Below are 55778 nucleotides of genomic sequence, written 5' to 3'. Positions count from 1 at the left end.
CTCCGGCATCCTCTGCGACATCATCGACATCAAGCAGGACGGCACGGGTGTCCACTCGATCTTCGGCGGGGCGTTCACCGTCGACGCCACCGTGAGTGGCGACTGCCCCGTCTACGTCGTCCGCCCGGGCGCTGTCGAGGCCGAGCCCGCCGAGGGCGCCGGCGAGGTCGTCGCCGTCGAGGTCCCCGAGCCCGAGAACGCCGCCCGGATCACGGCCCGCAAGCCCGTCGTGGGCGGCGACCGCCCAGAGCTGTCCGAGGCGACCATCGTCGTCTCCGGCGGCCGCGGTGTCGGTTCGGCCGAGAACTTCGAGAAGGTCGTCGAGCCGCTCGCCGACTCGCTCAAGGCCGCCGTCGGTGCCTCGCGCGCCGCCGTCGACTCGGGCTACTACCCGGGTCAGTTCCAGGTCGGCCAGACCGGTAAGACGGTCTCGCCGCAGCTCTACATCGCCCTGGGTATCTCCGGCGCCATCCAGCACCGCGCCGGCATGCAGACGTCCAAGACGATCGTCGCCGTCAACAAGGACGAGGAGGCCCCGATCTTCGAGATCGCGGACTACGGCATCGTCGGCGACCTGTTCAACGTCGCTCCGCAGCTCACCGAGGCGGTCAACGCCCGCAAGTGAGCCGCGCGACCAGCGCTACCCGGACCCCGGCACCCGCGCGGTGCCGGGGTCCTGTGCGTCCGGGGCCCGACCGGCGGCACCTGCGATTCCGTGACGCGTGGGGCGTGGGCGTATCCTTGCCCACGTCATGCCCACGATGCGCACCGTGCACTACCTGGACCACGCCGCGACCACCCCGATGCGGCCGGCGGCGGTCGCCGCCTTCGCCGAGGCGGCCGCGCAGGTCGGCAACGCCTCCTCCCTCCACGGCGCCGGTCGACGGGCCCGCCGGCGGGTCGAGGAGGCGCGCGAGTCGATCGCCGGCCACCTCGGTTGTCGCCCGTCCGAGGTCGTCTTCACCTCCGGGGGGACCGAGGCGGACAACCTCGCCGTACTCGGCCAGGTGGCCGCGGCCGACCGCGACGTCGTCGCCGTGGGGCCGACCGAGCACCACTCCGTACTCGACGCCGCGGCGCACCTCGCGACCGAGCGGGGCGGGAGCCGCGACGTGCGGGTCCTGCCCGTGGACGACCGGGGCGCCGTCACCGCCGACGGGGTCCGCGAGCTCGCCGGGGAGGTGGGGGACCGGCTCGGGCTGGTCGCGGCGATGCTCGCGAACAACGAGCTCGGGACCCTCGCCGACGTGCCCGCCGTGGCGCACGCCGCCCGCGCCGTCGGCGCCGCCGTCCACACCGACGCCGTGCAGGCCGTGGGCCACGTTCCCGTGGATTTCGCGGCACTCGGCGTGACCTCGCTGAGTCTGTCGGCGCACAAGTTCGGCGGCCCCCACGGTGTGGGCGCGCTCCTGCTGGACCGGGGAGCGGACTGCCTGCCGACCGGCTTCGGCGGCGGTCAGGAGCGGGACGTACGGTCGGGGTCGGTCAACGTCCCCGGCGTGGTGGCCATGGCCGTCGCCCTCGACGAGGCGGTGCGCGACATGGACGCCGAGGCGCGTCGCCTGTCCGCGCTGCGCGACCGACTGGTCGCGGGGGTGCGCGCGGCCGTCCCGGATGCGGTGGCCAACGGGGGCGGCGAGCGCCTGCCCGGCATCGCCAACCTCACCTTCCCCGGCTGTTCCGGCGAATCTCTCATCCTCCTGCTCGACGCCGCCGGCGTGGAGTGCTCGACGGGTTCGGCCTGCACGGCCGGAGTCGCCGAGCCGAGCCACGTGCTGCTCGCGCTCGGGGCCGACGAGGCGGCCGCGCGGAGCAGCCTCCGCCTGAGCCTCGGCCACACCACCACTGAGGGGGACGTGGACGCCGCGATCGCCGCTCTGGGGCCCGCCGCCGAACGGGCCCGCACCGCGGGCCTGGGGATGGCGCGCTCGTGAGGGTGCTGGCCGCCATGAGCGGGGGCGTGGACTCGGCCGTCGCCGCCGCCCGCGCGGTGGCCGCTGGCCACGACGTCGTGGGCGTCCACCTGGCCCTGAGCGCCGACCCCGCCACGCTGCGTACCGGATCGCGTGGCTGCTGCTCCCGCGAGGACGCCGGGGACGCCCGCCGGGTCGCGGACCTGCTGGGGATCCCGTTCTACGTGTGGGACTTCGCCGAGCGCTTCCGCGCCGACGTCATCGACGACTTCGTGGACTCCTACGCCCGGGGCGAGACGCCCAACCCGTGCCTGCGCTGCAACGAACGCATCAAGTTCGAGGCCCTGCTCGAGCGAGGAATCGCGCTGGGCTTCGACGCCGTGGCCACCGGCCACTACGCCCGCCTGTCCACCGAGACCGGCCCGGACGGCGCCGCGCGGCCGGTCCTGCGGCGCGCCGTGGACGCCGACAAGGACCAGTCCTACGTGCTCGGTGTGCTCACCCCCGAGCAGCTCGCGCACTCGCTGTTCCCGCTCGGCGACTCGCCGAAGTCCCAGGTGCGCGCGGAGGCCGAGGCCGCCGGGCTGCCCGTGGCGTCCAAGCCGGACAGCCACGACATCTGCTTTATCCCCTCCGGCGACACCCGGGCATTCCTCGGCGCCCGGATCGGCGTGCGGCCCGGCGCCGTGGTTGATGCCGACACCGGCGACGAGCTCGCCCGCCACGAGGGCGTCCACGGCTTCACCATCGGCCAGCGCAAGGGGCTGGGCGTGGCCGGCCCGGCTCCCGACGGCCGGCCGCGGTACGTCACCGGCATCGACGCCGACAGCGGCACCGTCACCGTGGGCGGAGCCGACCACCTGCTCGTGACGTCCATGACGGCGTCCCGACCGTACTGGCTCGTCGACGACGATCTCCGCGAGACCGACTGCCATGTACAGATCCGGGCCCACGGCGAGGCCACCCCGGGCCGTGTGCGCCGGGTGGGGGACGGACCGGAGGAGCGACTCGAGATCCTCCTCGACCGCCCGGCCCGCGGCGTCGCGCCGGGACAGGCGGCGGTGCTCTACCGCCCGGAGCCCGGCGGCGACCGGGTCCTGGGCAGCGGCACCATCACCGCCACCCGCAGCCCGGCGGACCGGCCCGCCGCGAGGGGCCCGGCGTGACCCCGACCGTCGGCCACACCGGCCCCGGCCCGCTGTCCGGCACCGACGCCCGCGAGGCCGCCCGGATCGTGATGGGCGAGTGCCCCCGCCTGCCGTTCCTGCCCGAGCTGGCCGACCGCGGCATCGGCGCCGACGCGGTGGGACGGACCGGCGCGATGCTCGCCGACCTCCCGCTGGACGTCTCGACGCGCGGCTGGCGCCTGGCCGGGTCCGTGGGTCGTCCGGCTCGCCGCGCCGCGGACCTGCTCGACCGGGACGCCGACGCATTGGAGGAGGCCGACGAGATCGCCCGCGGTGTGACCGTGGACCGGGACCTGGCCCGCGAAGGGCGGGGACGGGCAGGACAGGAACCGGTGCGCCCTACCGAGCGGCGCCTGCAGGTGCGGGTCCTGGGCCCGTGGTCGCTGGCGGCGCGCCTCGAGCTGCCCGGCGGGATGCCCGTGCTCACCGATCGCGGGGCGCGCCGCGACCTCGCCGCCTCGCTCGCCGAGGGCGCGGCCGCGTACGCCGGCCGGCTGGGGGGCCGGCTCGGGGCGGGGGCGCGGATCCTGCTCGACGAGCCCCGGCTCTGGCACGTCGCCGCCGGGACCGTCGCGGGCCCGAGCCGCTTCGACCCCGTCCCGGCCGTCCCCGCCGAACAGCTCTCCCTCTCGCTCTGCCGGTTCGCCGACGCCCTGCGCACGGCGGGCGTCGCCGAAGTTCTCGTGCGCGCGCCCGGCGGGGCAGGGCCGGAGGCGCCCGCGAGGTGGGAGGTCGTCTCCGAGCCCCCGCGCGGGGAGACACCGCTCGACGGACTGTGCGTCCCGGCGGCGACCCTCCGAGCGCCCGGCTCCGGTGCGCCCGGCGTCGGCCAACGTGAGGTGGACCCCGCCACCCCCGACGCCGCGCGCGCCGCCGCCCACGCCGCACTCGACGCGGCCGGCACGGTCCTCGGGGACGGCCGGCTACTCCACCTCGAGGGGCTGCCCGGAGGGGGCCGGACGCCCCGCACGGGTTCGGAGGTCGAGCACGCCGCGGTCGGCGTACTCGACCTGCTCGACCGCCTGGCCGCGTCCCGCTGCGCGTCCCTGGACCGGCTGGTGCTCACCCCGACCGCCGGGGAAGTGACCACGGGTCGGGAGGACGCTGTTGCGGCCCTCGCGGCCGTGCGGCGGGTGGCGGAGGCGACCCCGCCGGCCGCCGAGTAGCCCCCGGGGTCCGGGACTCGGCCCGCCGGGTCAGAGCACGGCCATCGGCCACTCGGTGTTGACGCCGGAGGAGTCCTTTCCTGTGCGCTCGAGGTACGCCGCGAAGTCGCGCTGCCGATCGGCGTGCCACCGAGCCTGCCTTGCGTTGAGCTCGCGCCAGCCCGTTCCCCCGAGTTCCGGCACCTCGCCGAGGAACCTCCACGCCAGCCGGGCGGCCGCGATCGCGTCGGCCGCGGCCTCGTGGGCACCCTCAAGCCGTACTCCGTGGTGCGTACACAGGGCTTCGAGCGTGCGCTTGCCCTTGCGGTAGGGGTCGACGGCCCGGTCCACCACGAAGGGGTCCACGACGGGCCCGAGCACCTCGAAGGACGGGTCCCACCGGCGGAGGATCGTGAGGTCGAACGCCGCGTTGAACACCACCAGGATCCGCCCCTCCCGCCAGCCCGCCCGGATACCCTCGACCGTCTCCGCTACGACCTGCTCGTGGGGGCGGCCGTGCTCGCGCGCATGCGCGGTGGTGATGCCGTGGACCGCGGTGGCGCCCTCGGGGATCTCGACGCCCGGGTCCGCGAGCCAGTCGCGAGTCACCACGTGCGAGCCGTCGATCGCGATGAGCGCGGAGGTCACGACGTGCGCGGTCCGCGGGTCGGGGCCGGTGGTCTCCAAGTCGAACGCGAAGAGGCGGCCGCGATCGACACCGACGGCGCCCGACGGAGGACCGGGGGTGTGGCCTGGGGCGGGAGTCGGTGTGCTCAGGTTCATGCGCTCACCGTAGGGCAGCGGTCGGACACCGTGGTCCGGCCCGGCACTACGCTGGTGGCCGTGAGCGACGACATCGGCAGCGGCGACCCCCTCGGCACCGGCGACCTCCCGCCGGAGGTCCGCCTGGAGTGGACCGACCTCGCGGAGACCGTGCGGGACCACCAGTTCCGCTACTACGTCAAGGACGCCCCGATCGTCTCCGACGCCGAGTTCGACGCACTGCTCGCCGAGCTCACCGCGCTCGAGGAGCGGTACCCCGAGTTGCGGACCCCGGACTCGCCCACCCAGCTCGTCGGCGGGGGCTTCTCCACCGACTTCGCCGAGGTCACCCACCTCGAACGCATGCTCAGCCTGGACAACGTGTTCTCCGAGGAGGAGCTGCGGGACTGGGTGGCCTCGGCCGTCGAGCAGGCGCACGTCCCGGCCGACGAGCTGCCGTTCCTGTGTGAGGTCAAGATCGACGGTGTCGCCCTGGACCTGGTGTACCGCGACGGTCGACTGGTGAGCGCCGCCACCCGCGGCGACGGCCGGACCGGCGAGGACGTGACGCTCAACGCCCGCACCATCGACGACGTGCCGGTCACGCTCACTCCCTCCGAGGAGCGGCCGGTCCCCGCGCTGCTCGAGGTCCGGGGCGAGGTGTTCTTCCGGCTCGAGGACTTCGCCGACCTCAACGCGCGGCTGGTCGCCGAGGGCAAGCCGCCCTTCGCCAACCCGCGCAACAGCGCCGCCGGCTCGTTGCGGCAGAAGAACCCCGCGATCACCGCGCAGCGCCGCCTGGGGATGTACTGCCACGGCCTCGGCGCGGTCGAGGGCGCGACCTTCGACAGCCTCCACGACGTCTACCTCGCCCTGGCCGAGTGGGGCCTGCGCGTCTCGCCCCACACCGCGCCCGCTACGGGTGTCGAGCAGGTCGTGGAGCGGATGCGGTACTGGGGCGAGCACCGTCACGAACCCGAGCACGAGATCGACGGCCTCGTCGTCAAGATCGACGACCGCGCCGTGCAGCGGCGCCTCGGCTCCACCTCCCGCGCCCCGAGGTGGGCCATCGCCTACAAGTACCCGCCGGAGGAGGTCATGACGACGCTCCTGGACATCCGGGTGTCCGTGGGCAGGACCGGTCGCGTCACGCCGTACGCCCACATGGAGCCCGTCCTCGTGGCCGGGTCGACCGTCTCCATGGCGACGCTGCACAACCAGACCGAGGTCAAGCGCAAGGGCGTGCTCATCGGGGACACCGTGGTGATCCGTAAGGCCGGCGACGTGATCCCCGAGGTCCTCGGCCCGGTGGTGGAGCGGCGCGACGGCACCGAGCGCGAGTTCGTCTTCCCCGAACGCTGCCCCGAGTGCGACACGGTGCTCGCGCCGGCCAAGGAGGGGGACGCCGACTGGCGGTGCCCCAATCAGCGCTCCTGCCCCGCTCAGCTGCGTGAGCGGCTGTTCTACCTGGCGTCGCGCTCGGCGCTGGACATCGAGGCGCTCGGCTACGAGGGAGCCTCGGCGCTGCTTTCCAGCGGCGTGCTGGAGAACGAGGCCGGGCTGTTCGACCTGCGTGAGGACGACCTGCTCCGCGTGGACTTCTACACGCGTCTGAACAAGGCCACGCGCAAGCAGATCGGGGAGGGGGCCGAGCCGGAGCGCACCGTGCTCACCGAGAACGGGCGCAAGCTCCTAGCCAACCTCGCCACCGCCGCCGACCGTCCGCTGTGGCGCGTGCTCGTGGCACTGTCCATCCGCCACGTCGGCCCCACGGCGGCCCGCGCGCTGGCCACCCGCTTCGGCTCGATGGAGGCGATCCGCGCGGCGGGCGAGGAGGAGATCGCGGAGACCGACGGGGTGGGCGGCACCATCGCGGCGTCGGTCGTCGAGTGGTTCGGTGTGGACTGGCACCGCGAGATCGTGGACCGTTGGGCGGCCGCGGGCGTGACGATGGCCGACGAACGCGACGAGTCCACCCCGCGGACGCTCGAGGGCCTGACGATCGTCGCCACCGGGTCGCTCGAGGGGTTCACCCGCGACGGGATCAAGGAGGCGATCATCGCCCGCGGCGGCAAGGCCTCCGGCTCGGTGTCCAAGAAGACCGACTACGTCGTGGTGGGGGAGAACCCCGGCTCCAAGGCGGCCAAGGCCGAGGAGCTGGGGCTGACGATCCTCGACGAGGCCGGGTTCGTGGACCTGCTCGAGAACGGGCCGGCGGGGGACGACGACGGCGACGCCGCCACCTCCGGGTCCTGACGGCCGGAACGGCGCCGGCCCGCGGCGCGAACGGGTTCGGTCAGGCCGAGAGTGCCAGCGCGGACGCGCCCGCCAGCCACACGCCGCAGATCGGGGCGGCGACCCGCCGCTCGAAGCGCGTACCGAGGAGTTGGGGGACCAGGGTGAGAGCCGCGTGTGCGGACAGGAGGCCACCGACGACCCGGGCCCGCTCCGTCCGCCGGCCCGCCCACAGCGCGGCCCCAGCCTCCGCGACGAGGACCGGGACGCTCGCGGCCGAGACGAGTCGGCCCGTGCGTCCGTCCGCGATCCGACCGCCGGCGACCAGATCGTGGGGAAGCCGTCCGGAGAGGACGAGCAGATGGGGGACACAGCCGGCGAGGAGCGATCCCGCCGTCACGACCGCCGCGGGGTGCATGTCTCAGGCCGCGTGGAGGGTCCGCAGGATGCCCGTGAGGTAGCCCAGACGGGCGATCTCGGAGGGCCGGAACGACGGGCCGCCCGGGCGGCCCACCACGACGACGTGGCCGAAGGCCAGTGGTGCGGCGGCCAGCGCGGTGTCCATGGAGGTCCATTCCTCGGGGACGGTGGACTCGTCGAGCCCGGTCGCGTGCTCCAGGCCCTCGAGCGCCGGGACGTCGTCGCCCTCCCACAGCGGCGCCGACTCACCGCGCGCGACCAGGCGACATCCGTTGCCGGCGACCTCGACCACGATGGCCCACCCGACACGCAGGACGGCGGGGAGTTCGTCGGCGAGCATCTGTGGCGCGCCGGCCCCGGCGTCGGATACGGCGTCGATGAGCTCGAGCTCGCGATGAGCGTCGAGAACCCCGCCGAAGGGTCGGAGCGAGTCCACCGCCACGCCGTCGAGCCGCTCGGCCGCGGTGATGAGCGCGTCGGGCATGGTCGCGTGCGGGACGTTGACCACGATGTCGTCCACGGCGACGCCGTCGAAGCGATCCACGACGTCCAGGCTGACGATGTCCGCACCCACGCTGCCCAGGGCCACGGCCAGCGACCCGAGGCTGCCGGGCCGGTCGGGCAGGGACACGCGGAGCAGATAGGTCATGGAGCCATTGTGCCGCACCGAATCCGGCTGACTAGGCTGGGCCGGTACCGACCACGCCACGGAAAGGGCAGGACACGTGACCTCGATCTCACGCGAGGACGTCGCGCACCTGGCCAGGCTCTCGCGCCTGGACCTGAGCGACGCCGAGCTCGACGCCTTCGCCGGTCAGCTCGCCGACATCCTGGACCACGTGCAGGCCGTGTCCGAGGTGGCCGCGGACGACGTCCCGGCGATGAGCCACCCGACCGCGATCTCCAACGTGTACCGCGACGACGAGGTGCGCCCCGGCCTCACCCCGGAGCAGGCGCTCGACCAGGCCCCAGCCGCCGACGATCAGCGCTTCGAGGTCCCGCAGATCCTCGGGGAGGAGTGACGATGACCGGAACCACCGACCTGACCACCGCCACGGCGGCGGAGCTCGCCGCCCGGATCGCCGCCCGCGAGATCTCCTCGGAGGAGGTCACGCGCGCCCACCTCGACCGGATCGCCGAAGTCAACGACCAGATCAACGCCTTCCTCCACGTGGGCGCCGACGAGGCGCTCGACGCCGCCCGCGCCGTGGACGCCCGCATCGCCTCCGGTGAGCGGGTCGGCCCGCTGGCCGGCGTCCCGGTGGCGCTCAAGGATGTCTTCACCACCACCGACGCCCCCACGACGTGCGGCTCGAAGATGCTCGAGGGCTACCGGGCGCCGTACGACGCGACCGTGACGGCGAAGCTGCGTGAGGCGGGCCTACCGATCCTCGGCAAGACCAACATGGACGAGTTCGCGATGGGCTCCTCCACCGAGAACTCCGCGTACGGGCCCACACTCAACCCGTGGGACCACTCCCGGACACCGGGCGGCTCGGGCGGTGGCTCGGCCGCGGCGCTCGCCTCGTACCAGGCGCCCATCGCGATCGGCACCGACACGGGCGGCTCGATCCGCCAACCGGCCGCGCTCACCGCGACGGTCGGCGTCAAGCCCACCTACGGCACCGTGTCCCGGTACGGGCTCGTCGCCTGTGCGTCCTCACTCGACCAGGGTGGTCCGTGCGGTCGGACCGTCGAGGACACGGCGCTGCTGCACCAGGTGATCGCCGGGCACGACCCCCGCGACTCCACCAGCCTCGACGTGCCGATCGCCGACATGGTGGCTGCCGCCCGGGAGGGCGCGTCGGGCGACCTGTCGGGCGTCCGCGTCGGCGTGGTCAGGGAGTTCGCCGGGGAGGGATACCAGGACGGCGTCGAAGCGTCGTTCCGGGCCGCGGTGGAGACTCTGACGGGCCTCGGCGCCGACGTCGTGGAGGTCTCGTGCCCGAACTTCCGGTACGCGCTGCCCGCCTATTACCTCATCCTCCCGTCCGAGGTCTCCAGCAACCTCGCCCGCTTCGACGCCATGCGCTACGGCATGCGCCTGGACGAGGGTGGCATGTCCGCCGACCAGGTGATGTCCGCGAGCCGCGCGGCCGGGTTCGGCGACGAGGTCAAGCGTCGCATCATGCTGGGCACCTACGCGCTGTCGGCCGGCTACTACGACGCCTTCTACGGGCAGGCGCAGAAGGTCCGCACGCTCATCGCGCGCGACTTCGCGGCCGCGTACGAGGAGGCGGACGTCCTGGTCTCGCCCACGACGCCCACCACGGCGTTCCCGTTGGGGGAGAAGGTCGACGACCCGGTCGCCATGTACCTGTTCGACCTGTGCACCCTCCCGCTCAACCTCGCCGGGCACTGCGGGATGTCCGTGCCGTCGGGGCTGGCGGACGGGCTGCCCGTGGGCCTGCAGATCATGGCGCCCGCGCTGGCCGACGACCGCCTCTACCGCGTGGGCGCGGCCTACGAGGCGGCCCGGGGCGCGATCGCGTGACGGGGTCCGCGTGACGGTGATCCCCGAGCGGGACGCCTGGAAGGCGCTCGCCGCGTTGGTCATCGGGTTCTTCATGATCCTGGTGGACCAGACCATCGTCGCCGTCGCCACGGAGGCGTTCGTCACCCAGCTCGGGGCCTCGACGAACCAGGTCATCTGGGTCACCAGCGCCTACCTGCTCGCCTACGTCGTCCCGCTGCTGTTCACGGGGCGGCTCGGAGACCAGATCGGGCCCCGCACCGTCGCGATCGCCGGGCTCGTCGTGTTCACCGGCGCGTCGCTGTGGTGCGGGCTCGCCGGCAGCGTCGAGGAGCTCATCGTCGCCCGGGTCGTGCAGGGCCTGGGGGCGGCACTGCTCACGCCCCAGTCGCTGAGCGTCATCAACAAGATCTTCCGGCCGGACCGCCGGGGCGCGGCCATGGGCACGTGGGGGGCCGTGGCCGGGATCGCCTCAGTGGTCGGCCCCGTCGCGGGCGGCGTGCTGGTGGACTCCCTGGGCTGGCGGTGGATCTTCTTCGTCAACATCCCCTTCGGGGTCCTCGCGGTGACCCTGGTGTGGCTGTGGGTGCCACGGCTGCCCACGACGCGGCACCGCTACGACGGCGCGGGCATCATCCTGTCCGCCCTGGGCATGTTCCTGATGGTCTACGGGATCCAGCAGGGGGAGTCGCACGGGTGGGGCACGCCGACGCTCACCCTCATCGCCGCCGGTGTGGTCGTGCTCGTCGCCTTCGTGTGGTGGCAGTCGCGGGTCCGCACCGAGCCGCTGGTGCCGCTGCGGCTGTTCCGGGACCGGAACTTCTCGCTCGGAAACACCGCCGTCACCACGATCGGGTTCGTCACCGCCGGCACCATGGTGCCGTTCATGTTCTACCTCCAGACGGTGCGGGAGCAGACGCCCACCCAGGCCGGCCTCATGTTGCTGCCGATGGCGCTCGTCGCGGGTTTCCTCGCCCCTCTGGTCGGGCGCCTGGCGGACCGCTTCGACCCGCGGTTGTTCACCGCGGTCGGCTACGGCTCCTACGCGGTGGCCCTGGCGTGGCTCGCGCTCGTCCTGGGCTCCGACGTCCCGGTGTGGGTGCTGCTCATCACCATCGGGCTCATGGGTGTGGCCAACGGCTGCGTGTGGGCTCCCACCTCGTCCACGGCCATGCGGCGGCTCGACCCGGTGATCGCCGGCGCCGGCTCGGGCGTCTACAACACCACCCGCCAGGTCGGGGCCGTGCTGGGCTCGGCCGCGATCGGCGCGCTCATGCAGACGCGCATGGCGGCGACCGGGGACGCCGCGCAGGGGATCGCCGAGGCGATGTGGCTGCCCGCCGTCGTCGTTCTGGTGGGCGGCGTGGCCACCATGTTCTTCCGCACGACATCCGCACCTCCGCGCGGGAGCCGCGGGTGAACACTCGGTGACCTCCGGCAGGCGAGGTCGCCCCACCCCTAGACTGCGGGGGAACCGAGAGGAGCACGACGTGCGAGTAGGCGTACTCACCGCCGGCGGAGACTGTCCCGGCCTCAACGCGGTCATCCGCGCGCTGGTCCGGACCTGCAACGCGGAGTACGACACCCCGGTCCTGGGCTTCCAGGACGGGTGGTCGGGGCTGGTCTACGACAGGGCCATGCCGCTGTTCGACGACGAGTCGATCGACCGCATCCTGCTGCGCGGCGGCACGATCCTCGGCACGGGCCGTCTCAACCCGGACATCCTCACGGCCAGCCTCCCGGAGATCCGAAACACGCTCGAGCGCCACGCGCTCGACGCGCTGGTGGCGATCGGCGGCGAGGGCACGCTCAAGGCCGCCCGCTGGCTCACCGAGAACGGTATCCCCGTGGTGGGTGTGCCCAAGACGATCGACAACGACGTGGGGGGCACCGACTACACCTTCGGCTTCGACACCGCGGTCTCGATCGCCTCGGACGCCATCGACCGCCTGCACACCACCGCGGAGTCGCACGAGCGCGTCATGCTCGTCGAGGTGATGGGTCGGCACGCCGGCTGGATCGCGCTGCACGCGGGCCTGGCCTCGGGCGCGCACATGATCGTCATCCCCGAGGTGCCGTTCGACATCGACTTCGTGTGCAAGGTCATGAAGCGCCGGTTCCAGATGGGCGAGGCCTACGGCATCTGCGTGGTGGCCGAGGGCGCGACGCCCGCCGAGGGGACCGGCATGTCGCTCTCCGACGGTGGGGTGGACCAGTTCGGCCACCAGGTCTTCACCGGAGTCGCAGACCAGATGGCGACGGCCATCAAGGAGCGCATGCAGCGCGACGTCCGCACCACGGTGCTCGGCCACATCCAGCGCGGCGGCACCCCCACCGCGTATGACCGTGTCCTGGCCACCCGCTTCGGGATCCACGCCGCCCACGCTGTCCACCGCGGTGACTTCGGCCAGATCGTGGCCCTGCGGGGTGAACACATCGAGATGGTGTCGGTCGTGGACGCGGTCCGCGACCTCAAGGTGGTGCCCGAGGCGCGCTACCGGGAGGCCGCGAGCCTGTTCGGGTGAGTGAACCGGCCGCGGCGCCCCGACGTACGATGACGGACATGACTTCCGCGCCCGCCCTCGTGGACTACGCCGACGTGATCGCCGCCTACGACCCCGTGATGGGGATGGAGGTGCACGTCGAGCTCCACACCGCCACCAAGATGTTCTGCGGCTGCCCGACCGCCTTCGGCGCGGCGCCCAACACCCAGGTCTGCCCGGTGTGTATCGGGCTACCCGGAGCGCTGCCGGTGGCCAACGAGCAGGGCGTGGAGTGGGCCATCAAGATCGGTCTGGCCCTGAACTGCTCGATCGCGCCGTACAGCCGGTTCGCGCGGAAGAACTACTTCTACCCGGACCAGCCGAAGAACTACCAGATCTCGCAGTACGACGAGCCGATCGCCCACGACGGATACCTCGACGTCCAGCTCGAGGACGGCACCACGTGGCGGGTGGAGATCGAGCGCGCGCACATGGAGGAGGACACCGGCAAGTCCACCCACATCGGGTCGGCGACCGGCCGCATCCACGGCGCCACCCACTCGCTGCTCGACTTCAACCGGGCCGGCGTGCCGCTCATCGAGATCGTCTCCAAGCCGATCGTGGGTGCGGGGGAGCGGGCTCCCGAGATCGCGCGCGCCTACGTCACGGCCCTGCGCGATCTACTCAAGAGCCTCGACGTCTCCGATGTGCGGATGGACCAGGGTTCGATGCGCTGCGACGCCAACGTCTCGCTCATGCCCAAGGGCGCGACCGAATTCGGCACCCGCACCGAGACCAAGAACGTCAACTCGCTCCGCAGTGTGGAGACCGCCGTGCGGTTCGAGATGTGCCGCCAGGCCGGCGTGCTGCAGGCCGGCGGCGAGGTGATCCAGGAGACCCGGCACTTCCAGGAGGCCGACGGCACCACGACCGCCGGGCGCCGCAAGGAGACCGCGGAGGACTACCGGTATTTCCCCGACCCGGACCTCGCCCCGGTCGAGCCGTCCGCCGAACTCATCGAGCGGATCCGCGCCGAGCTGCCCGAGCTGCCGTGGGTGCGCCGCGCCCGCGTCCAGGCCGAGTGGGGGGTCTCGGACGAGGAGATGCGCGACCTCGTCAACGCCGGGGCGCTGGACCTCATCCTGGCGACGGTGGACGCCGGTGCCCCGCCGGCCGAGGCCCGCTCGTGGTGGGTCTCCTACCTCACACAGCAGGCCAACAAGCGCGAGACCGACCTCGCGGGCCTCGCGATCACGCCCGCGCAGCTCGCGCGCGTGATCGAGCTGGTGTCCACGGGCACGCTCACCAACAAGCTCGGCCGGCAGGTCGTCGACGCCGTCCTCGACGGCGAGGGCGAGCCGGACGCGATCGTGGCCGACCGCGGGCTCGAGGTGGTCCGCGACGACTCGGCCCTGCAGAAGGCTGTCGACGACGCCCTGGCCGCCCAGCCGGACGTCGCCGACAAGATCCGCTCCGGCAAGGTGCAGGCCGCCGGGGCGATCGTCGGTGCAGTGATGAAGGCGACCCGGGGCCAGGCCGATCCGGCCCGGGTCAAGGAACTCGTCATCGCGGCCTGCAGCTGACGGCGGCTCAGACCCGCGCCTCGCCCCCGCCTCCGGTGTCGGGGAGGATGACGGCCCGGTCGTCGGTCGCGACGGGCTCGCCGCCGTCCTTGTTGGTGGTGCCCGCCAGGAGCAGGCCCTCCGTCAGCGCGGTGAGACCGGTCAGGCGCCCGTAGCGCTCCTCTGCCCGGGATTCGGGCTGCCCCTGCGCGGCGCCGCCGGAGGTCGCGAGTGTGTCGACCCGCTCGGCGTCCGGCAGGGCCACGGACAGCGAGTCGGGCAGAGCCGCGCAGCCACCGACCGCGCGCTGCTCCGGCCAGGTCCACACGACCCGGTCGGGGGTCCGGGCCACAACGCCACGGCCGGTGGAGGCGGTGAGGAACACCTCGCCGTCGACCGTGCACAGCCCGCGGACCTCGCCGAGGTCGCGGGCCAGGATCTCGGGCCGCTCGGCGCGGCCCACACCGGTGAAGTCGGGGAAGCGCAGCAGCTCCCCGCCGACCGCCACGGTGAGGAGGTCGTCGACGAAGGCGAGCCCGCCGGAGGCCGCCGGGGCGAGCTCGGCGACGGTGCGGGGGGCGTCGCCGCGGGCGAGCCGCTCGATCCGGGTCGGCCCGTCGCCCACCACGAGGACGTAGACCAGACGGTCTTCGGCGAAGTCGGGGGAGGGGGCGACGGCCGCGACGCGTCCGCCCCGGGGATCGACGCGGCCGAAGTCCTCAGGGTCGGCGTCGACGGAGACGACCCGGATGCGGCCGCCCTCCTCGGCGAGGAGGGCCTTCTCCCCGATCCCAGCAACCGCGACCGCCGGCTCGAGGCAGGTGGCGATGACCGCGGGGTCGGGGTCGTCGCATGGGCCGGGCTCGGCCGGCTCCACCGCCGGCTCCGAGGTGGTCGGGGGCTGGTCAGGCTCGCGCTGGCCGGGTGGCGCGGAGGGCGGCGGCGCGCCCATGCCGGGGCCCTGGGCCGGGGTGAACGGCGAGTCGAGGCGGTCGTCGAACCGGGCGCAGCCGGAGACGGCCAGTGCCACCACCAGCCCGAGCGCGACGGATCTCATGCCGACCAGCGTACGGCGCGGCCGCCGTGTCGCCCGCGTGGCGTCCGGAATGCCGCCTATGGTCGGTACGTGACTTCCTCCACGCCCGGCGACGACTCCCGCACCGAGATCATCCACGACGTCGACTATCCGCTCGACGTCCCGACGACCTCTGGCTCCGACATCGGAAGCCGCGGTGCTGAGACGGCGGCCGCGTCCACCTCCTCGGGGGCGGCGACCAGCCGCATTCCCGCGGCGTCAGCCCGGGGCACTGGCGCCGACTCCGGGACCGACACGTCCACGCGCGCGTTCGCCACCGACGCTGGCGGGTACGACGCATCCGGTCCGCTGCCGTACGGTGACCAGCCCACGACGGTCGAACCGACCCGCCGGGCCGAGACCCCCGGGCGCGGTACCGCCGATCTCGGGCTGTTCCTGCTGCGGGTGACGGTGGGCGTGTTGCTGGCCCTGCGCGGGCTGCAGAAGCTCTTCGGGGTGTTCTCCGGCCCGGGCATCGACGGGTTCACGGCAATTCTCACCGACGCCGGGTTCGAGCACGCCCGGGTCCTCGCCGTGGCCGGCGGGGCGCTGGAGCTCATCGGCGGCGTCATGCTGGTCGTTGGTCTGGCGACCCCCGTGGCGGCCGCGGGGCTCCTCGGCCTGGTGGGGCTCGGTGCCGCGATCCGCCTCACCGGGCCCGAGACGGTGACCCTGCTCGGCGAGACGACCCGCGGGCTGGACACGTCGATCCTCTACGGCGTGGCGCTGCTCACCCTGCTGTTCGCCGGACCCGGCCGCTGGTCGGCCGACCGCCGGTGGGCCTGGTCGTACCGGCCGCGGTTCAGTGGCCTCGTCTGGCTCCTCGTGGCGCTCGCGGCGGCCGCGCTCGTCTGGTACTTCCTCAACGGCACCAACCCGCTGACGTCAGTGGTGGACAGCGCGCCGGTCACCGCCGGCGAATAGCCCGCCGGGCCCCTACTCGGGCAGGACCCGCACGGCCCCCTTGTCGGCCGACGAGGCCATCGAGGCGTACGCGCGCAGCGCGGTGGAGACCGTGCGTTCGCGGCTGGTCGGGCGCCACGGCAGCGGCCCCTTCTCCTCTCGGCGGCGGGCGAGCTCGTCGTCGTCAACCTCAACGCTGATGGAGCGGGTGGCCACGTCGATCGTCACCACGTCGCCGTCGCGGAGCAGGCCGATGGGGCCGCCGGCGGCGGCCTCCGGGGCGATGTGGCCGATGGACAGCCCCGAGGAGCCGCCGGAGAAGCGGCCGTCGGTGATGAGCGCGCACTTGGTGCCCAGCCCGGCGCCCTTGATGAACGCCGTGGGGTGCAGCATCTCCTGCATGCCCGGCCCGCCCGCGGGACCCTCGTAGAGCACCACGAGCACCTCGCCGGCCTGGAGGGTCTTGTCGAGGATCACCGAGACGGCCTGCTCCTGGGACTCCACGACCCGGGCGGGGCCGCTGAAGTGGAAGTGCTCCTCGGAGACGCCGGCCGTCTTGAAGATCGCGCCGTCGGGGGCGATGTTGCCGCGCAGGACCGCCAGACCGCCCTCGGCGGTGGCCGGGTGCGCGACGGAGTGGATGCAGCCGTTCTCGGCGTCGGTGTCGAGCGACTCCCAGCGGTTGTCGGTGGAGAACGGCTCGATGGTCCGGACACCGCCGGGAGCTGCGTGGAACAGCTCGATCGCCCGTTCGGTGGCCGTGCCGCCGCGGATGTCCCAGTCGGCGAGGTACTGCTCGAGCGAGGGGGAGTGCACCGAGTGGACGGACGCGTCGAGCAGGCCGCCGCGGTGCAGCTCGCCGAGGATCGCGGGGATGCCGCCGGCGCGGTGGACGTGCTCCATGTAGTAGTCGGAGTTCGGGGCGACCTTGGCCAGGCACGGGACCCGGCGCGAGATCTCCTCGATGTCGTGGAGGTCGAAGTCCACCTCGCCCTCCTGTGCGGCGGCGAGGATGTGCAGCACAGTGTTGGTGGAGCCACCCATGGCCACGTCGAGGGCCATGGCGTTGGAAAAGGCGGCTTTGGTGGCGACGGAGCGCGGCAGAACCGAGTCGTCGTCGTCCCGGTAGTAGCGGCGGCAGAGGTCGACGACGAGGCGGCCGGCCTCGGCGAAGAGTTCCCGCCGCGCGCTGTGCGTGGCGAGCGTGGAGCCGTTGCCGGGCAGGGACAGGCCCAGGGCCTCGGTGAGGCAGTTCATCGAGTTGGCGGTGAACATGCCCGAGCAGGAGCCGCAGGTGGGGCAGGCCGAACGCTCGATGGAGTCCAGGCCGGCGTCGTCGATCGCGGAGTTGGCGGAGGCGGAGATCGCCGTGATGAGGTCGGATCCGGCCTTGACGACGCCGTCCACGACCACGGAGAAGCCGGACTCCATCGGGCCGCCGGAGACGAACACGGTGGGGATGTTCAGGCGCATCGCCGCGTTGAGCATGCCCGGGGTGATCTTGTCGCAGTTGGAGATGCACACCAGCGCATCCGCGGTGTGCGCGTTGACCATGTACTCCACCGAGTCCGCGATGATCTCGCGGCTGGGTAGGGAGTAGAGCATGCCGGCGTGGCCCATCGCGATGCCGTCGTCCACCGCGATGGTGTGGAACTCGCGGGCGACGCCACCGGCCGCGGTGATCTGCTCGGCCACGATCTCGCCGACGTTCTTGAGGTGCACGTGGCCCGGGACGAACTGGGTGTACGAGTTGGCCACGGCGATGATCGGCTTGCCGAAGTCGGCGTCGGTCATCCCGGTCGCGCGCCAGAGGGCGCGGGCTCCCGCGGCATTGCGTCCGGCGGTGCTGGTGCGTGACCTCAGGGGCGGCATGGGACCTCGATCCTCGTCGGGGGTCCGCGCGGACGGCGATGACGCTGAGCAGGGCCGCAGGGCGCGGTGGACCTGACCAGCGTACGCCGGGACGCGGGAGTAGCCTTCTACCGGTCGGCCCGAGGCCGATCTCCGTCGGTCGTGAACGAAGGTGCAGATGTCCGTCGAGCAGAGTCCGCCCCGCCCGGGGTCCTGGGGCGACGAGTCCGGCCACAGAGGGGACCTGCGCGAGTTCCTCTCCCATGCCGTGGGCGCGGTCGTGGTGGTCTGCGGCCTGTTCTTCCTCCTGGGGTACATGTACCTGGACGGCACGGCAGACCCGCAGGCCAATGCGCGGTATCTGCCGGTGGCGGTGGTGAATCAAGACGAGGGGGCCACTCTCGACACGCCGATCGGCCCCCGGAGAATGGCGGTGGGTCAGCAGATCTCCGACGGGTTGCTGCACAACAACGACTGGCGGACCCTCCGACTCCATCCTGTGGATGCCCAGGCCGCCGAGGCCGGACTACGTGACGGCACCTACTACGGGGTGGTCCGCATGCCCGCGGACCTCAGTCGACAGGTCGCGGGCCGGATCGAGTCGGTGACGACCGAGTCCGGTCAGCGGGCGGACCCGCCGGAGCCGGCGCGCGTTGTGGTCGAGTACTCGCCGCGCATGTCGGTGGTGTCCGGGCAGGTCATGTACCGCCTCGCGGACGCGTTGCAGGACTCGCTGCGGGAGCGGATGGGTACGCAGATCCTCGATCAGGCGCGGCTGTTGGCCGAGGCCGAGCAGCACACGGTCGGTGCCGCCGGGGAACTCGTTCTGCGCGACCCGGTCCGGGTGGAGGTGACGCAGTGGAATCCGCTTCCGGAGGGCGTCTCCAACGCGTCGTTGCCGTTGTTCTACGCGCTGGTGGTCGTACTCGCGGGATTCACGGGCGCGATGGTCATCTCGAGCCTGCTCGACGCCCGCCTGGGCTTCATCCCGCTCGAGGTGGGGCCCTTCGCCTTCAACGTGCACGTGGCGCCGATCGGGCGGCTGCACACCCTGTTACGTAAGTGGGCGGTGACGATCGTGACCGCTCCGCTGGTCTCGGGCATCTATCTGGGGATCGCGCACGTGGTGGGGATCACGGGGTTCGACCCGTGGGCCATGTTCTGGTTCGCGGTCCTCGGGATCGCCGCGGTGGGGATCTGTGCGCATACGATCATCGCGGCGATCGGCAACGCGGGGTTGCTGGTCAACCTCGTGGTGTTTGTGGTGTTGGGGATCCCCACCTCGGGTGGGGCCACGCCCACGCATATGCTGCCGCCGTTGTTCAGGGCGATCGGCTCGGTCGAGCCCATGCACCAGGCGTTCCTCGGGCTCCGCGCGATCATGTTCTTCGACTCGGCATGGAGCGCCGGTCTGGGCCATGCCGTGTGGGTGCTCGGGGCGTGGGGCGTCGCCGGTGTGGTGGGCGGGGTGCTCGTGACGATCGCCTACGACCGGATGGGACTGGAACGGCAGGCGATCGCAGACCGTGTCCGGGCGAATCGGCGTGCGGCGGCAATGGTTGGCGAGCTCGGCTCAATCCGCCGCGTACGGATCGCGGATGCGGCCGCGGCTGGCGGCGGAGAGGCGGGGCAGATCGTGGAAGGAGACGCCACCCATCGGGAGTGAGGCCGTGGTGGTCGTGACGAGGCGGGCGAAGCCGGCCTTGGGGAACATCACTCCCTTGACCTGCGCCCATGGCACCGTCCGCCGGCGACGCCAGCTCGAGAGCTGGACCCCCTCGTCGTCGACCCGCGTCCAGGTCCGGGCCACCCACCACCCGAAGCCGAGGGGGACGAGCACCAGCCATCCGAGTGCCACGGGGTAGGCGGCGACCGGCCACAGGATCGCCAGGACGAGGATGCCCACGGCGAGGTACGACATGGGGTTGACGCGGAAGAGCGCGCGGTCCCGGGGGGTCGACTCCGGGACGGGGGGTCTGATCGAGGAGCTCATGATGTGCCCAGTCTCGCACGGCCCACGATGTGGGATCGCGGTTCCACGAGTTGACGCTGCCGCCGGCGTCCGCCTACGCTGGGGCGCGTGAACACCTGGAACGGTCTCGTACTCGGCCGGCGCGTCGGCGCCTGAGCCGTTACCTGGCTTCCCGTCGACGCGCACCCTCGCCGGCCCCCTCTGGCCGCCGGGGGTTTTTTGTTGCCGCCGACACAGGCCTCCACGACCAGCATGAAGGACACTTGAAGTGAGCGCACCAACGGCACATCCCGGACCGCGTCCGGGCGCAGAGCAGAAGGCCCGGTCCGCGGCCCCCGAGCGCATGACCGGGGCCCAGGCGGTCGTCCGGTCCCTCGAGGAGATCGGCACCGACGTCGTCTTCGGCATCCCCGGGGGGGCGATCCTTCCCGTCTACGACCCGCTGTACGACTCGGTCAAGGTCCGGCACGTGCTGGTCCGCCACGAGCAGGGGGCCGGGCACGCCGCCACGGGCTACGCCCAGGCGACCGGCCGGGTCGGCGTGTGCATGGCCACCTCCGGGCCCGGCGCCACGAACCTCGTCACCCCGCTGGCGGACGCCCAGATGGACTCCGTGCCCGTCGTGGCCATCACCGGCCAGGTCGGCACACCGCTCATCGGTACGGACGGCTTCCAGGAGGCCGACATCTCCGGCATCACGATGCCGATCACCAAGCACAACTTCCTCGTCTCGCACGGCGACGACATCCCGCGGGTCATGGCGGAGGCGTTCCACATCGCCCAGACCGGCCGCCCGGGCGCGGTCCTCGTGGACATCCCCAAGGACGTCCTCCAAGAGGAGATGACCTTCTCGTGGCCGCCGGAGATGAAGCTGCCCGGCTACCGTCCCGTGACCAAGCCCCACGGCAAGCAGATCCGTGAGGCGGCCCGGCTCATCGCCAAGGCCTCCCGCCCGGTGCTCTACGTGGGCGGCGGCGTGATCAAGGCCGACGCGGCGCCCGAGCTGCTCCAGCTCGCCGAGCTCACCGGCATCCCGCTGGTCACCACGCTCATGGCGCGCGGCGCGTTCCCGGACTCGCACCGGCTGCACTACGGGATGCCCGGCATGCACGGCAGCGTCGCCGCGGTGGCCGCGCTGCAGAAGTCGGACCTGCTCGTCACCCTCGGCGCCCGGTTCGACGACCGCGTGACCGGCCGGCTCGACACCTTCGCTCCCGAGGCCAAGGTGGTCCATGCCGACATCGACCCGGCGGAGATCGGCAAGAACCGCGCCGTGGATGTGCCGATCGTCGGCGACATCAAGGAGGTGCTCGTCGAACTCGTCGAGACGCTGCGCGGCGAGTGCGAGTCGGGTGCGCTGCGCGCGCCGGCGGACTGGGTCGCCCAGCTCGACGAGATCCGGGGCGAGTACCCGCTCGGCTACGGCCCCCAGTCGGACGGCTCGCTGAGCCCCGAGTACGTGATCGAGCGGCTCAGCGCCGCCGCCGGTCCGGACGCGATCTACTGCGCGGGTGTGGGCCAGCACCAGATGTGGGCCGCCCAGTTCGTGCAGTACGAGAAGCCGCGGACATGGCTCAATTCCGGTGGCCTGGGGACCATGGGCTACTCGGTGCCCGCGGCGATGGGCGCCAAGTTCGGCCGCCCCGACGCCGAGGTCTGGTCGATCGACGGCGACGGATGCTTCCAGATGACCAACCAGGAGCTGGCCACCTGCGCCATCGAGGGTGCGCCGATCAAGGTCGCGCTCATCAACAACGGCAACCTCGGCATGGTCCGTCAGTGGCAGACGCTCTTCTACGACGAGCGCTACTCGCAGACCGACCTGTCGACGCACTCGATGCACATCCCCGACTTCGTCAAGCTGGGCGAGGCTCTGGGGTGCGCGGCCCGGCGCGTGGAGCGGGCCGAGGACGTCGACGAGGCCATCGCCTGGGCGCGGGGGATCGACGACCGACCCGTGCTCCTCGACTTCATCGTCGGCGCGGACGCGCAGGTGTGGCCGATGGTCGCGGCCGGCACGTCCAACGACGAGATCATGGCGGCGCGGGACATCCGCCCGCTGTTCGACGACACGGACTCGGCGGCCGACGAGCCGGCCGAGATCCACGAGGCGACCGAGCGGGTCGACGCCGCCGTCATCGCCGCCCAGGAGGAGGAGAAGTGACCGCCCGCACCCACACCCTGAGCGTCCTGGTGGAGGACAAGCCGGGCGTGCTCGCGCGCGTGTCGTCGCTGTTCTCCCGCCGGGGATTCAACATCGAGTCCCTCGCCGTGGGCCCCACCGAGACCGACGGCCTGTCCCGCATGACCATCGTCGTGGACGTCGAGGACTTCCCGCTCGAGCAGGTGACCAAGCAGCTCAACAAGCTCGTCAACGTCATCAAGATCGTCGAGCAGGAACCGGCCGGCTCGGTGGCCCGCGAGCTCACGCTCGTCAAGGTCCGTGCCGACGCCGCCAACCGCGGCCAGATCGTCGAGGTCGCGAGCTTGTTCCGCGCGCACGTCGTGGACGTCTCGCCGGAGTCGCTCACACTCGAGGCGACCGGCACCCCGGACAAGCTCGACGCGCTGCTGCGCATGCTCGACGGCTACGGGATCCGCGAGATCGTGCAGTCCGGCATGGTGGCGCTGGGACGCGGTCCCAAGTCCATCACCACCACTCGATAGTCTTTCCTCATCACCGACACGAAGGGAATCCACCATGGCAGTGGAGATGTTCTACGACGACGCCGCCGACCTCTCGCTCATCCAGGGGCGCAAGGTCGCCGTCATCGGTTACGGCTCGCAGGGTCACGCCCACTCGCTGAGCCTGCGCGACTCGGGCGTCGAGGTCGTCATCGGTCTGCGTGAGGGCTCGAAGTCCCGGGCGAAGGCCGAGGAGCAGGGCCTCACCGTGATGACCGCCGCCGAGGCCGCCACGTGGGCCGACGTCATCATGATCCTCGCCCCCGACACCTCGCAGGCGCAGATCTTCGCCGACGACATCGCGCCGAACCTCTCCGACGGCAACGCGCTGCTCTTCGGCCACGGCCTCAACATCCACTTCGACCTCATCACGCCGCCGGAGAACGTCACCGTCGGCATGGTCGCCCCGAAGGGCCCGGGCCACCTCGTGCGCCGCCAGTTCGTCGACGGCAAGGGCGTCCCCGCCCTCATCGCCGTGGACCAGGACCCCAAGGGCGAGGGCCAGGCGCTCTGCCTGTCCTACGCCAAGGCGATCGGCGGCACCCGCGCGGGCGTCATCAAGACCACCTTCAAGGACGAGACCGAGACCGACCTGTTCGGCGAGCAGGCTGTGCTCTGCGGCGGCACCGAGGAGCTCGTCAAGACGGGCTTCGAGGTCATGGTCGAGGCCGGCTACGCGCCCGAGCTCGCCTACTTCGAGGTGCTCCACGAGCTCAAGCTCATCGTGGACCTCATGTACGAGGGCGGGATCGCGCGTATGAACTACTCGGTGTCCGACACCGCGGAGTTCGGCGGCTACCTCTCCGGCCCGCGCGTCATCGACGCCGGCACCAAGGAGCGCATGAAGGAGATCCTGTCCGATATCCAGGACGGCACCTTCACCAAGCGCCTGGTGGCCAACGTCGAGGGTGGCAACAAGGAGCTCGAGGGGCTACGCAAGGAGAACGCCGAGCACCCGATCGAGGTCACCGGCAAGAAGCTGCGCGACCTCATGAGCTGGGTCGACCGGCCGATCACCGAGACCGCCTGAGGGTCGCGGTAGCGATCACCGGACGGGCCGGTAGGGTCCAGCGGGATCGGTCCTCCGGGGACCGACACCCCGACGACGAGGAGGACCGCCGTGCGCCACATCATCCGAGGTGTGGGTGCGGCGGTCCTCGCCGTCTCCCTCGCCGCCACCTCCGTGGCGTGCACATCCTCTCCGGGGGGCGAATCGGTCGCCGCGGCGGCATTCGAGGGCACGCGCGTGGCCGCGGACTCCGACGCGACGGGCGTCGACGCCGCCCGCCTGCTCGTGGACTCCGCCCCGATCGCCGTGGTGTCCGCCCCCGACGGCGCGGCCACCGCCCGCGCCGCCTCGGTGGCGGTGGGTCTACGCGCCCCCATGCTGACCGCCGAGAAGGATGCCGGCGCGGCCGTCTCCGAGGAGTTGGACCGGCTCGGCGTGGAGCGGGTGCTCCGCGTGGGCGACGCGGACGTCCCGGACGGCTCCTACGAGGTGGTGGACGCGCCCGCCGGCCGCGACGAGCTCGAGGAGCTCATCGGGCTGGAGTTCACGGACGAGCAGGAGCTGGCGGCGGCCCGGGTCCCCGAGACGGTGGCGGACCTGGACCCCGGTGAGCCCGCCCTCCTCGTCGTCGGGGACGTACCCGGCCCCGAGGGGGCGGAGGGCGATCCTTTCTCCGCGCTCGACGCGGCGTGGACGGAGGACGACGCCCCCCGGGTGCTCGTCCACGACGACACCTCCGTGGCGTCCGTCGCCACCGCGGTGGCGACCGGTGCCGCCGTATCCCACCTCGGGGCCCCGGACCCGCGGGTCGACGGCGACTCCGTCGAGGCCGTGAGCGGGGCGGACGCCGTCCTCGCACTCGGCCCGGGCTGGGGGAGCGAGGACCAGCTCCGCGACCGGGTGGAGAAGGCGCGGACGGTGCCCGAGCTCCCCGGCGGTGGCCAGTTGCTCTTCCCCGGGCGCCGGTTCGTGGCGGCCTACGGCTCGCCCATCACGCCGGCGTTGGGCATCCTCGGCGAGCAGGATGCCGAGGAGGGTGCGGCCCGGGTCCAGCGGCTCGTCGACGAGTACCGGCCGTTCTCGCCCGAGCCGGTGATCCCGGCGTTCGAGATCATCGCGACCGTCGCCTCGAGCTCACCCGGCCCGGACGGGAACTTCACCAACGAGTGGCCCGTCGAGGAGTTCGTCCCGCTCGTCGAGGCGATCACCGACGCCGGTGGCTACGCCGTGATCGACCTGCAGCCCGGGATGGCGGACATGCTCGACCAGGCCAAGCTCTACGAGGACCTGCTCAAGCGACCGAACGTCGGCCTGGCCCTGGATCCGGAGTGGAAGCTCGATCCCGGGCAGCAGCCCGGCGCCCAGATCGGCAGCGTGGACGCCGAGGAGATCAACCGCGTCGTGCACTGGCTGGCGGACCTCACCCGGGAGACCGGTGGACCGCAGAAGCTGCTCATCCTTCACCAGTTCAACATGTCCATGATCACCAACCGTGGGAAGATCGACACCTCGCGCCCCGAGCTCGCGATCACGCTGCACGCCGACGGGCACGGCACCCCGGAGATGAAGTTCGAGACGTGGGACGTCCTGCGCAGCGGGCTCCCGTCGGACATCTGGATGGCGTGGAAGAACTTCTACGACGAGGACACTCCCACCTTCACCCCGGAGCAGACGATGGACGTCGAGCCCCGGCCCTGGTTCGTCTCCTACCAGTAGGTACCGCTCGGTAGACCCGGCACCACCCGCGGCGCAGGAGAAGGCGGCCGTCGCCGCCCGACCCACGCGCGCGGTTCAGCGCGCGAGGATCCGCCCGGCCACGTGGTTCCCGGCCATGCCGTGGACTCCGGGGCCGGGCGGCGTCGACGCCGAGGCGTGCCAGATCCCGGGCAGGCCCGTCGCGTAGGGGTCCCGTCGGGGCACCGGCCGCGAGAGCAGGCCGGCCAGATCGACCCGGCCCGCCGCGATGTCGCCCCCGGCGTAGTTGGCGTTGTGCTCGACCATTCGCGACGCGGGCGTGCAGTGGGCGGCCAGCACCACGTCCCGGATCCCCGGCGCGACATCCTCGAGCGCCCGCAGGACGTCCTCGGTCACGTCGCGGTCGGAATGGGTGGGGACGTGCGCGTAGGTCCACAGCGGCCGGCGCCCGTCGTCCGCCACCCGGTCGGGGTCGGCAACCCACGGCTGGGAGACCAGGACGACCGGCCGTTCGGCGTGGTGCCCGGCGGCGACGGTCCGCTCGGTCGCCGCGATGTCGGCGGCCGTGCCGCCGAGGTGGACGGTCCCTGCGCCGTCCAGGCGGGCGTCGCGCCACGGCACGGGGCCCGACAGGACGAGGTCGACCTTGGCGGCACCCCCGCCGAGTGGGGCGCGGGCGAGCCGCCGGGCGCGGCGCACGGTGGCGGGGGAGGGTGACGACGCCAGCAGCACCTCGCCGAGCACGCGCGAGGAGGTGTCGAACACGACGTGCGGCGCATCCACGTCGGAGAGGGAGCGCACGCGCGTGCCGGTGCGGATCTCGCCCCCGGCGGCGCGCACGGCGTCGGCGAGCGCGCCGGTGAGGGCGCCGCTGCCGCCCACCGGCAGGCCCCAGCCGGCGTCGGCGTGCAGCAGCGTCCCGAGCAGGACGCCGACCGCGGTCGCGGCCGGCGAGGACAGCGGGGTGACGGCGTGGGCGGCGATGCCGGCGAAGAGCGTGCGGCCGTCGGGCCCCAGGACGTCCGGCCCGAGCGCGCCGGCGTGGGCCAGTCCGAGGGTGACGGCGAGGGTCGCGGACGCGATCAGGGGCGGCACCGACCGCTGATCCGACAGGGCGGCCGCCGCCACGTCGTCGGCGCGCCCGGCCGCGGGGCCGAGCAGTCGCCACCACGCTCGGGCCTCGGACTCCGAACCGAGCCCGGCGGGCAGAGCCCCCCGCGGGCCCTCCACGACGAGCGCGTCCCGGCCCGGCAGGGCGTGGGCGAGCTGGACCGGCGGGCGGACCAGGTGGACGCCGTGCGCGGCGAGGTCGAATTCCCGGAAGAACGGCGACGCCCCCGCCATGGGGTGGACGGCCGAGCAGATGTCGACCGTCAGGCCGTCCCCGTGCCCGCCCGGCACCGCCGGGAACGGCAGGGTCCGGCAGCCGCCGCCGATCGCGTCCTCCGCCTCGAGGACCACGACGTGCCGACCGGCGCGCGCGAGCAGCCACGCCGCCGCGAGTCCGTTGGGTCCGGACCCGACGATCGCGACGTCGGCCCGGGCCGGCGCCGCGGGGCTCATCCGAACGCCGCGAGCCCGTATACCCGGCGCAGCGCCTCGAGGACCTCTTCTTGGGTCGCGGCCTGCTCGGCGAGTCCGACGAAGATGTCGCGCGCCGTGAGATCGCCGGCCTCGTCGTCGCCGTCGGGGGCGGCCCCGGCGACCCACGAGTCGGCGAGGATCTCCCACATGCTCCGCTTGGCCACGACGAGCGTGCGCAGCGCCTCGAGCGCGCCGAGGCGGGTGAGCGGGTCCACCACCCACGGCCCGGCGGGCAGGGCGGCCAGTCCCACCCGCGAGGACAGGCGCACCAGGCGCCTTCCCGGCGTCCCGATCATCGTGAGGCGGGCGAGCAGCTGCCGGGCCACGTCGATCTCGTCGTCGAACTGCTCGCGCATCGGCGTGAGCAGCGCGCGGTCGGTGGGGTCGACAGCGCGGATGCACCGGTCGAGCAGGCTCCGGCCGACGGCCGACCCGTAGAGGTGGACCCGGAGGTAGGCCGCCACCGCGGCGGGGCCCCGCGCCGGGGAGAGGACGGGGAGCCGGGGGATCGATCCCCGTCTCCCCCCGGCGGACGGACGGGACGTGCTCGGCATCGGCTCTCCTCACGATTCTCGCGGCACCCGGTCGGTCGGTGTGGTCCGGGTATGACATCCGCCACGGTAGGGGTCCCGGGCCACCCCGGCCACTGGTCCCGAGGGGTGGCTGGTGGCCTAGACTGGCGGGGTCCCGGCCCCGGCGGCGTCGTCACCGGCGTCCGCCCGCTCCGCACGGGACGTCCGGACGTACCCGACCCCGAGGAGTTTCCACCGTGACCGCAGCCGGACGCCCCGTCGTCCTCATCGCCGACAAGCTCGCCCAGTCGACCGTCGACGCCCTCGGCGACGCCGTCGAGGTCCGCTGGGTCGACGGTCCGGACCGCCCCAAGCTCCTCGAGGCCGTCAAGGACGCCGAGGCACTCCTCGTCCGCTCGGCCACCACGGTCGACGCCGAGGTGCTCGCGGCCGCGCCGAACCTCAAGATCGTCGGCCGCGCGGGCGTGGGCCTGGACAACGTGGAGATCCCGGCCGCCACCGAGCGCGGCGTCATGGTGGTCAACGCGCCCACCTCCAACATCCACTCCGCCGCCGAGCACGCCGTGGCCCTGCTCATGGCCGCGTGCCGCCAGATCCCGGCCGCCGACCGCACCCTGCGCGAGCACACATGGAAGCGCAGTTCCTTCAACGGCGTCGAGCTCCTCGGCAAGACCGTCGGCGTGGTGGGCCTGGGCCGCATCGGCCAACTCGTGGCCCAGCGCCTCGCGTCGTTCGAGACCGAGCTCATCGCGTACGACCCGTACCTGCCGCCCGCCCGCGCCGCGCAGCTCGGCATCGAGCTCGTGGAGATCGACGAGCTGGTCTCGCGCGCCGACATCATCACGATGCACCTGCCCAAGACCAAGGAGACCGCCGGGTTGTTCGACGCCGAGCGCCTGGCCCGGGCCAAGGACGGCGTCGTGATCGTCAACGCCGCCCGCGGCGGCCTCATCGTGGAGGACGCGCTCGTCGACGCGCTGAAGTCCGGCAAGGTCCGGGCCGCGGGTCTCGACGTGTTCGACACGGAGCCGTGCACCGACTCGCCTCTGTTCGAGCTCGAGAACACCGTCGTCACCCCGCACCTCGGCGCCTCCACCAGCGAGGCCCAGGACCGCGCCGGCACCGACGTCGCCCGCAGCGTCCTGCTCGCGCTGCGCGGCGAGTTCGTCCCCGACGCGGTCAACGTCACCGGCGGCCCCGTCGGCGACGAGGTCGCTCCGTGGCTCGACCTGGTGCGCAAGCTCGGCCTCGTGGCCGGCCACCTGTGCCCGGGCATCCCCACCACGGTGAACATCGAGGTCGCCGGCGAGCTCGCCGCCGAGTCCGTCGACGTGCTGGGTCTGGCCGCCCTGCGCGGCATGTTCTCCGCCATCACCGACGAACCCGCGACGTTCGTCAACGTGGGCCAGATGGCCGAGCAGCGGGGGGTCACCCATTCCGTGGAGACCCGCAGCGAGTCCAAGTCCTACCGCAGCACCGTCACCGTCACCGCCGTCTCCGCGGACGGCGCGACCGCCGAGGTCACCGGCACCCTCTCCGGTCTGGAGAAGGTCCAGAAGATCGTCCGGATCAACCAGCGCGGCTTCGACATGCGCGCCGAGGGGCAGAACCTCTTCGTCCACTACGCCGACCGCCCGGGCGTGCTCGGCAGGGTGGGCTCGATCCTCGGCGGCGAGGGCATCGACATCCAGGCGGCGGCGCTGAGTCAGGACACCGACGGCGAGAACGCCTCGCTCATCCTGCGCGTGGACCGCGTCGTGGCCGAGCCGACCGTCGACCGGATCGTCTCCGAGCTCGACGCCGTGGCCACCCAGATCTCGCTGGCCTGAGGGGAGGGACGATGAAGCTCGCAGTCATCCCCGGCGACGGCATCGGCGTCGAGGTCACCGCCGAGGCGCTCAAGGTGCTCGACGCGCTGGTCCCCGGCGTGGAGAAGACCGAGTACGACCTCGGCGCGCGCCGCTACCTCCGCAACGGCGAGACCCTCACCGACGCGGACGTGGCCAGCCTCAAGCAGCATGACGCGATTCTGCTCGGCGCCATCGGCGACCCGCGCTCGGTGCCGGCCGGCGTCCTCGAGCGCGGCATGCTCCTGCCGCTACGCTTCGCGCTCGACCACCACGTCAACCTGCGCCCCTCACGCCTGTACCCGGGCTCGGCTACGCCGCTCAAGAACCCCGGCGAGATCGACTTCGTGGTGGTCCGCGAGGGCACCGAGGGCAGTTACACCGGCAACGGCGGAGCGATGCGCGTGGGCACCCCCCACGAGATCGGCACGGAGACCTCCGTCAACACCCGCTACGGCGTGGAGCGCGTGGTGCGGGACGCCTTCGCCCGCGCGCAGGGGCGTCGGAAGAAGCTCACGCTGGTCCACAAGACCAACGTGCTCGTCAACGCCGGCGGGATCTGGCAGCGCACGGTCGACGAGGTGGCGCCCGAGTTCCCCGACGTCGCGGTCGACTACAGCCACATCGACGCCATGATGGTCTATCTGGTCACCGAGCCCTCACGCTTCGACGTGATCGTCACCGACAACCTCTTCGGCGACATCATCACCGACCTCGCCGCGGCCGTCACCGGCGGCATCGGCACCGCGGCCTCCGGAAACATCGACGCCTCCGGCACCAACCCGTCCATGTTCGAGCCCGTCCACGGATCGGCCCCTGACATCGCCGGGCAGGGCAAGGCCGACCCCACCGCCGCGATCCTCTCGGTGGCGCTGCTCCTGCGGCACCTCGGCAAGGAGTCCGAGGCCGCGGCGATCGAGGCGGCCGTCGAGGCCGACCTCGGCTCGCGGGGCGACACGGCGATCGTGACCTCCGAGGTGGGCGACCGGATCGTGGCGGCGCTCGGCTCCTGACACCACCTCCACCGCCGCACGGGCCGGGCCCGCGGGTGTGAATCGCGTGAAGCGGCTCACACCGCGGGCCCGCGGCGTCCACAGTGGAGTGATGGACGTCGAGATCTCCGAGGTGGTGGACTTCCTCGCCGGCTGCGTGCCGTTCGACACCCTGGACCGTGCCGAGCTCGTGGCACTGGTCCCGCGGTTGAGCCAGCGGTACCACCGCCGGGGCGGCGTGATCGTGGCCCCGGGCGCGGAGAACCACGCCCTCCATGTGGTGCGCTCCGGGGTCGTGGAGGTGTGCGACCCCGCGGGCGCGCTCATCGAGACGCGCGACGTGGGGGAGAGCTGCGGCTACTCCACCCTTGCCAGCGACGGGCCGAGCCGCTACCTCATCCAGGCGGCCGAGGACTCCCTCGTCCTGGAGGTCCCCCGCGCGGCGTTCGACGACGTCTCGGACCGCCACCCCGGCATCCGCGCGTTCTTCGCCGAGGAGAGTAACCGTGTCCGCGGGGAGCTGGTCGCGGTCCGGGTCGACGCCTCCGGCGGCGACCCCCTGAGCACCCCGGTCTCCGAGCTGGTGGCCCGGGACGCCGTCTCCTCGCCGTCGTCCACCCCGGTCCGCGACGCCGCGCGGCGCATGTGCGACCAGCGGGTGTCCTGCCTGATCGTGGTGGACGACGGGCGTCTCGTGGGCATCCTCTCGGACCGCGACCTGCGCAGCCGGGTGCTGGCCGAGGGCAGGGAGCCGTCGACGCCGATCGGGGAGGTGATGACCGCCGACCCGGTGCACGTGCGGGACACCACCCGGGCGTTCGATGCCACCCTGCTCATGATGGAGCGGGGCGTGCACCACCTGCCGGTGCTCGACGAGGGGGACCGCCCCGTCGGCGTCGTCACCTCCACGGACCTGCTGCGCCTGGCCCAGGCCGATCCCATCTACCTCGCCGCCCGGATCGCGCGGGCGCCCTCCCCGGTCGCGGTCGCCGAGCAGGTGCGCAAGCTCCCGGCGATGACCGTCGAGTGGGAACGTCGCGGGTTCCCGCCGTCCGACGTGGCGCGGGTGATCACCGCGACCGCCGATGCCGCCACCCGCCGCCTGCTCGAGCTGGCCGAGGAGCGGTTGGGTCCGCCCCCGGTCCCGTTCTGCTGGGTGGTGCTCGGCTCGCAGGCCCGCGGCGAACTGGGCGTGGCCAGCGACCAGGACAGCGCGCTCGTCCTGGCCTCGCGTCCGGCGGACGAGACCTGGTTCGCCGAGGTCACGGCGCTCGTCAGGGATGGTCTGGCCGACGCCGGCTTCCCCGGGTGCCCGGGCGACATGATGGCCGCCAACCCCCGCTGGCGGATGACGGTCGAGGAGTGGGGCGAACAGATCGACACGTGGGTACACCGGCCGGAGTCCGAGCACGTCCTGGACGCCCAGGTCGCGCTGGACATGCGCGCGGTCGCCGGGAACGCCGAGCTGTGCGAGCAGGTCACGCGCCGGCTACTCGACACCGCGCGGCACGGCCCCCGCTTCCTCGCCCACCTCGCCCGCGCGGCCGCCGACTGGCAGCCGCCGCTCGGCTTCCTGCGCGGACTCGTCGTGGAGAAGCGGGGGGAGTACCGCAACACCCTCAACGTCAAGGCCGGCGGCCTGTCCGCGATCATCCAGATGGCCCGTCTGCGGGCACTGGCCGCGGGCCTGCCCCAGGTGGGCACCGTGGAGCGGATCGAGGCCGTGCGGGACGCCGGCGCGATGGCGGAGCGCGACGCCCGCTCCCTGCTGCTGTCCTTCGATTTTCTCCGCCGGTTGCAGATCCGCCACCACGCCCGGCTCGTCGCCCAGGGCCGGGAGCCGGACAATCAGATCGACCCCTCTGAGCTGTCCTCCCGTGAGCGTCAGCGTCTCAAGCTCGCGTTCCGCGCCGTCGCCGAGCAGCAGGAGGCCCTGGCCCTGCGGTACCCGATCCGGCAGATGTGATGTTCGACGCGTTGCGCCGACGCACCGCCGCCGCCCGCCGCGAGCGCGCCGCCGCCGGATTGCCCGGGGGGCCGCTGCGCCGCTACCTCGAGACCGCCCCGCCCGGGCCTGACACTCCGCTCGCCGACCTGCCGCTGCTCGCCGTGGACGTGGAGACCACCGGCTTCGACCCCCGGCGCGACCGCCTGCTGTCGGTGGGGTTCGTGCCGGTGGACGGGGACCGGATCGTGCTCGCCGGCGCTGGCGGCACGGTGGTGCGGGGGGACGGGCCGGGTGACGACGACGGGGTCGGCCAGTCCGCCGTCCTGCACGGACTCACGGACGACGCCCTCGCGACCGGACGGAGCGACGTCGAGGCCCTGGACGCCGTGCTCGACGCGCTGACCGGCCGGGTCCTGCTCGCCCACTTCACACAGATGGAGACGGGGTTCCTCGGCGAGCTGTGCACGAGGCTCCACGGGGTCACGGCGCCCTTCGTCGTCGTCGACACCCTGGAACTCCACCACCGCCTCCTCACCGGGGGCCCCGACATGGGGTTCTCCACCGACCCCTCGCCGGGGGAGCTGCGGCTCTGGGCGGCCCGCGAGCGGTACGGACTGCCGGTGTACCGGGCGCACGACGCGGTGGTGGACGCCCTGGCCTGCGCAGAGCTCTACCTCGCGCAGATCAAGGAACTGGGGGACCGGGGGGTGGCCACCCTCGGCGCCCTGACGCGCCGGTGAGGCCGCGACCCGCCAGCGCCTAGGATCGTCGGTATGCGTCTCGCCCGTATCGCCCACCCGCAGGGATTCGCCTTTGTCGAGGTCCGCGGGGACGTCTTTGACCCCGGCTCGCTCGTGTGCGCCGAGATCGCCGAACACCCCTTCGGTGACCCCGAGTTCACCGGCCGCGAGTGGCCCTTCGCCGACGTCCGGCTGCTCGCCCCGATCCTCGCCTCCAAGGTGGTGTGCGTCGGCAAGAACTACGCCGAGCACGCCGCCGAGATGGGGTCCGAGGCCCCCGCCGAGCCGCTGATCTTCCTCAAGCCCAACACCTCCGTCGTCGGCCCCGAGGCCCCGATCCAGTATCCGCCGAGCTCCGAGCGCGTGGACCACGAGGGCGAGCTCGCCGTGGTGATCGGCCAGCCGTGCCGCGATGTGCAGGCCGCCCGCGCCCACGAGGTGATCCTCGGCTACACCTGCGCCAACGACGTGACGGCGCGCGACCAGCAGAAGTCCGACGGGCAGTGGACCCGCGGCAAGGGCTACGACTCCTTCTGCCCGCTGGGCCCGTGGATCGTCACCGACCTCGACCCCAACGGCCTCGACGTGCGCACCACCCTGCGCCACGAGGACGGCTCCGAGGAGCTGCGCCAGGACGGCAACACCTCGCAGTTCATCCACACGGTCGGCGAGATCATCGAATACATCACCCGCGTCATGACGCTGCTGCCCGGCGACGTCGTGCTCACCGGCACCCCGGCTGGCGTCGGCCCGATGCTGCCCGGCGACCGCGTCACCGTGGAGATCGAGGGGATCGGCGCGCTCACCAACCCCGTGATCGACCGAGCCTGAGTCCGTGGCGCCGGGCGTCGGCGTCACCTTTCGAACCGCCTGAGCTCTCTCGCCACTCCCACAGCGATGACCGCCTTCAACAGCGTTCATGGCCGCTGTTGGAGGCGATCATCGCTGTTGCCGCGAGGTGGGTCAGGCGCCGCGGATGGCCGGAGTCCTGTAGAGGGCGCGGCGGAGGCGGGCGAGGAGCACCTCGGGTCGGGACAGGTCCCCCCACCGCCACCGGATCACCACGAAGCCGAGTGACTGCAGCTCGTTCTCCCGGTCCTTCTCGTCGGCGATGACCTGCCAGGGCTGCCGTGGGTCCGTGCTGTCGAGGTACTTCCGCATCCCGTCGCATTCGCCGATCACCCGGTGGCCACGCCAGAAGAAGTCCACCCGGTAACGCCCGAGCCGGGTGTCGAACCGGACCTGGAGCTCCGGTTGGGGCAGGCCCGCATCGGCGAACAGCAGGCGGCTGCGGGTTTCCAACGCACTCTCCGCCAGGCCGTCTGCTTCCGCGAGTCGCCTCCGAGCCCGGGGCACGCCGTGGCGGGACGGAGGGCGGTTGAGCGCGTCCGCGAGGTCGTCCAGGCTGCAGAGCTGTCGATGGAGTGCGGCATCCGCCGCACACACCGCGGTATCGCGATCCGCGGTCCGGAGCAGATCGGCGACAGTACGCGGGACAGTGGTCACCGGTACGCCGCCGATCGTGGTGGTCTCCCCGTCGCGGAGCGGCAGCCACGCGGTGGAGGTCACGCTCGTTCTGGTCGAACGGCACGGAGGGCTGTGCCGGGTCCTTCGCACGGTGAGATCGGTGCCGTTGATGAGGGGCAGGCCGTGGAGCGCCGCCGCGGATTCGTGCGAGTACACCGTCAGCGCTTCCGGTTCGGGCGGATGCACACGATGCGCAGCGTGGACGTCGACCCGATGTGCGTCCTCGGGAAACAAATCGCGGTATTCGCTGGTCGCATAGAGGCCGGACCGCAGCCGGATCAGGCCGCCTCCCCGCACCATCGCGCGCAACGAAGCCTCGGACTGCCCTGCGCCCAGAAGCTGGTCGCGGGTACGGATCAGATCGTCGGGGTGCTGTTCGAGGCGCTTCATGTGGCCGATGATCCCGGCCGTCGTCAGCGTGACGAGGTCTGAACGACGCGATCACAGCAGGGGCTGGGGAGGGGCCCGAGCGCTTGTGGAAAACGATACGTGCAGAAAGGCGCCGCCAGCGTCGCGCCCCCGGACGATCAGCGCGGTGGAATCCGTGCGCTCTCAAGGTTCGGCGGGTCGTCGTCGCGCAGTCCGCCGGTGCTCACCACCGTTCAACAGCGCTCATTGTGGGCAACAGCGACCATGCACGCTGTTGGTGGCGATCATCGCTGTTGGTCAAGGCGACGGCCGAGCCCAAGGCGACGGCCGAGCCCAAGGCGACGGCCGAGCTCAAGGCGGCGGCCGAGGGGCCGCGAACGCGGGACCCGACGGCCTCAGGCCGCCCCGAAGGCCCGCAGAACGGTCCGGAGCTTGGCTTCGGTCTCGGCGACCTCGTCGTCGGGGTCAGAGCCGGCCACGATGCCGCCGCCGGCCCAGGCGATCGCCCCGTGCCGGTCGGCATCGATCTCGGCGCAGCGGATGGTGACCATCCAGTCGCCGTCGCCACTCGCGTCCGACCAGCCGACGGCCCCGGCGTAGAAGCCGCGCTCACCCTCGAGCCCGCCGATGACGCGCCGCGCCTCGTCGGTGGGGGTGCCGCACACGGCGGGCGTGGGGTGCACGGCGAGGGCCAGGTCCAGGGCGGTGGTGCGGGGGTCGGCGATGCGGCCCCGGATTCGCGTGCCGAGGTGCCACATCTCGCGCGTGGAGGTCAGGCCCGGTCGCTCGGGGATCTCCAGGTCCACGCACAACGGGTCCAGGCACGCAGCGAGGGAGTCCACTACAAAGGCGTGCTCGGCGACGTCCTTGGCGGAGTCGCGCAGCGCGCGCCCGGCGGCCTGGTCGGCGGCGGGGTCGGCGGCGCGCGGTGCGGAGCCCGCCAGGGGGTGGCACTCCACCAGGTCGCCGCGACGTCGCACGAGGAGCTCGGGGCTGGAGCCGACGAGGACTCGACCGGCGTAGAGGCCACCGGCGGGGGAGAGGTCGACGAGGTAGCCGTCCGCCGACGGGCTCGAATCGATGAGTGAAGCGCACACCGCGTGCGGGTCGATCGGCTCGTGGGCCTCGAGCCGCACCGCACGCGCGAGGACCACCTTCTCGACCCCGCCGGCGTGTACGCCCGCGACCGCGGTGGCGACGCGGCCACGGTGCACGGCCCCGTGCGGCACCTCCTCGGTGACCCGCGCGCGGGTGCGCAGCCCGCGGAAGTACGCGGGGGGTTCGAGGGGACCGTCGGTCCGGACGACGATGTCGGGCTCGATCAGCGCGGCGGGCGCGTCGGGCTCGAACCCGATCGCGCCCACCACCAGCCCGCAGTCACCGGACCGCAGGGCGAGCGCCGCGTCGGCCGGGTCGGAGAACGCCTGAAGCGACCCCTGGGTGCGCAGCGACCCGGTGGCGCGGGAGAGAAGGAAATCTGGGGCGGTGACGGGGCGGGCCGCGTCGGGGTGATGCCCTGACCCCACGGCTCGCCTCCCTCGACTCGGCAGTCGTCGACGCCAGATCCGGCCGGCGACTCGGTTACCCGGACGATCCTAGCGGGACGTCCCACCGCGGTCGGCGGTGCGGCCGCGCGGCGTCACTAGGATGGTCGGCATGACCGCCTCAGACGTTCGCGTCCGCTTCTGCCCGTCGCCCACCGGAACGCCCCACGTGGGCCTGATCCGTACGGCGCTGTTCAACTGGGCGCACGCCCGGCACACCGGCGGCACCTTCGTGTTCCGCATCGAGGACACGGACGCGGCCCGCGACTCCGAGGAGTCGTACCGGGCGCTGCTCGACGCCCTGCGCTGGATGGGCCTGGACTGGGACGAGGGCCCCGAGGTGGGCGGTCCCTATGCGCCGTACCGGCAGTCCGAGCGGCGGGAGATGCACCTCGAGGTGGTCCGCAGGCTCGTCGAGGCGGGCGAAGCCTACGAGTCGTTCTCCACGGCCGAGGAGGTCGAGGCGCGGCACCGTGCGGCCGGGAGGGACCCCAAGCTGGGGTACGACGGCTACGACCGCGACCTCACCGAGGAGCAGAAGCAGGCGTTCCGGGACGAGGGACGCGGCGCGGTGATCCGCCTCCGGATGCCGGACGAGGACCTGTCCTGGGACGACATGGTGCGCGGCGAGACCGTGTTCAAGGCAGGCACGGTCCCGGACTTCGCGCTGACCCGCGGTAACGGGATCCCGCTCTACACCCTCGTGAACCCGGTCGACGACGCGCTCATGAAGATCACTCACGTCCTGCGCGGCGAGGACCTCCTCTCCTCGACCCCACGCCAGATCGCCCTGTACCGGGCCCTCGAGCGGATAGGCGTGGCCGACCGCGTGCCGGAGTTCGGCCATCTTCCGTTCGTCATGGGCGAGGGCAACAAGAAGCTCTCCAAGCGCGACCCACAGTCGGACCTGTTCCTCCACCGCGACCGCGGAATGCTGCCCGAGGGGCTGCTCAACTACCTGGCACTGCTGGGCTGGGGGCTGTCCGAGGACCGCGACGTCTTCACGCTGCAGGAGATGGTGGACGCCTTCGACGTCCGCCAGGTCAACGCCAATCCGGCCCGCTTCGACCAGAAGAAGGCCGACGCCATCAACGCCGAGCATATCCGGCGCCTGGCCCCCGAGGAGTTCGCCCGGCGGCTGCGGGAGTACCTCGTCGCGCATCCGGCGGAGGACGGACTCACCCTGCCGGAGGACCTCGACGGCGACCGGTGGGCGACCGTGACCGACCTGCTCCAGACCCGCATCGTCGTGTTCTCGGACGCGTGGGACCTCATCCGCTTCCTCGTGGTGGACGAGGCTGACTTCGCCGTCAACCCCCAGGCGGCCGCCAAGAACCTCAAGGCCGATTCCCGCGAGGTGGTGGACGCGGCGATCGCAGCGCTGGAGGCGCTGACGGAGTGGACCACGTCGGCGATCGAGGCCGCGCTCTCGCAGGCGCTCGTCGAGGATCTCGGCATCAAGCCGCGCAAGGCCTACGGCCCGGTGCGCGTGGCCGTCACCGGCTCGCATATCTCCCCGCCGCTCTTCGAGTCCCTCGAGCTGCTCGGCCGCGAGGCCACCCTCGCCCGGCTGCGGCGCGCCCCCGTCGCCGAGGCCCCCGCGGAGGGCTGACGGCGCGGGACCGCCGGCCACGGAGGGGCGCGCGGGGACGATGACGGTATGTGGCGCCGGATGCTGCTCGTCCTCCCCGCCGGGCCGGCTCCGACCCCTTCGGATTCGACTCACCGCCCGTGAACAGCGCGTTTATGCCTCACGGTGAGGGCTTTGGTAGTCTCTTCGAGGTCGCCCCGCACAGGGCGGACAACTCAATACAGTGGCCTATGGTGTAATTGGCAACACAGCTGATTCTGGTTCAGTCGTTCTAGGTTCGAGTCCTGGTAGGCCAGCGGAGTGCGTCTGACGCACTCGTCCTGAGCCCCCGTCGTCTAGCGGCCTAGGACGCCGCCCTCTCACGGCGGTAGCGTGGGTTCGAATCCCATCGGGGGTACAGCTGGAAAGGCCCCGGTCCACACGGACCGGGGCCTTGTCGCATCGGTGGCCTCTGGTCGGCCCCACGCGTCGGTCAGTCGATCGTCTCCTTGAGCGCGTCCTCCCGGACGAGGAACAGCACGAGGGCGGCCACGACGAGGAACGGCACCATCAGGTGGTAGATCGGCACCAGTGCGTCGTTGTACGAGCTGGTGATCGCGTCGTGGAGCGTCCCGGGTAGCCCGGCGAGGACGTCCGGGCCGAGGCTGTTGGCGGCGCTACCGTCGGCGGCGAACCGCTCCGCGGCGTGCGCGCCCTCGGGGCCGAGGGACTCGACGGCAGGCGGGACGCGGTCGCCCATGAGGCCGGCCAGGCGGCTGACGAAGAGTGAGCCGACCACCGCCGAGCCCATCGTCGCGCCGATCTGACGGAAGAAGTTGTTGGACGCCGTGGCCGTGCCGACCATGGCCACCGGGAACGAGTTCTGGACGATCAGAACGAGGATCTGCATGGTCAGGCCGAGCCCGAAGCCGAAGACGAAGAGCACGACCCCGAGGTGGACGAGCGAGTCGGTCTCCTCGAGCGAGCCGATGAACCACAGCCCCACGGACATGACGAGCGCGCCGACGATCGGGTACCACTTGTAGCGCCCGGTGCGGCTCACGACGAAGCCGATGACGATCGACGTGCCCATCATCCCGGCCATCATCGGGGTCACCATAAGCCCGGCGGTCGTGGGGTCGAGGCCGTGGACCATCTGGATGTAGGTGGGCATGTAGACGACGCACCCGAACATGGCCACGCCCACGACGAGCCCGGCGCCGGTGGTGACGGTGAAGTTGCGCTCGGCGAACAGGCTCATCGGGATGAGCGGGTCGGCGGCGCGACGCTCGACCGCGACGAAGCCGACGGCGCAGGCGAGGAACAGTGCGCCGAGGGCGAGGATCCGCGGATCCGTCCATGCGTAGCGCTGTCCGCCCCACGTGGTGGCCAGGATGAGCGCGGTGGTGCCCACGGCCATGAGCACGATCCCCGGCCAGTCGGCGCGGGCCGCCGTGCCGCGCCGGGGGAGGTGGAGGGAGACGACGGCCACGCCGAGCGCCACCAGGCAGACGGGCACGTTGAACCACAGCGCCCAGCGCCAGCCGGGCCCGGCGGTGAAGAAGCCGCCGAGTAGCGGCCCGAGCACCGAGGAAATCCCGAAGACCGCGCCCATGATCCCCATGTAGCGGCCGCGCTGCCGGGCGGGGACGACGTCGGCCACGATCGCCTGCGAGAGCACCATGAGCCCGCCGCCGCCGAGCCCCTGGACGGCCCGGGCCACGATGAGCAGGTCGATGGTCGGGGCGAGCGCGCCCACTACCGAGCCGGCGAGGAAGAGCAGGATTGCGCCCACGAACAGGGGCTTGCGGCCGATCTGGTCTCCGAGCTTGCCGTACACCGGCAGGCCGATGGTCATCGTGAGGAGGTAGACGGTGATGACCCAGCTCATCTTGTCCACGCCCCCGAGGTCGGCGACGACCGTCGGAAGCGCTGTGGCGAAGATCATCTGCCCCAGGGCAACGATGAGCATGCCCAGGACGAGGGAGGTGAAGACGAGGGGGACGTTGTGTCGGGTCGTGTCGGTCACGAGGGTTCTCCCGATGGCGAGGCGCCGGAGCCGGCGGCGAGGCGCGCCAGGCGCGCGAGGGCGGTGACGCAGTCCGCGTCGAGGTCGGCGAGCGTGCCCGCGTCGCGGGTGAGCCACGAGGTCACGCCGAGGTTGGCCGCGGCGGCCACGAGCGCGACGGCGGAGCGGGCCTCGGCGCCGGGGGGTGCGTCGGGGAGGCGACGGAGCGCCGGGTGGCGGCCGTAGTGCTCGACGACGAGGTCGACCAACTCCTCGTGGAGCCGCGTCGTGGCCGTCATCCGAGCCGCCGCCAACGGGGGGTGGTCCCGGAAGATCGCACGGCGCCGGTGCACCAGGGCCGCGGCGCGCGCGTCGTTTCCCGAGCGCACGGCGGCGAATGCGCCGAGGAACACCCGAAGGAGCGCGCCCGGGACGTCAGATGCGGCGGCGTCGAGGAAGGCCTCTCGCTCGGCGACCGGGACCGACTGGGGCGGAGTGCCGACCACGGCGGCCTCCTTGGAGGGGACGTAGTTGAAGAAGGTCCGTTTGGACACGTCGGCGCGGGCGCAGATCTCGTCGACGGTGACCGCGTCGTAGCCGTGCTCGACCACCAGCGCGGTGGCCGCGTCCTCGATTGCCGCCAGAGTGGCGAGTCTTTTGCGTTCGCGGAGCGATTTCCGGGGGTCGGGTGCGGTCATGGAGTCGAGCATGGCGCCCAGCGTAGGCAAAAGGTACACCGAGTGCATTTCTGCACCCGGTTTACCGAGGCGGCTCGCCGCGCGGCGGGGTTGAGGCGTGTGTTCACCGTGATTTTGGCTCGCGGCGACCTAGCCGCTACAGTGGTGGAGCAGCTGGCCCCCGTCGTCTAGTGGCCTAGGACGCCGCCCTCTCACGGCGGTAGCGTGGGTTCGAATCCCATCGGGGGTACTCGCCAGCGGAACGCCCTGGGTGGACACGAGAGTGTCGCCCGGGGCGTTCGCCGTCGACGGCCGTGGCAGGATGCCGGGGTGGACTTTTTCCTCTCGCACGAGACCTCCACGTGGATTCTCTGGGGAGCGTTCCTGCTCGTGACCGTGGCGACCCTCGTGTCGCGGGCGTTCCAGACCCACGCCTGGTACCGGGAGCGGTTTGGCGACGAGTGCGCGCCGGAGCGCAGGGCGCTCGTCCCGGGGCTCCTGTGACGCGGCCGATCGGACGCCGGGAGGCCCTGCGTGCGGCGCTGCGGGCCGGCATGGGGGTGGCCGGCCTGGGTGCGGGGTCGGCGTTGCTCGCCGCCTGCGGCGCGGAGGGGGAGACGGGGGAGCCCGCGGCCCCGACGACGACGGATCCACTCGCCCCACCGAGTCCGGTCCGCACACCCACCCCGGATGCGCCGGTCCGCCGAGTCGTCGCGCTCTCCTCCGCCGATCTCGACGTGCTCACGGCACTCGAGGTGAAGCCGCGGGCGGCGTGGGCCGAGGACGGGACCGGGCCCAGGCCGTGGCGCGACGCGAGCGCGCCCCCGGCCCCGGACTGGGACGGTCCGGGTCCGCCCACCCTGCGCGCGCTCCTGCCGCTCGGCGCCGAGGCGTTCGCCCTGGCGGCCGCGGACCTCTCACCGGCGCAGCTGCGGGCGTACGAGCAGCTGGCCACGGTGATCGCAGACCCGGCCGGCCGGCCGTTGTGGCGCGACCACCTCGAGTTGGTCGGGGAGGCGGTCGACCGCGACCCCGCCCCGGCGGCCGCCACCGCGGACGAGGCGTTGGGCGACTGGGTCCGCGGCCAGCGCCGGCTGGGGGTCGAGGGCCTCGTCGTCGTCCTGGGCACCGGGGCCCGCCCGGACACCCAGGTCGCGACCCTGGCCGCGTCGGCCCCGCTCTCCCGCGCGATCACGGACCTGGGCTTCGGGATCCACGCCCACGGGGAGCCGGTCCCGTACCGGGAGCTCCGGCGGCGCGGGGTGCAGGTGGTGCGCGTGGACCCGCGGAACGCCGACCTCGTGGCCGCGGTGCGTCAGCCCAGCGTGCTCAGCCTGCCGTGGGCGCTCGGGGAGCTGGTCCGCGGCCGTCGCCCAGCCTGAGCGGTCGGGCGCGGGGCCGTCACAAACGCTTGTGGATGGCGTCCGCGGCGGCGAGGAGGTCCGCGGCCCACCGCGCCCCCGGGCGGCGGCCGATGCGGTCGACCGGACCGGAGACCGAGATGGCGGCGACGACCGCGCCGCCGGCGTCGCGGATCGGCGCCGAGATCGAGGCGACCCCGGCCTCGCGCTCGGCGAGGGACTGCGCCCAACCGCGGCGGCGGACCTCGGCGAGCTGGCGCTCGGTGTACGTGGCGTCGGCGAGCAGCGCGCGCTGGGTGGCCGGGTCGGCCCACGCGGCCAGGACCTTGGCGCCCGACCCGCGGTTCATGGGCAGGATCGCGCCGACCGGAACGGTGTCGCGCAGTCCGGTGGGCGGCTCGGCCGAGGCCACGCAGATCCGCCGGTCACCGTCGCGGCGGTACACCTGCACACTTTCCTCGGTGGCCTCCCGCAACCGTGGGAGCACCGTGGAGGCCACCTCGGCCAGCGTGTCCGAGGCGTGGGCGGCGAGCTTGGCCAGGCCGGGGCCGAGGCTCCACACGCCGGCGTCGTCGCGGGACAGCAGGTGGTGGATCTCGAGCCCCACCGCGAGCCGGTGGGCGGTGGCCCGAGGTAGGCCGGTGCGCTCGCACAGCTCGGACAGCACACACGGCTGCTCGGCCACGGCGTGCAGCACCGTCATCGCTTTGTCGAGGACGCCGATTCCGCTAGACTGTCTCACAGTTCGACTGTAGCGTCCTACATGCTGAGAATCCAGAGATTCCTGTGAGGGATGTGGACCGGAGGCGAGATGAGTGAGAACCCGTCCGGCGGCGTGCGGCCCCGGACCCTGGCGGAGAAGGTCTGGGACGACCATGTGGTGGTCCGTGGCAAGGGGGAGGGGGACGCGCGCGAACCCGACCTCGTCTACATCGACCTGCACCTGATCCACGAGGTGACCAGCCCCCAGGCTTTCGACGGTCTGCGGCTCGCGGGGCGCGGCCTGCGCCGGCCCGACCTCACGATCGCCACCGAGGACCACAACGTCCCCACCGACATCGCCGGCGGCGCGATCGACCTCATCCGCGACCCCGTCTCGCGGACGCAGATCAGCACCCTGCGCCGCAACTGCGAGGAGTTCGGCGTCCGCCTGCACCCGATGGGCGACGTCGACCAGGGCATCGTCCACGTCGTGGGACCACAGCTAGGGCTCACCCAGCCCGGCATGACCGTGGTCTGCGGCGACTCGCACACCTCGACGCACGGGGCCTTCGGCTCGATCGCCATGGGCATCGGCACCTCCGAGGTCGAGCACGTCATGGCCACCCAGACGCTCTCGCTGCGCCCGTTCAAGACCATGGCCGTCACGGTGACCGGCGAGCTGCAGCCGGGCGTGACCTCCAAGGATCTCATCCTCGCCGTCATCGCCCAGATCGGCACCGGCGGTGGCCAGGGGCACATCATCGAGTACCGCGGCGAGGCCGTCGAGAAGCTGTCGATGGAGGCCCGGATGACGATGTGCAACATGAGCATCGAGGCCGGCGCCCGCGCCGGCATGGTGGCCCCCGACGCCACCACCTACGCCTACCTCAAGGGGCGCCCGCACGCGCCGCAGGGCGCCGACTGGGACGCGGCGGTGGAGTACTGGGACAGCCTGCGGACCGACGACGACGCCGTCTTCGACACCGAGGTGGTCATCGACGGCTCAGCCCTGACCCCGTTCGTCACGTGGGGCACCAACCCCGGCCAGGGAGCGCCCCTCGGCTCGGCCGTCCCACACCCCGAGTCGTTCGGCGACGACAGCGCCCGGATCGCCGCCGAGAACGCGCTCGAGTACATGGACCTCGAGGCCGGAACCCCGCTGCGTGAGGTGGGCGTCGACGTCGTGTTCGTCGGCTCCTGCACCAACGGCCGCATCGAGGACCTACGCGCGGTCGCCGAGGTTCTCGAGGGACGCTCGGTCGCCGACGGCGTGCGCATGCTCGTCGTGCCCGGCTCGATGCGGGTGCGTCTGCAGGCCGAGGAGGAGGGGCTGGACGCGGTCCTCACCGCGGCCGGCGCGGAGTGGCGCCAGCCCGGCTGCTCGATGTGCCTGGGTATGAACCCGGACACGCTCTCGCCCGGGCAGCGCTGCGCCTCGACGTCCAACCGCAACTTCGAGGGGCGCCAGGGCAAGGGCGGCCGCACCCACCTCGTGAGCCCGGCGGTCGCCGCCGCCACCGCCGTCGTCGGGCGCCTCGCCGCCCCAGCCGACCTCGAGCCCGTGAAGGGAGCCTGATCGCCATGGAGGCCGTCATCACGCACACCGGGATCGGCGCGCCGCTGCGTCGGTCCAACGTGGACACCGACCAGATCATCCCCGCCGAATACCTCAAGCGCGTCACCCGCACGGGCTTCGAGGACGGACTCTTCGCCTCGTGGCGGGCCAACGAGCCCGACTTCGTTCTCAACCGCGAGCCGTACGACCGGGCCTCCGTCCTCGTGGCCGGACCCGACTTCGGGACCGGCTCCTCCCGCGAGCACGCCGTGTGGGCGCTCATGGACTTCGGCTTCCGCGTGGTCATCTCGTCCCGCTTCGCCGACATCTTCCGTGGCAACTCCGGCAAGGCCGGGCTCGTCGCCGCGCGTGTCGAGCAGGAGAACGTGGACCTGCTGTGGAAGGCCATGGAGGAGACCCCGGGCCTGGAGATCACCGTTGACCTGGCCTCGCGGACCGTCACCGCCGGCGATGTCACCGTGCCGTTCGACATCGACGACTACACGCGCTGGCGGCTCATGGAGGGGCTCGACGACATCGGGCTCACCCTCCGCGACGCCGACGCGATCGCCGATTACGAGGAGCGCCGACCCGCGTTCAAGCCCGTCACCACCACACTCTGAGAGCCGCCGCGGGGCGGTCCCGCGAAACCTGAACGGTTCGTAACGAAACGGAATCCCCGTGTGAGTATGCTTATCGGCGAGCGCAGCCCTGAGAGAAACCCGTGCTCCCGGGCCCAGCCGACGCTCCCCAGTCCGCGTCGGTCGGACCCGTGTACTCATCCGAAGGGGGAATACCCACGTGAACAAGGCAGATCTCATCGCCGAGCTGGCAGACCGCCTGGGCGGTGATCACCAGCTGGCCACCGAGGCGCTGGAGAACACCCTGGACATCATCGTCCGCGCCGTCGAGTCCGGCGAGTCGATCACCATCATGGGCTTCGGCATTTTCGAGAAGCGGGCCCGGGCGGCCCGGGTTGCGCGGAACCCCCACACCGGGGAGTCGATCCCCGTGCCCCCCACCTACTCGCCCGCATTCCGCCCGGGCCAGTACTTCAAGGCGGTCGTGCAGGGCACCGAGAAGCTCCCGGAGGGCCGGCTCGCGGCCAAGCGGACGAGCTCGCACCAGGCGTTCGGCTCGTCCCGCAACGGGGTAGGGCGCGAGAGCGCCGTCGTCTCCTGACCCCGCGGGGTCAGAGCACCGGCAACGGGCTCGCGTAATAGTCGGCGTACGCCAGCGTCTCGCCGTCGAACCCGAGCGCCCAGGTGCCGGCCTTCTTGGTCGAGGGGTCCTCGACCTCGATGCCGGCCGCGGCCGCGAGGTCGCCTATGAGGCCCGGGATCGCCGTGCCCTGCGAACACACCGCCGCGACGCCCTTGCCCGACACCAGGGCGAGGAGCCTCGCGCGGGCGGCCGCCGGGTCGTCGAGGTACGCCTCGTCGGCCAGGGCGGGCTCGGAGCGGACCGTGGCGCCCAGCTCGTCGGCGAGCGGGGCGAGGGTCTGCTCGCACCGCACGCGCGGCGCGCTGTACAGTCGCCGCGCGCCGAAGGCGCGGAGCATGGGGGCCAGCATCTCGGCCTGCGTGCGGCCGGTCTTGTCGAGTGGCCGTAGCGAGTCGTCGCCGCTCCACTCCGACCGGTTCCCGGCGCGGGCGTGGCGCACGAGCAGCAGCAGTCCGTCCGCGCGCGGTGCCGCCGCGAAGCGGGCGAGGATCTTGCGGTCCAGCGGGTAGGAGACCAGGGCCGAGGCCTCCTCCACGGGCAGCCAGCGGATCTCGTCTACCTCGGCGTTGGGGACGAAGCTCCCGGCGTGCGCGAGTGCCGACCAGTAGGTGACCTCCTTGCGGGAGTGCTCCTTGAGCGGGTACCCGGTGGTGCCGATCCGGAACTCCAGGGTCGAGGCGAAGCCGGTCTCCTCCTCGATCTCGCGGACCGCGGTCACGGGGAGCGACTCCCCGGCGTCTACCTTGCCCTTGGGCAGCGACCAGTCGTCGTAGCGGGGACGGTGGACCACCGCGCACCGGGGGGAGTGTCCGTCCATCCGGTACAGGACGGCCCCGGCCGCGGGCACGATACGCACGCGGGTGCCCTTCTTGCTCTTACCGGACGGGCTCATCGGTGCCGGAACCCCGCGTGCTCGGCGGCCATGCGCTCCTGGTGGTCCACCGACTCCGCCCAGTCCTCCGGCGCCGGCATCCGTGTCCACGCCGCGTCCGGCTGGAGGTGGAAGCTGCGGGTCCGCGGGTCGAGGGCCGAGTCGAAGATCCGGTGGACCTGCCTCTTGAGGCGCGGGTCGGTGACCGTGGTCATGACCTCCACGCGGCGGTCGAGGTTGCGGTGCATCATGTCGGCGCTGCCGATGAGCACCTCGTCCGCGGCCCGGAAGTGCAGGATCCGGGAGTGCTCGAGGAAGCGACCGAGGATCGAGCGCACGTGGATGTTCTCGCTCAGTCCCGGGACGCCCGCGCGGAGCGCGCAGATGCCGCGCACGACGATCTCCACCGGAACCCCGGCCTGGGACGCACGGTACAGGGCGTCGATCACCTGCTCGTCGACGAGCGCGTTGGCCTTGAGGCGGATCCCCGCGTCGCGGCCCTCGGCGGCCGCGCCGATCTCCCGGTCGATCCGCTCGATGATCCCCGAGCGGATCCCGTCCGGCGCCACGAGCAACCGCCGGTATTTGGAGACGTTGGAGAAGCCGGTGAGGTGGTTGAACAGGTCCGTGAGGTCGGAGACCACGTCCTCGTCGGCCGTGAACAGCCCCACGTCCTCGTAGAGTCGGGCCGTCTTGGGGTTGTAGTTGCCCGTGCCGATGTGCGCGTACCGCTGGAGGCGGTCGCCCTCCTTGCGCACCACGAGGCACGTCTTGCAGTGGGTCTTGAGGCCGAGGAGCCCGTAGACGACGTGCACTCCGGCCTGCTCGAGCTCGCGAGCCCAGCGGATGTTGTTCTGCTCGTCGAAGCGGGCCTTGATCTCGACCAGTGCCACCACCTGCTTACCGGCGGCGGCGGCGTCGACGAGCGCGTTGACGATCGGGGAGTCACCGGAGGTGCGGTACAGCGTCTGCTTGATCGCCAGCACGTTGTCGTCCGCCGCCGCCTGCTCGATGAAGCGCTGGACGGTCGTGGCGAACGAGTCGTAGGGGTGCTCGACCAGGACGTCGCCCTCCTTGAGAGACGAGAAGATGTTGCGGACCGTCTCCCGCTCGCCGAAGGCCGGCGGGGTGGCCGGCACCATCGCCGGGTCCTTGAGGTCGGGCAGGTCGATGCCGTGGATCTGCCACAGGCACGTGAGGTCGATGAGGCCGGAGACCTTGACGACGTCGGCCGGCTCCACGTCCAGCTCGTGCTGGAGGATCCGCAGCATCCGCGGCGTCATGTCCTCGGCGATCTCGAGGCGGACCGCGGAGCCGAACCGCCGTCGGGCGAGCTCCCGCTCGAGCGCCTGGAGCAGGTCCTCGTCGCGGTCCTCCTCGACCTCCATGTCCGCGTTGCGGGTCACGCGGAACACGTGATGCTCGACGATCTCCATGCCCTGGAAGAGTTCACCCAGGTGGGCGGCGATGATCTCCTCCGCCGGCACGAACGCGGACTCGTTGCTGTCGCCGAGGTCCACGCGGACGAAGCGCGGCACGTTGTGGGGGATCTTGACGCGGGCGAAGTGCTCGAGGCCCGAGTCCACGTCGCGGATGATCACCGCCAGATTGAGGCTCAACCCCGAGATGTAGGGGAACGGGTGGGCCGGATCGACCGCCAGCGGCGTGAGCACGGGAAAGATGGAGTGCCGGAACATCTCCGACATGGACAGTCGCTCGTCCGCGGAGAGCTCACCCCAGCCGAGGATCCGGATGCCGTGCTCCTCGAGGGCGGGCCGGATCTCGGAGTGGAACAGCCGGGTCTGCTCCTCGACGAGCTCCCGCGTGCGGTGGCTGATCCGCACGAGCTGCTCGGCCGGGGTCTGACCGTCGGCGGACCGGACCGAGAGGCCGGTCTTGTCGCGGCGTTTGAGGCCGGCCACGCGCACCATGTAGAACTCGTCGAGATTCGACGCGAAGATCGCCAGGAACTTGGCCCGCTCCAGCAGCGGGAGGTCCTTCTCGTCTGCCAGGGCGAGGACCCGGGCGTTGAAGTCGAGCCAACTGAGCTCGCGGTTGAGGTAGCGGTCGCGGGGGCGGGGCAGGTGCTCGGCGGGCTGGTCGTCTGCGGTCACGGGACCATTGTGACCGAAACGTCCGCGACGTGAGGGGGGTGCGTGCCCGCGAGGGCCTCGAGGACGGCGGCCGTGGCGTCCCCCACGCGCGCCGGCGACAGCCCGGCCAGGTCCGCGGGGGTGTCGACGTCGCGCGCGGCGGCCCCCGACGGGTCAGCGTCGGACAGCGACGCTGCCCCGCCCTCGTGGAGGTGGCGCGAGGCGGAGTCCGTACCGAAGCGGGGGATCCGGGCGGGGCCGACGACGCCGACCGTCCAGAAAGCCATGGTGGTTCCGGTGCCCCGGTGGTCCGGCAGCGCCGCGTGGGGGTGCCGCGCGGCGGCGCGGAGGATCCGGGCGAGGTGCTCGGGCCGGAGTTCGGGCAGGTCCGCCGTCACCACTCCGACCGGGCCGGGGGCCGTGGCGAGCGCGGCGGCCAGTGCCGGGTTGAGAAGGTCGGCGGCGGCCCGGGAGGGAGGATCGGCGACGACGTCGACCCCGCGGTCGCGGGCCAGGGTCGCGACCGCGGGGTCGTCGGTCACCACCCGCACCCGCGCGACCCCGTCCGTGGCCAGACAGGTGTCGAGGACGTCGGTCGCCATCGCGAGGACGAGGGCCCGACGCGCCTGCGGGTCCAGCGCGGGCGTGAGCCGGGACTTGGCGCGGTCGAGCGTCTTGACGGGCACGACGATCGTCCACCCGTCGTCCGGGCGGCCGGGGGGAGTGGTCGTCGTCATCGGCGACCATCCTGCCAGCCGCGCCTCCCGAGCGCCCCGAGCCGGGTAGCGTGGGCTCGAACGACGAGGGCCGGGAGGCGAGATGGCACGGATCGCGGTGATGGGCGCGGGCTCGTGGGGCACGGCTGTGGGCAAGATCCTCGCGGACGCCGGGGCCGAGGTGGTCCTGTGGGCCCGCCGGGACGAAGTGGCGCGCGGCATCAACGCCGAGCACCGCAACGAGAACTATCTGCCGGGCATCGTCCTGCCCGGCTCGGTGTCCGCGTCGTCGGACCCCGCCGAGGTGCTCTCGGGGGCGGACGAGGTGGTCCTCGCCGTTCCCTCCCAGTCGCTGCGCGGCAACCTCGAGACGTGGGTGGACCTGGTCCCCGCCGAGGCCGGCGTCATCTCCCTGGCCAAGGGTATCGAGACCGGGACCCTGCTGCGGATCAGCGAGGTCGTCCGGCAGGTCACAGGGATCGACGAGGAGCGCATCGCCGTCCTGTCGGGCCCCAACCTGGCGCGCGAGATCGCGGAGGGACAGCCCGCCGCCACCGTCATCGCGTGCTCGGACGAGGAGCGCGCCACCCGCCTGCAGGACGCCTTCTCCACCCGCTACTTCCGCCCGTACACCAACACCGACGTCGTGGGGTGCGAGATCGGCGGGGCCACCAAGAACGTCATCGCCCTGGTCTGTGGCATCGCCACGGGGATGGGGCTGGGCGACAACACCGCGGCGACGCTCATCACCCGCGGGTTGGCGGAGATCACCCGGCTCGGGATCGCGCTCGGCGCCCAGCCCGCCACCTTCGCGGGGCTGGCCGGTCTCGGCGACCTCGTCGCCACCTGCACCTCGCCGCTCTCGCGAAACCGGACCTTCGGCGAGCGGCTCGGGCTGGGCGAGAGCCTCGAGCAGGCGCAGGAGGCCACCCACGGCCAGGTCGCCGAGGGCGTCAAGTCGTGCTCGTCGATCCGCGAGCTCTCGCGCCGGGCGGGCGTCGAGATGCCGCTCACCGAGGCGGTCCACGAGATCTGCCACGAGGGCGGCGACGCGGTCGAGGTGGCGGTGCGCCTCATGGGGCGCACCACCAAGCCCGAGTAGCCTCGGCCCGGTGAACAACCGCATCACCGTCGCCGTCCTGTACGGCGGGCGCAGCACCGAGCACTCCGTGAGCTGCGTGTCCGCTGGCGCCGTCCTGGCCCATCTCGACCGGGACGTTTACGAGGTGGTCCCCGTGGGGATCACCGGCTCGGGAACGTGGACGCTCGGCCCCGACGACGTGTCGGGGCTGGCGATCGTCGACCGCACCATGCCGACGGTCGACCCGGGCCGGCCCAGGATCGCGCTCGGCGTGGACACCGACGACCGCGGAGTGCTCCGATACGTGGACGGCGACCGCGCCGGCGAGATCGTGGCCCGCGTGGACGTGGTCTTCCCCGTCATGCACGGCACCCATGCGGAGGACGGCACCGTCCAGGGGCTGCTCGAGCTCTCCGGCATCCCGTACGTGGGGCCGGGTGTCTTCGCCAGCGCCGCCGGAATGGACAAGGAGTTCACCAAGGTGGTCCTCGCGGCGGCCGGGCTGCCCGTCGGCCGCCAGGTGGTGCTGCGCCCGGGAACCGCGACCCTCTCGCCCGAGGACCGCGACCAGCTGGGCCTCCCGCTCTTCGTCAAGCCCGCCCGCGGCGGCTCGTCGATCGGGATCACCAAGGTGTCCCGGTACGAGGACCTCGACGAAGCGATCGCGGTGGCCCGGAAGTACGACCCCAAGGTGATCGTCGAGGCGGCGATCGTCGGCCGGGAGATCGAATGCGGTGTCCTGGAGCACCCGGACGGACGGGTCGAGGCCAGCCTACCGGCCGAGCTGCACATCCCCGGCGAGCCGACGGGCCTCGAGGGCGAGGAGACCGGGGACGCTTTCTACGACTTCGATACCAAGTACCTCGACGACGTGTGCACCTTCGACCTGCCGGCCCCGCTCACCGACGCCGAGACCGATCACCTCCGCGCGCTCGCCGTGGACGCCTTCCGGGCCATCGACGCCAAGGGGCTCAGCCGTGTCGACTTCTTCGTCACCCCCTCCGGCCCGGTGATCAACGAGGTCAACACCATGCCGGGCTTCACGCCGATCTCGATGTACCCGCAGATGTGGGCCGCCACCGGCGTCGACTACCCGACGCTGCTCGACACCCTGGTGCGCACCGCGCTAGAACGGGGCTGAGTCACCCGACCGGTGCGGGGCGCGGCTCGACGCGCTCGAGGGTCTCCTCCAGGGTGTCCGACAGCGCCTGGATGGGACCGGTGCCGCTGCCCTCGGGGAGCGTCACCGCCACGTACTGCGGCCGGTCAACGGCCACCCAGGTGCTCGAGGTGACGGCCGGGTCCGGGTCGGGCTCGTTGAACCACTGCACCCCGTTGACCTCCTGGAGCGCGACCCCCACGGTGAACGTCGGCGGGTCCGGGAGACCGCAGCGGACCACCACCGGTTCGGCGTCGGGCATGCGGTAGGCGGCGGACCCGGGGGGCGCCGGCTCGGTGAGGGCGACCCGGCCGGCGTCGCCGAGCGACTCCGGCAGCGCGTCCACGAGGTCGAGGCACTCCTGCGACTCCGCGCCCGGGGAGGGCAGGGTGACGGCCGTGACCGGCTCGCTCGCTGCCGTCTCCGCGGCCTCCCGGCCCACGCCGCGAGCCAGGACGAGCACCCCCACGACCAGGACGAGGCCCACGACGACGGTCGCCGCGATCACCCCGAGCGGAAGCGGGCGCGCCCCGGTGCCCCCCGTGTCCCGGCGGCCCGCCGTGTACCGATCCGATCCGCCGGCGTCCGTCGTCCTCACCTGTGGTCGTCTCCCTTCCCCGGCGGCGATCCGCGCCCGGTACCGCTATAACCTGGCGACAACGCTACAGGCCCGCACCGGCACGCCCGGCGCCCGACGGCAGGGGGAGGACGATGGACGATCCGCGCACCGTCGCCGAGGCCGGTGAGGCGGCCGTCCTCGCCGTCCTGCGGGGCGACCCGCCCCCGGTCGACGACCCCGTGGGCAACGGCGACGACGCGGCGGTCCTCGGACCGTCCGCCGCGACCGTGGTTTCCACCGACATGCTCGTCGAGGGCACGCACTTCCGGCTCGACCTGACCACCTGGCGGGACGTCGGCCGCCGCGCGGTGGCGCAGAACGTCTCCGACGTGCTGGCGATGGGGGCGGACTGCACGCGGGTCGTCGTGGCGGTGGCGCTGCCCGGGGACACCCCGGTGGGCCGGGTCGCCGAGCTGGCCGGCGGGATCCACGCCGAGGCCGCGCGCTCGGGGGCCGTGGTGGTGGGCGGGGACCTCACCTCCGCCGGGGCGGTGGTGGTCTGTGTGACGGCGATGGGGCCGCTGCCGGACGGGGCGCGCCCGCTCCGGATCGACGGCGCAGCGCCGGGTGACCGCATCGCGCTCACCGGAGTCCCCGGCCGGTCGGCGGCGGGCCTGGCCCTGCTCCTCGCAGGCCACGCGGACGGGCCCCTCCAGCGGGTGCACCGGGTGCCCGTCACGCCCGTCGGGTCGGGGACCGCGGCCCGGCTGGCCGGCGCCTCGGCGCTCACCGACGTCAGCGACGGGCTCCTGCGCGACCTGTCCGGGCTCGCCCGGGCCTCCGGTGTGGCCGCCGACCTCGTCACGGGCGACCTACCCGGCGATCCGCGACTGGCGGAGGCGGCCCGCCTGCTCGGCGCGGAGGATCCGGAGGCCCTCGTCCGGGAGTGGGTGCTCGACGGGGGCGAGGACCAGGGCCTGCTCGCGGCGTTCCCGGAGGGCGTCGACGTGCCGACGGAGTTCGCGGTGATCGGCCGCTTCCGCGCCGGTGAGCCGGGCGAGGTCACCGTCGACGGCGCCCCCTGCACGCCCGGGGGGTGGGACTCGGCCCGCTCACCGGGTTACCGCTGAGTGGGCGGTCACCGCGCACTAGGGTGGCGGCATGGCCGTCTATGCACTGGGAGACCTCGTACCCGACATCGCGCCCGACGCCTGGGTGCACCCCGATGCGGTGGTGATCGGCCGCGTGACGCTGGGGCCGGGCGTGTCGATCTGGCCGACCGCGGTCCTGCGGGGCGACTACGGCCGCATCGAGGTGGGCGCCATGTCCAACATCCAGGACGGCTCGATCATCCACTGCACCGAATCCGAGCCGACCGTCTTCGGCGAGCACGTCATCGTGGGTCACAACGCGCACGTCGAGGGGGCCGTGATCGGTGACGGCGCCCTGATCTCCTCCGGCTCGGTGGTCCTCAACGGCGCGACGATCGGCGCCGGGGCCGTGGTGGCCGCCGGCTGCCTCGTCCCACCGCGCTTCGAGCTGCCCGCCCGCCGCATGGCCATGGGGGCTCCGGCGAGGATCCGGGAGGGCTACGAGGTGGCCGAGGACTTCATCGCCGGCAACACGCAGAAGTACCACGAGAACGCGATGCGGTACCGTGCCGAGCTCCGGCGCCTCGACTGACGCCGCCCTCCCGTGAACCCCCGACCCGCCGGCGCCCGACCGTTGACCGAGATCCTCGACCCCGGCTGGGCGCGCGCCCTCGCCCCGGTGGAGGACCGCATCCACGCGATGGGCGACTTCCTCCGCGCCGAGAGCGCAGCCGGCCGCGGCTATCTCCCCACGGGCGAGCACGTCCTGCGCGCGTTCACCCAGCCGTTCGACGACGTCCGCGTCCTCGTGGTGGGTCAGGACCCCTATCCCACGCCCGGCCACCCCATCGGAATGTGCTTCGCGGTGGAGGGCCACGTCCGGCCGCTGCCGCGGAGTCTGGCCAACATCTACCGGGAGTACACCGACGACCTCGGGCTCCCCGCGCCCGAGCACGGCGACCTGGGCGCCTGGTCGCGCGCCGGGGTTCTCCTGCTCAACCGGGTCCTGACCGTGCGGCCGGGCGCCCCCGGATCCCACCGTCGCAAGGGGTGGGAGGAGATCACCCAGCGGGCGATCGAGGCGTTGGTGGCGCGGGGGAAGCCGATGGTAGCGATCCTCTGGGGGCGCGACGCCCAGTCCCTGCTCCCGATGCTCGGGGAAACCCCGACGATCTGCTCGCCCCACCCGTCGCCGCTCTCGGCCTCCCGCGGATTCTTCGGCTCCCGCCCGTTCAGCCGTGCCAACGCCGAGCTCGAGCGTCTGGGCCTGCCACCGGTGGACTGGACGCTGCCCGCCGACCCCGGCTGAGGCCCGCGACCGGCGCGCGGGCTGCGGGTGCCGGCCCGGGCGACGACCGCCGCGTCAGGCGCCGCCGAAGCGCGGGGTGCGCTTGGCCACAAACGCGTCGACGCCCTCGATCCCGTCCGGGTGCGAGGCCATCGCCGCGATCGAGTCGCGCTCGGCGTCGAGGTGGTCGGACAGCGTGGCGGTCTCGGACTCCCGCAGCAGGCGCTTGGCCGCCGTGAGCGCGTCCCGCGGGCCCGCCGCCAGGCGTGCGGCCAGATCGCGGGCGGCCTGGGGAACGTCGCCCTCGACGAATGTCGTGATCATCCCGATCTCGTACGCGCGACGGCCGTCGACCGGCTCGTTGCCCAGGATGAAGGCGCGGGCGGCGACGGGGCCGATCGCCCGCGGTAGGAGCCAGGACATGCCGCCGTCCGGGGTGAGGCCGATCCCGGGGTAGGCGGCGAGGAGGCGGGTGTCCGGACCGCCCACCGAGAAGTCGGCGAGCAGGACCATTGAGAGACCTGCGCCGGCGGCCCACCCGGCGGCCGCGGCCACCACGGGCACCTCGACCCGGTCGAGCTTGCGCACCAGGCCGTGGAGAAGGTCGGCCAGGTCCCGCACGTGCTCGGAGCGGTCCTCGGCGCCCGCGAACCCGGCGACGTTGCCCCCCGCGCAGAAGTTCTTGCCGAGTCCCACGAGGAGGATCGCCCCGGCGTCGAGCTCGCCGGCGAGCAGGGCGGCGACGGCGGCGTCGGCCTGTGCGACCGCGTCGGCGTCGAGGGAGTTGCCCTTGCCGTCGAGGGAGATCGGCAGGGTGAGCACACCGTCGGCGAGCGAGACGAGCGGGGTGTCGGCGAGGTCGGAGGTCATGAGGGCTCCCGGGGGTGCGTCCGGCCGTCCCGGCCGGTTCGACGGTTGTCGAAGGACGAGGGTACTAGTGTCGGACGGCGGTACTAGGCTTGGCCGCACACATCCGCGGCGGCGCCACGCCGGTCGGGTCGAGCGGGAGGAGGCGATGATGAGCGAACCGGGCACCCGTGTCGAGGAACGCCCCGCCTCCCTCGACGCCCGCGGACTCCTGGACTGGGCGCGACGCTGCGTCGAGCGGCTCGGCCAGCACCGCGAGGAGATCAACTCGCTCAACGTCTTCCCCGTCCCGGACGCGGACACGGGGACCAACCTGCTGCACACGATGCGGGCGGCCGTCGACCAGGCGGAGGGTGAGGAGGCGTGGACGTCCGAGGGCGGCGGGACCACGGGCGCCCGGGAGATCGCGGTGGCGCTCGGTCACGGCGCGGTGCACGGCGCGCGCGGGAATTCAGGCGTCATCCTCTCGCAGGTGCTGCGAGCGGTGGGAGAGGCCGCCACG

Annotated in this window: 50 protein-coding genes, 3 tRNA genes and 1 pseudogene (2 of these 54 running past the window's edge); 36 read left to right on the top strand and 18 right to left on the bottom strand. The window is 72.7% G+C overall.

All coding sequences use genetic code 11. The features are described 5' to 3' along the window. The 4 genes from ACH0BZ_RS04220 to ACH0BZ_RS04205 all read left to right on the top strand — a co-directional run. On the top strand, positions 1–625 hold the 3' portion of the coding sequence (locus tag ACH0BZ_RS04220; protein WP_406896705.1) for an electron transfer flavoprotein subunit alpha/FixB family protein. Its footprint begins 326 nt before the window's first position; the window shows 625 of its 951 coding nt (coding positions 327–951); its start codon lies off the left edge, out of view; the stop codon is at positions 623–625. A 127-nt stretch (positions 626–752) separates the two neighbouring features. Then, positions 753–1934, top strand: coding sequence for a cysteine desulfurase family protein (locus tag ACH0BZ_RS04215; protein ID WP_406896704.1), 1182 nt, complete (start codon positions 753–755; stop codon positions 1932–1934). Further along, positions 1931–3079 (top strand): tRNA 2-thiouridine(34) synthase MnmA, encoded by a 1149-nt coding sequence (mnmA, locus tag ACH0BZ_RS04210; RefSeq protein ID WP_406896703.1) that lies wholly within the window; start codon positions 1931–1933, stop codon positions 3077–3079. Before ACH0BZ_RS04215 ends, mnmA begins: the two co-directional genes overlap by 4 nt. Next, positions 3076–4266 (top strand): cobalamin-independent methionine synthase, encoded by a 1191-nt coding sequence (locus ACH0BZ_RS04205; RefSeq protein WP_406896702.1) that lies wholly within the window; start codon positions 3076–3078, stop codon positions 4264–4266. The genes mnmA and ACH0BZ_RS04205 overlap by 4 nt, the downstream gene beginning before the upstream one ends. A gap of 30 nt (positions 4267–4296) precedes the next feature. Here ACH0BZ_RS04205 and ACH0BZ_RS04200 read toward each other — a convergent pair whose 3' ends face one another. Beyond that, a complete protein-coding gene (locus ACH0BZ_RS04200; protein ID WP_406896701.1) occupies positions 4297–5028 on the bottom strand; it encodes an exonuclease domain-containing protein in 732 nt (243 codons plus the stop codon). A 60-nt stretch (positions 5029–5088) separates the two neighbouring features. Here ACH0BZ_RS04200 and ligA point away from each other — a divergent pair, with 60 nt between their 5' ends. Further along, complete coding sequence (gene ligA / locus ACH0BZ_RS04195) at positions 5089–7263, top strand: NAD-dependent DNA ligase LigA (protein WP_406896700.1); 2175 nt, start codon at positions 5089–5091, stop codon at positions 7261–7263. Between the two features lie 40 nt (positions 7264–7303). On the opposite strand, the gene ACH0BZ_RS04190 is transcribed toward ligA, so the two are convergent. Next, positions 7304–7660 carry a hypothetical protein gene (locus ACH0BZ_RS04190; RefSeq protein ID WP_406896699.1) on the bottom strand — a complete coding sequence of 119 codons (357 nt, stop codon included), beginning with the start codon at positions 7658–7660 and terminating at the stop codon, positions 7304–7306. Positions 7661–7663: 3 nt separating this feature from the next. After that, positions 7664–8311 carry an amino acid-binding protein gene (locus ACH0BZ_RS04185; protein WP_406896698.1) on the bottom strand — a complete coding sequence of 216 codons (648 nt, stop codon included), beginning with the start codon at positions 8309–8311 and terminating at the stop codon, positions 7664–7666. Positions 8312–8387: 76 nt separating this feature from the next. On the opposite strand from ACH0BZ_RS04185, the gene gatC reads away from it, so the two are divergent. The 5 genes from gatC to gatB all read left to right on the top strand — a co-directional run bounded on the left by gatC (position 8388) and on the right by gatB (position 14201). Next, positions 8388–8684, top strand: coding sequence for an Asp-tRNA(Asn)/Glu-tRNA(Gln) amidotransferase subunit GatC (gatC, locus tag ACH0BZ_RS04180; RefSeq protein ID WP_406896697.1), 297 nt, complete (start codon positions 8388–8390; stop codon positions 8682–8684). Positions 8685–8686: 2 nt separating this feature from the next. Further along, the gene (gene gatA / locus ACH0BZ_RS04175; protein ID WP_406896696.1) at positions 8687–10156 is read left to right on the top strand and encodes an Asp-tRNA(Asn)/Glu-tRNA(Gln) amidotransferase subunit GatA; all 1470 of its coding nucleotides are present in this window, start codon (positions 8687–8689) and stop codon (positions 10154–10156) included. Positions 10157–10166: 10 nt separating this feature from the next. Next, entirely contained in the window at positions 10167–11555 is a 1389-nt protein-coding gene (locus tag ACH0BZ_RS04170) for a DHA2 family efflux MFS transporter permease subunit (protein WP_406896695.1), read from the top strand. Positions 11556–11625: 70 nt separating this feature from the next. Then, positions 11626–12660, top strand: coding sequence for an ATP-dependent 6-phosphofructokinase (locus ACH0BZ_RS04165; RefSeq protein ID WP_406896694.1), 1035 nt, complete (start codon positions 11626–11628; stop codon positions 12658–12660). 38 nt (positions 12661–12698) lie between these two features. Continuing rightward, positions 12699–14201 carry an Asp-tRNA(Asn)/Glu-tRNA(Gln) amidotransferase subunit GatB gene (gene gatB / locus ACH0BZ_RS04160; protein ID WP_406896693.1) on the top strand — a complete coding sequence of 501 codons (1503 nt, stop codon included), beginning with the start codon at positions 12699–12701 and terminating at the stop codon, positions 14199–14201. Positions 14202–14208: 7 nt separating this feature from the next. Here gatB and ACH0BZ_RS04155 read toward each other — a convergent pair whose 3' ends face one another. Beyond that, a complete protein-coding gene (locus ACH0BZ_RS04155; RefSeq protein ID WP_406896692.1) occupies positions 14209–15237 on the bottom strand; it encodes an oxidoreductase in 1029 nt (342 codons plus the stop codon). Positions 15238–15306: 69 nt separating this feature from the next. On the opposite strand from ACH0BZ_RS04155, the gene ACH0BZ_RS04150 reads away from it, so the two are divergent. Further along, positions 15307–16179 (top strand): DoxX family protein, encoded by an 873-nt coding sequence (locus tag ACH0BZ_RS04150; RefSeq protein ID WP_406896691.1) that lies wholly within the window; start codon positions 15307–15309, stop codon positions 16177–16179. Positions 16180–16191: 12 nt separating this feature from the next. On the opposite strand, the gene ilvD is transcribed toward ACH0BZ_RS04150, so the two are convergent. Continuing rightward, on the bottom strand, positions 16192–18030 hold the full coding sequence (gene ilvD / locus ACH0BZ_RS04145; RefSeq protein WP_406896690.1) for a dihydroxy-acid dehydratase: 1839 nt from the start codon (positions 18028–18030) through the stop codon (positions 16192–16194). A 157-nt stretch (positions 18031–18187) separates the two neighbouring features. On the opposite strand from ilvD, the gene ACH0BZ_RS04140 reads away from it, so the two are divergent. After that, a complete protein-coding gene (locus ACH0BZ_RS04140; protein ID WP_406896689.1) occupies positions 18188–19675 on the top strand; it encodes a DUF3533 domain-containing protein in 1488 nt (495 codons plus the stop codon). Here ACH0BZ_RS04140 and ACH0BZ_RS04135 read toward each other — a convergent pair. Then, positions 19583–20002 carry a PH domain-containing protein gene (locus tag ACH0BZ_RS04135; protein ID WP_406896688.1) on the bottom strand — a complete coding sequence of 140 codons (420 nt, stop codon included), beginning with the start codon at positions 20000–20002 and terminating at the stop codon, positions 19583–19585. The genes ACH0BZ_RS04140 and ACH0BZ_RS04135 overlap by 93 nt on opposite strands. A 247-nt stretch (positions 20003–20249) precedes the next feature. Here ACH0BZ_RS04135 and ACH0BZ_RS04130 point away from each other — a divergent pair, with 247 nt between their 5' ends. The 4 genes from ACH0BZ_RS04130 to ACH0BZ_RS04115 all read left to right on the top strand — a co-directional run bounded on the left by ACH0BZ_RS04130 (position 20250) and on the right by ACH0BZ_RS04115 (position 25391). Beyond that, entirely contained in the window at positions 20250–22145 is a 1896-nt protein-coding gene (locus ACH0BZ_RS04130) for an acetolactate synthase large subunit (RefSeq protein WP_406896687.1), read from the top strand. Then, positions 22142–22648, top strand: coding sequence for an acetolactate synthase small subunit (gene ilvN, locus ACH0BZ_RS04125; RefSeq protein ID WP_406896686.1), 507 nt, complete (start codon positions 22142–22144; stop codon positions 22646–22648). The genes ACH0BZ_RS04130 and ilvN overlap by 4 nt, the downstream gene beginning before the upstream one ends. 34 nt (positions 22649–22682) lie before the next feature. Beyond that, the gene (gene ilvC / locus ACH0BZ_RS04120; protein WP_406896685.1) at positions 22683–23696 is read left to right on the top strand and encodes a ketol-acid reductoisomerase; all 1014 of its coding nucleotides are present in this window, start codon (positions 22683–22685) and stop codon (positions 23694–23696) included. Positions 23697–23786: 90 nt separating this feature from the next. Next, the gene (locus ACH0BZ_RS04115) at positions 23787–25391 is read left to right on the top strand and encodes a hypothetical protein (protein ID WP_406896684.1); all 1605 of its coding nucleotides are present in this window, start codon (positions 23787–23789) and stop codon (positions 25389–25391) included. Positions 25392–25466: 75 nt separating this feature from the next. Here the strand turns inward: ACH0BZ_RS04115 and ACH0BZ_RS04110 are convergent, their stop codons facing one another. Together ACH0BZ_RS04110 and ACH0BZ_RS04105 are read right to left on the bottom strand one after the other, a co-directional pair. After that, a complete protein-coding gene (locus tag ACH0BZ_RS04110) occupies positions 25467–26933 on the bottom strand; it encodes a phytoene desaturase family protein (RefSeq protein ID WP_406896683.1) in 1467 nt (488 codons plus the stop codon). Next, complete coding sequence (locus ACH0BZ_RS04105; protein WP_406896682.1) at positions 26930–27508, bottom strand: hypothetical protein; 579 nt, start codon at positions 27506–27508, stop codon at positions 26930–26932. Before ACH0BZ_RS04105 ends, ACH0BZ_RS04110 begins: the two co-directional genes overlap by 4 nt. Before the next feature lie 215 nt (positions 27509–27723). Between ACH0BZ_RS04105 and serA the strand changes: the two genes are divergently transcribed. From serA to ACH0BZ_RS04080, 5 genes are all read left to right on the top strand, one after another. Then, positions 27724–29316: a phosphoglycerate dehydrogenase gene (gene serA, locus ACH0BZ_RS04100; RefSeq protein ID WP_406896681.1), complete on the top strand. Its 1593-nt coding sequence runs from the start codon at positions 27724–27726 to the stop codon at positions 29314–29316. Positions 29317–29327: 11 nt separating this feature from the next. Further along, on the top strand, positions 29328–30347 hold the full coding sequence (locus tag ACH0BZ_RS04095; protein ID WP_406896680.1) for a 3-isopropylmalate dehydrogenase: 1020 nt from the start codon (positions 29328–29330) through the stop codon (positions 30345–30347). 91 nt (positions 30348–30438) lie between these two features. Continuing rightward, complete coding sequence (locus ACH0BZ_RS04090; protein ID WP_406896679.1) at positions 30439–32292, top strand: putative nucleotidyltransferase substrate binding domain-containing protein; 1854 nt, start codon at positions 30439–30441, stop codon at positions 32290–32292. Then, complete coding sequence (locus ACH0BZ_RS04085; RefSeq protein WP_406896678.1) at positions 32292–33014, top strand: exonuclease domain-containing protein; 723 nt, start codon at positions 32292–32294, stop codon at positions 33012–33014. Before ACH0BZ_RS04090 ends, ACH0BZ_RS04085 begins: the two co-directional genes overlap by 1 nt. Before the next feature lie 33 nt (positions 33015–33047). Further along, on the top strand, positions 33048–33845 hold the full coding sequence (locus ACH0BZ_RS04080) for a fumarylacetoacetate hydrolase family protein (RefSeq protein WP_406896677.1): 798 nt from the start codon (positions 33048–33050) through the stop codon (positions 33843–33845). A gap of 132 nt (positions 33846–33977) precedes the next feature. Here the strand turns inward: ACH0BZ_RS04080 and ACH0BZ_RS04075 are convergent, their stop codons facing one another. After that, positions 33978–34931 (bottom strand): hypothetical protein, encoded by a 954-nt coding sequence (locus ACH0BZ_RS04075; protein ID WP_406896676.1) that lies wholly within the window; start codon positions 34929–34931, stop codon positions 33978–33980. Between the two features lie 374 nt (positions 34932–35305). After that, on the bottom strand, positions 35306–36436 hold the full coding sequence (locus tag ACH0BZ_RS04070) for an isochorismate synthase MenF (protein ID WP_406896675.1): 1131 nt from the start codon (positions 36434–36436) through the stop codon (positions 35306–35308). A 130-nt stretch (positions 36437–36566) separates the two neighbouring features. On the opposite strand from ACH0BZ_RS04070, the gene gltX reads away from it, so the two are divergent. From gltX to ACH0BZ_RS04055, 3 genes are all read left to right on the top strand, one after another. Next, positions 36567–38066, top strand: a complete 1500-nt coding sequence (gltX, locus tag ACH0BZ_RS04065; protein WP_406896674.1) for a glutamate--tRNA ligase — start codon at positions 36567–36569, stop codon at positions 38064–38066. Between the two features lie 203 nt (positions 38067–38269). Next, positions 38270–38341: transfer RNA gene (locus tag ACH0BZ_RS04060), tRNA-Gln, on the top strand. A gap of 28 nt (positions 38342–38369) precedes the next feature. Continuing rightward, a tRNA-Glu gene (locus ACH0BZ_RS04055) sits at positions 38370–38442 on the top strand. 75 nt (positions 38443–38517) lie between these two features. Here the strand turns inward: ACH0BZ_RS04055 and ACH0BZ_RS04050 are convergent. Next, positions 38518–40038 (bottom strand): annotated as a pseudogene (locus ACH0BZ_RS04050) (MDR family MFS transporter); the annotation flags it as partial. An 11-nt stretch (positions 40039–40049) separates the two neighbouring features. Beyond that, positions 40050–40742 (bottom strand): TetR/AcrR family transcriptional regulator, encoded by a 693-nt coding sequence (locus ACH0BZ_RS04045; protein ID WP_406896673.1) that lies wholly within the window; start codon positions 40740–40742, stop codon positions 40050–40052. Positions 40743–40886: 144 nt separating this feature from the next. Here ACH0BZ_RS04045 and ACH0BZ_RS04040 point away from each other — a divergent pair. From ACH0BZ_RS04040 to ACH0BZ_RS04030, 3 genes are all read left to right on the top strand, one after another. Continuing rightward, positions 40887–40959 (top strand) — tRNA-Glu (locus ACH0BZ_RS04040). A gap of 80 nt (positions 40960–41039) precedes the next feature. Then, the gene (locus ACH0BZ_RS04035) at positions 41040–41213 is read left to right on the top strand and encodes a hypothetical protein (RefSeq protein WP_406896672.1); all 174 of its coding nucleotides are present in this window, start codon (positions 41040–41042) and stop codon (positions 41211–41213) included. Then, positions 41210–42091, top strand: coding sequence for an ABC transporter substrate-binding protein (locus ACH0BZ_RS04030; RefSeq protein WP_406896671.1), 882 nt, complete (start codon positions 41210–41212; stop codon positions 42089–42091). The genes ACH0BZ_RS04035 and ACH0BZ_RS04030 overlap by 4 nt, the downstream gene beginning before the upstream one ends. Positions 42092–42110: 19 nt before the next feature. Here the strand turns inward: ACH0BZ_RS04030 and ACH0BZ_RS04025 are convergent, their stop codons facing one another. Beyond that, a complete protein-coding gene (locus ACH0BZ_RS04025) occupies positions 42111–42812 on the bottom strand; it encodes an IclR family transcriptional regulator (protein WP_406896670.1) in 702 nt (233 codons plus the stop codon). Positions 42813–42881: 69 nt separating this feature from the next. Here ACH0BZ_RS04025 and leuC point away from each other — a divergent pair, with 69 nt between their 5' ends. The 3 genes from leuC to ACH0BZ_RS04010 all read left to right on the top strand — a co-directional run bounded on the left by leuC (position 42882) and on the right by ACH0BZ_RS04010 (position 45509). Then, positions 42882–44348, top strand: coding sequence for a 3-isopropylmalate dehydratase large subunit (gene leuC, locus ACH0BZ_RS04020; RefSeq protein ID WP_406896669.1), 1467 nt, complete (start codon positions 42882–42884; stop codon positions 44346–44348). A 5-nt stretch (positions 44349–44353) separates the two neighbouring features. Beyond that, on the top strand, positions 44354–44950 hold the full coding sequence (gene leuD, locus ACH0BZ_RS04015; protein ID WP_406896668.1) for a 3-isopropylmalate dehydratase small subunit: 597 nt from the start codon (positions 44354–44356) through the stop codon (positions 44948–44950). A gap of 178 nt (positions 44951–45128) precedes the next feature. Next, a complete protein-coding gene (locus ACH0BZ_RS04010) occupies positions 45129–45509 on the top strand; it encodes an HU family DNA-binding protein (RefSeq protein WP_406896667.1) in 381 nt (126 codons plus the stop codon). Between the two features lie 10 nt (positions 45510–45519). Here ACH0BZ_RS04010 and ACH0BZ_RS04005 read toward each other — a convergent pair whose 3' ends face one another. From ACH0BZ_RS04005 to cofC, 3 genes are read right to left on the bottom strand one after another with little or no spacing between them, the layout of a single operon-like run. Further along, positions 45520–46443 carry an NUDIX domain-containing protein gene (locus ACH0BZ_RS04005; protein ID WP_406896666.1) on the bottom strand — a complete coding sequence of 308 codons (924 nt, stop codon included), beginning with the start codon at positions 46441–46443 and terminating at the stop codon, positions 45520–45522. Further along, positions 46440–48536, bottom strand: coding sequence for an RNA degradosome polyphosphate kinase (locus tag ACH0BZ_RS04000; RefSeq protein ID WP_406896665.1), 2097 nt, complete (start codon positions 48534–48536; stop codon positions 46440–46442). The genes ACH0BZ_RS04005 and ACH0BZ_RS04000 overlap by 4 nt, the downstream gene beginning before the upstream one ends. Next, complete coding sequence (cofC, locus tag ACH0BZ_RS03995; RefSeq protein WP_406896664.1) at positions 48533–49252, bottom strand: 2-phospho-L-lactate guanylyltransferase; 720 nt, start codon at positions 49250–49252, stop codon at positions 48533–48535. Before cofC ends, ACH0BZ_RS04000 begins: the two co-directional genes overlap by 4 nt. A gap of 82 nt (positions 49253–49334) precedes the next feature. Here cofC and ACH0BZ_RS03990 point away from each other — a divergent pair, with 82 nt between their 5' ends. Together ACH0BZ_RS03990 and ACH0BZ_RS03985 are read left to right on the top strand one after the other, a co-directional pair. After that, on the top strand, positions 49335–50333 hold the full coding sequence (locus ACH0BZ_RS03990) for an NAD(P)H-dependent glycerol-3-phosphate dehydrogenase (protein ID WP_406896663.1): 999 nt from the start codon (positions 49335–49337) through the stop codon (positions 50331–50333). A 10-nt stretch (positions 50334–50343) separates the two neighbouring features. Beyond that, positions 50344–51453, top strand: a complete 1110-nt coding sequence (locus ACH0BZ_RS03985) for a D-alanine--D-alanine ligase family protein (RefSeq protein WP_406896662.1) — start codon at positions 50344–50346, stop codon at positions 51451–51453. 1 nt (position 51454) lies between these two features. On the opposite strand, the gene ACH0BZ_RS03980 is transcribed toward ACH0BZ_RS03985, so the two are convergent. Beyond that, positions 51455–52069, bottom strand: a complete 615-nt coding sequence (locus tag ACH0BZ_RS03980) for a DUF3515 domain-containing protein (protein ID WP_406896661.1) — start codon at positions 52067–52069, stop codon at positions 51455–51457. 113 nt (positions 52070–52182) lie between these two features. On the opposite strand from ACH0BZ_RS03980, the gene thiL reads away from it, so the two are divergent. From thiL to ACH0BZ_RS03965, 3 genes are read left to right on the top strand one after another with little or no spacing between them, the layout of a single operon-like run. Next, a complete protein-coding gene (gene thiL, locus ACH0BZ_RS03975) occupies positions 52183–53160 on the top strand; it encodes a thiamine-phosphate kinase (RefSeq protein WP_406896660.1) in 978 nt (325 codons plus the stop codon). A gap of 31 nt (positions 53161–53191) precedes the next feature. Continuing rightward, positions 53192–53713: a gamma carbonic anhydrase family protein gene (locus ACH0BZ_RS03970; RefSeq protein ID WP_406896659.1), complete on the top strand. Its 522-nt coding sequence runs from the start codon at positions 53192–53194 to the stop codon at positions 53711–53713. A 12-nt stretch (positions 53714–53725) separates the two neighbouring features. Further along, positions 53726–54430 carry a uracil-DNA glycosylase gene (locus tag ACH0BZ_RS03965; protein ID WP_406896658.1) on the top strand — a complete coding sequence of 235 codons (705 nt, stop codon included), beginning with the start codon at positions 53726–53728 and terminating at the stop codon, positions 54428–54430. A 54-nt stretch (positions 54431–54484) separates the two neighbouring features. Here ACH0BZ_RS03965 and ACH0BZ_RS03960 read toward each other — a convergent pair whose 3' ends face one another. Next, positions 54485–55279 carry an enoyl-CoA hydratase/isomerase family protein gene (locus tag ACH0BZ_RS03960; RefSeq protein ID WP_406896657.1) on the bottom strand — a complete coding sequence of 265 codons (795 nt, stop codon included), beginning with the start codon at positions 55277–55279 and terminating at the stop codon, positions 54485–54487. Between the two features lie 148 nt (positions 55280–55427). Between ACH0BZ_RS03960 and ACH0BZ_RS03955 the strand changes: the two genes are divergently transcribed. Next, positions 55428–55778, top strand: partial view of a DAK2 domain-containing protein gene (locus tag ACH0BZ_RS03955; protein WP_406896656.1) — the 5' portion only. Its footprint extends 1395 nt past the window's final position; 351 of the gene's 1746 nt are visible here — the first part of the coding sequence; it begins with the start codon at positions 55428–55430; the stop codon falls past the right edge of the window.

Source organism: Dietzia sp. 179-F 9C3 NHS, from assembly GCF_045369825.1.
Classification (GTDB): domain Bacteria; phylum Actinomycetota; class Actinomycetes; order Mycobacteriales; family Mycobacteriaceae; genus Dietzia.
This window is presented reverse-complemented; position numbering and strand designations above follow the sequence as displayed.

What these genes read in the sequence shown, in the direction of transcription:
- ilvD (WP_406896690.1), bottom strand. Translation starts at nt 18,030, where the DNA reads ATGCCGCCCCTGAGGTCACGCACCAGCACCGCCGGACGCAATGCCGCG.
- ACH0BZ_RS04080 (WP_406896677.1), top strand. Translation starts at nt 33,048, where the DNA reads ATGCGTCTCGCCCGTATCGCCCACCCGCAGGGATTCGCCTTTGTCGAG.
- ACH0BZ_RS03970 (WP_406896659.1), top strand. Translation starts at nt 53,192, where the DNA reads ATGGCCGTCTATGCACTGGGAGACCTCGTACCCGACATCGCGCCCGAC.
- ACH0BZ_RS03960 (WP_406896657.1), bottom strand. Translation starts at nt 55,279, where the DNA reads ATGACCTCCGACCTCGCCGACACCCCGCTCGTCTCGCTCGCCGACGGT.
- gatB (WP_406896693.1), top strand. Translation starts at nt 12,699, where the DNA reads ATGACTTCCGCGCCCGCCCTCGTGGACTACGCCGACGTGATCGCCGCC.
- ACH0BZ_RS04045 (WP_406896673.1), bottom strand. Translation starts at nt 40,742, where the DNA reads ATGCTCGACTCCATGACCGCACCCGACCCCCGGAAATCGCTCCGCGAA.
- ACH0BZ_RS04200 (WP_406896701.1), bottom strand. Translation starts at nt 5,028, where the DNA reads ATGAACCTGAGCACACCGACTCCCGCCCCAGGCCACACCCCCGGTCCT.
- gltX (WP_406896674.1), top strand. Translation starts at nt 36,567, where the DNA reads ATGACCGCCTCAGACGTTCGCGTCCGCTTCTGCCCGTCGCCCACCGGA.
- ACH0BZ_RS04155 (WP_406896692.1), bottom strand. Translation starts at nt 15,237, where the DNA reads ATGAGATCCGTCGCGCTCGGGCTGGTGGTGGCACTGGCCGTCTCCGGC.
- ACH0BZ_RS03990 (WP_406896663.1), top strand. Translation starts at nt 49,335, where the DNA reads ATGGCACGGATCGCGGTGATGGGCGCGGGCTCGTGGGGCACGGCTGTG.
- ACH0BZ_RS04090 (WP_406896679.1), top strand. Translation starts at nt 30,439, where the DNA reads ATGGACGTCGAGATCTCCGAGGTGGTGGACTTCCTCGCCGGCTGCGTG.
- ACH0BZ_RS04085 (WP_406896678.1), top strand. Translation starts at nt 32,292, where the DNA reads ATGTTCGACGCGTTGCGCCGACGCACCGCCGCCGCCCGCCGCGAGCGC.
- gatA (WP_406896696.1), top strand. Translation starts at nt 8,687, where the DNA reads ATGACCGGAACCACCGACCTGACCACCGCCACGGCGGCGGAGCTCGCC.
- ACH0BZ_RS04190 (WP_406896699.1), bottom strand. Translation starts at nt 7,660, where the DNA reads ATGCACCCCGCGGCGGTCGTGACGGCGGGATCGCTCCTCGCCGGCTGT.
- ACH0BZ_RS04105 (WP_406896682.1), bottom strand. Translation starts at nt 27,508, where the DNA reads ATGCCGAGCACGTCCCGTCCGTCCGCCGGGGGGAGACGGGGATCGATC.
- thiL (WP_406896660.1), top strand. Translation starts at nt 52,183, where the DNA reads ATGGACGATCCGCGCACCGTCGCCGAGGCCGGTGAGGCGGCCGTCCTC.
- ACH0BZ_RS04075 (WP_406896676.1), bottom strand. Translation starts at nt 34,931, where the DNA reads ATGAAGCGCCTCGAACAGCACCCCGACGATCTGATCCGTACCCGCGAC.
- ilvC (WP_406896685.1), top strand. Translation starts at nt 22,683, where the DNA reads ATGGCAGTGGAGATGTTCTACGACGACGCCGCCGACCTCTCGCTCATC.
- ACH0BZ_RS04185 (WP_406896698.1), bottom strand. Translation starts at nt 8,311, where the DNA reads ATGACCTATCTGCTCCGCGTGTCCCTGCCCGACCGGCCCGGCAGCCTC.
- ACH0BZ_RS04215 (WP_406896704.1), top strand. Translation starts at nt 753, where the DNA reads ATGCCCACGATGCGCACCGTGCACTACCTGGACCACGCCGCGACCACC.
- leuC (WP_406896669.1), top strand. Translation starts at nt 42,882, where the DNA reads ATGAGTGAGAACCCGTCCGGCGGCGTGCGGCCCCGGACCCTGGCGGAG.
- ACH0BZ_RS04135 (WP_406896688.1), bottom strand. Translation starts at nt 20,002, where the DNA reads ATGAGCTCCTCGATCAGACCCCCCGTCCCGGAGTCGACCCCCCGGGAC.
- ACH0BZ_RS04095 (WP_406896680.1), top strand. Translation starts at nt 29,328, where the DNA reads ATGAAGCTCGCAGTCATCCCCGGCGACGGCATCGGCGTCGAGGTCACC.
- ACH0BZ_RS04140 (WP_406896689.1), top strand. Translation starts at nt 18,188, where the DNA reads ATGTCCGTCGAGCAGAGTCCGCCCCGCCCGGGGTCCTGGGGCGACGAG.
- cofC (WP_406896664.1), bottom strand. Translation starts at nt 49,252, where the DNA reads ATGACGACGACCACTCCCCCCGGCCGCCCGGACGACGGGTGGACGATC.
- ACH0BZ_RS04110 (WP_406896683.1), bottom strand. Translation starts at nt 26,933, where the DNA reads ATGAGCCCCGCGGCGCCGGCCCGGGCCGACGTCGCGATCGTCGGGTCC.
- leuD (WP_406896668.1), top strand. Translation starts at nt 44,354, where the DNA reads ATGGAGGCCGTCATCACGCACACCGGGATCGGCGCGCCGCTGCGTCGG.
- ACH0BZ_RS04005 (WP_406896666.1), bottom strand. Translation starts at nt 46,443, where the DNA reads ATGAGCCCGTCCGGTAAGAGCAAGAAGGGCACCCGCGTGCGTATCGTG.